Source organism: Spirulina sp. LEGE 11439 (assembly GCF_059821285.1).
The window spans coordinates 10,268-55,171 of sequence record NZ_JCAMRX010000042.1 but is presented as its reverse complement, the minus strand read 5'-3'; the positions used below and the strand labels follow the sequence as shown (position 1 = coordinate 55,171).

General features: G+C 45.4%; 32 protein-coding genes, 1 tRNA gene and 1 pseudogene. 17 read left to right on the top strand and 17 right to left on the bottom strand.

The window, feature by feature from the left end; translation table 11 throughout:
• The coding region (locus AC6RV6_RS22360; RefSeq protein WP_500243092.1) for an RRXRR domain-containing protein at positions 1 to 1,241 on the top strand (1,241 nt) is incomplete at its 5' end.
• A gap of 103 nt (positions 1,242 to 1,344) precedes the next feature.
• Positions 1,345 to 2,625, top strand: a complete 1,281-nt coding sequence (gene sbcD / locus AC6RV6_RS22355) for an exonuclease subunit SbcD (RefSeq protein ID WP_500243091.1) — start codon at positions 1,345 to 1,347, stop codon at positions 2,623 to 2,625.
• A 197-nt stretch (positions 2,626 to 2,822) separates the two neighbouring features.
• On the opposite strand, the gene AC6RV6_RS22350 is transcribed toward sbcD, so the two are convergent.
• On the bottom strand, positions 2,823 to 3,161 hold the full coding sequence (locus AC6RV6_RS22350; RefSeq protein WP_500243090.1) for a P-II family nitrogen regulator: 339 nt from the start codon (positions 3,159 to 3,161) through the stop codon (positions 2,823 to 2,825).
• A gap of 123 nt (positions 3,162 to 3,284) precedes the next feature.
• Here AC6RV6_RS22350 and AC6RV6_RS22345 point away from each other — a divergent pair, with 123 nt between their 5' ends.
• Complete coding sequence (locus tag AC6RV6_RS22345) at positions 3,285 to 5,084, top strand: protein kinase domain-containing protein (RefSeq protein WP_500243089.1); 1,800 nt, start codon at positions 3,285 to 3,287, stop codon at positions 5,082 to 5,084.
• A 66-nt stretch (positions 5,085 to 5,150) separates the two neighbouring features.
• Entirely contained in the window at positions 5,151 to 5,831 is a 681-nt protein-coding gene (locus AC6RV6_RS22340) for a PEP-CTERM sorting domain-containing protein (RefSeq protein WP_500243088.1), read from the top strand.
• A gap of 225 nt (positions 5,832 to 6,056) precedes the next feature.
• On the opposite strand, the gene AC6RV6_RS22335 is transcribed toward AC6RV6_RS22340, so the two are convergent.
• From AC6RV6_RS22335 to AC6RV6_RS22300, 8 genes are all read right to left on the bottom strand, one after another.
• Positions 6,057 to 6,407, bottom strand: a complete 351-nt coding sequence (locus AC6RV6_RS22335; RefSeq protein ID WP_500243087.1) for a DUF1257 domain-containing protein — start codon at positions 6,405 to 6,407, stop codon at positions 6,057 to 6,059.
• 195 nt (positions 6,408 to 6,602) lie between these two features.
• Positions 6,603 to 8,141, bottom strand: a complete 1,539-nt coding sequence (ycf46, locus tag AC6RV6_RS22330; protein WP_500243086.1) for a stress-responsive protein Ycf46 — start codon at positions 8,139 to 8,141, stop codon at positions 6,603 to 6,605.
• A gap of 154 nt (positions 8,142 to 8,295) precedes the next feature.
• Positions 8,296 to 8,685: a slr0373 family blue light stress response protein gene (locus AC6RV6_RS22325; RefSeq protein WP_500243085.1), complete on the bottom strand. Its 390-nt coding sequence runs from the start codon at positions 8,683 to 8,685 to the stop codon at positions 8,296 to 8,298.
• Between the two features lie 173 nt (positions 8,686 to 8,858).
• Positions 8,859 to 10,763 carry an ATP-binding protein gene (locus AC6RV6_RS22320; RefSeq protein WP_500243084.1) on the bottom strand — a complete coding sequence of 635 codons (1,905 nt, stop codon included), beginning with the start codon at positions 10,761 to 10,763 and terminating at the stop codon, positions 8,859 to 8,861.
• Positions 10,764 to 11,056: 293 nt separating this feature from the next.
• The gene (locus AC6RV6_RS22315) at positions 11,057 to 11,491 is read right to left on the bottom strand and encodes a hypothetical protein (protein WP_500243083.1); all 435 of its coding nucleotides are present in this window, start codon (positions 11,489 to 11,491) and stop codon (positions 11,057 to 11,059) included.
• A gap of 40 nt (positions 11,492 to 11,531) precedes the next feature.
• A complete protein-coding gene (locus AC6RV6_RS22310) occupies positions 11,532 to 13,508 on the bottom strand; it encodes a C2 family cysteine protease (protein WP_500243082.1) in 1,977 nt (658 codons plus the stop codon).
• A gap of 5 nt (positions 13,509 to 13,513) precedes the next feature.
• Positions 13,514 to 14,302: an eCIS core domain-containing protein gene (locus AC6RV6_RS22305; protein ID WP_500243081.1), complete on the bottom strand. Its 789-nt coding sequence runs from the start codon at positions 14,300 to 14,302 to the stop codon at positions 13,514 to 13,516.
• Between the two features lie 221 nt (positions 14,303 to 14,523).
• Positions 14,524 to 15,867, bottom strand: coding sequence for an ArnT family glycosyltransferase (locus AC6RV6_RS22300; protein ID WP_500243080.1), 1,344 nt, complete (start codon positions 15,865 to 15,867; stop codon positions 14,524 to 14,526).
• A gap of 298 nt (positions 15,868 to 16,165) precedes the next feature.
• On the opposite strand from AC6RV6_RS22300, the gene AC6RV6_RS22295 reads away from it, so the two are divergent.
• From AC6RV6_RS22295 to AC6RV6_RS22285, 3 genes are all read left to right on the top strand, one after another.
• Positions 16,166 to 18,088: a cation:proton antiporter gene (locus AC6RV6_RS22295; protein WP_500243079.1), complete on the top strand. Its 1,923-nt coding sequence runs from the start codon at positions 16,166 to 16,168 to the stop codon at positions 18,086 to 18,088.
• Positions 18,089 to 18,132: 44 nt separating this feature from the next.
• Entirely contained in the window at positions 18,133 to 18,255 is a 123-nt protein-coding gene (locus tag AC6RV6_RS22290; protein WP_500243078.1) for a DUF8629 family protein, read from the top strand.
• A 98-nt stretch (positions 18,256 to 18,353) separates the two neighbouring features.
• Positions 18,354 to 19,988: an MBL fold metallo-hydrolase gene (locus AC6RV6_RS22285; RefSeq protein WP_500243077.1), complete on the top strand. Its 1,635-nt coding sequence runs from the start codon at positions 18,354 to 18,356 to the stop codon at positions 19,986 to 19,988.
• A 188-nt stretch (positions 19,989 to 20,176) separates the two neighbouring features.
• Here the strand turns inward: AC6RV6_RS22285 and AC6RV6_RS22280 are convergent.
• From AC6RV6_RS22280 to AC6RV6_RS22270, 3 genes and pseudogenes are all read right to left on the bottom strand, one after another.
• Positions 20,177 to 20,455, bottom strand: a pseudogene (locus AC6RV6_RS22280) (DUF6679 family protein); the annotation flags it as partial.
• A gap of 158 nt (positions 20,456 to 20,613) precedes the next feature.
• Complete coding sequence (locus AC6RV6_RS22275; RefSeq protein ID WP_500243076.1) at positions 20,614 to 21,486, bottom strand: alpha/beta fold hydrolase; 873 nt, start codon at positions 21,484 to 21,486, stop codon at positions 20,614 to 20,616.
• Positions 21,487 to 21,522: 36 nt separating this feature from the next.
• Positions 21,523 to 22,242: a hypothetical protein gene (locus AC6RV6_RS22270; protein WP_500243075.1), complete on the bottom strand. Its 720-nt coding sequence runs from the start codon at positions 22,240 to 22,242 to the stop codon at positions 21,523 to 21,525.
• 324 nt (positions 22,243 to 22,566) lie between these two features.
• Between AC6RV6_RS22270 and AC6RV6_RS22265 the strand changes: the two genes are divergently transcribed.
• A complete protein-coding gene (locus AC6RV6_RS22265; RefSeq protein WP_500243074.1) occupies positions 22,567 to 26,103 on the top strand; it encodes a two-partner secretion domain-containing protein in 3,537 nt (1,178 codons plus the stop codon).
• A 121-nt stretch (positions 26,104 to 26,224) separates the two neighbouring features.
• On the opposite strand, the gene AC6RV6_RS22260 is transcribed toward AC6RV6_RS22265, so the two are convergent.
• Together AC6RV6_RS22260 and AC6RV6_RS22255 are read right to left on the bottom strand one after the other, a co-directional pair.
• Positions 26,225 to 27,574, bottom strand: coding sequence for an XDD3 family exosortase-dependent surface protein (locus AC6RV6_RS22260; RefSeq protein ID WP_500243073.1), 1,350 nt, complete (start codon positions 27,572 to 27,574; stop codon positions 26,225 to 26,227).
• A 408-nt stretch (positions 27,575 to 27,982) separates the two neighbouring features.
• Complete coding sequence (locus AC6RV6_RS22255; RefSeq protein ID WP_500243072.1) at positions 27,983 to 28,180, bottom strand: hypothetical protein; 198 nt, start codon at positions 28,178 to 28,180, stop codon at positions 27,983 to 27,985.
• Between the two features lie 187 nt (positions 28,181 to 28,367).
• On the opposite strand from AC6RV6_RS22255, the gene AC6RV6_RS22250 reads away from it, so the two are divergent.
• From AC6RV6_RS22250 to AC6RV6_RS22235, 4 genes are read left to right on the top strand one after another with little or no spacing between them, the layout of a single operon-like run.
• Positions 28,368 to 29,018 (top strand): sigma-70 family RNA polymerase sigma factor, encoded by a 651-nt coding sequence (locus tag AC6RV6_RS22250; protein ID WP_500243071.1) that lies wholly within the window; start codon positions 28,368 to 28,370, stop codon positions 29,016 to 29,018.
• A gap of 18 nt (positions 29,019 to 29,036) precedes the next feature.
• Positions 29,037 to 30,002, top strand: a complete 966-nt coding sequence (locus AC6RV6_RS22245) for a DUF1822 family protein (RefSeq protein ID WP_500243070.1) — start codon at positions 29,037 to 29,039, stop codon at positions 30,000 to 30,002.
• Positions 30,003 to 30,050: 48 nt separating this feature from the next.
• Positions 30,051 to 32,399, top strand: coding sequence for a CHASE2 domain-containing protein (locus AC6RV6_RS22240; protein ID WP_500243069.1), 2,349 nt, complete (start codon positions 30,051 to 30,053; stop codon positions 32,397 to 32,399).
• Positions 32,400 to 32,433: 34 nt separating this feature from the next.
• Positions 32,434 to 33,105, top strand: coding sequence for a DUF928 domain-containing protein (locus AC6RV6_RS22235; RefSeq protein ID WP_500243068.1), 672 nt, complete (start codon positions 32,434 to 32,436; stop codon positions 33,103 to 33,105).
• A gap of 186 nt (positions 33,106 to 33,291) precedes the next feature.
• On the opposite strand, the gene AC6RV6_RS22230 is transcribed toward AC6RV6_RS22235, so the two are convergent.
• Both AC6RV6_RS22230 and AC6RV6_RS22225 read right to left on the bottom strand, forming a co-directional pair.
• Complete coding sequence (locus AC6RV6_RS22230) at positions 33,292 to 36,141, bottom strand: CHAT domain-containing protein (RefSeq protein ID WP_500243067.1); 2,850 nt, start codon at positions 36,139 to 36,141, stop codon at positions 33,292 to 33,294.
• Positions 36,096 to 37,931 (bottom strand): ShlB/FhaC/HecB family hemolysin secretion/activation protein, encoded by a 1,836-nt coding sequence (locus AC6RV6_RS22225; protein ID WP_500243066.1) that lies wholly within the window; start codon positions 37,929 to 37,931, stop codon positions 36,096 to 36,098. The genes AC6RV6_RS22230 and AC6RV6_RS22225 overlap by 46 nt, the downstream gene beginning before the upstream one ends.
• Before the next feature lie 88 nt (positions 37,932 to 38,019).
• On the opposite strand from AC6RV6_RS22225, the gene AC6RV6_RS22220 reads away from it, so the two are divergent.
• The 4 genes from AC6RV6_RS22220 (at position 38,020) to AC6RV6_RS22205 (ending at position 41,173) form a co-directional block, all read left to right on the top strand.
• Complete coding sequence (locus AC6RV6_RS22220; protein ID WP_500243094.1) at positions 38,020 to 38,532, top strand: GNAT family N-acetyltransferase; 513 nt, start codon at positions 38,020 to 38,022, stop codon at positions 38,530 to 38,532.
• A gap of 71 nt (positions 38,533 to 38,603) precedes the next feature.
• Positions 38,604 to 38,677: transfer RNA gene (locus AC6RV6_RS22215), tRNA-Pro, on the top strand.
• A 373-nt stretch (positions 38,678 to 39,050) separates the two neighbouring features.
• A complete protein-coding gene (locus tag AC6RV6_RS22210; RefSeq protein WP_500243065.1) occupies positions 39,051 to 39,737 on the top strand; it encodes an urease accessory protein UreF in 687 nt (228 codons plus the stop codon).
• A 32-nt stretch (positions 39,738 to 39,769) separates the two neighbouring features.
• Positions 39,770 to 41,173, top strand: a complete 1,404-nt coding sequence (locus AC6RV6_RS22205; RefSeq protein WP_500243064.1) for an amidase — start codon at positions 39,770 to 39,772, stop codon at positions 41,171 to 41,173.
• 4 nt (positions 41,174 to 41,177) lie between these two features.
• Here the strand turns inward: AC6RV6_RS22205 and AC6RV6_RS22200 are convergent, their stop codons facing one another.
• The gene (locus tag AC6RV6_RS22200) at positions 41,178 to 42,092 is read right to left on the bottom strand and encodes a D-Ala-D-Ala carboxypeptidase family metallohydrolase (RefSeq protein WP_500243063.1); all 915 of its coding nucleotides are present in this window, start codon (positions 42,090 to 42,092) and stop codon (positions 41,178 to 41,180) included.
• A gap of 309 nt (positions 42,093 to 42,401) precedes the next feature.
• Here AC6RV6_RS22200 and AC6RV6_RS22195 point away from each other — a divergent pair.
• The coding region (locus AC6RV6_RS22195; protein WP_500243062.1) for a transglycosylase domain-containing protein at positions 42,402 to 44,904 on the top strand (2,503 nt) is incomplete at its 3' end.

Genomic DNA, 44,904 nt, shown 5'->3' with positions numbered 1-44,904 from the left:
TTCCACCCCGCTCTAAAGAGACGGGGCTATCAATCTCCCGCTCTTTTCTCGTATTATCACCCGATGGCAAACCATTAATGCCCACCAAAGCCAGCCGCGCCCGACGGTGGTTGAGAGAGGGAAAAGCCAAAGTCGTCTACAACAACCTCGGCACTTTCTGCGTTCAACTTCTACAACAACCGTCAGGAGAAGAAACACAACCCATTGGCGTTGGGTTAGACCCCGGCAAGCACTATTCTGGCATTGGCGTTCAATCTGCCAAAGCAACCCTATGGACAGGGCATTTAATTCTGCCTTTCAAAACCATTGTCGAGCGGATGGAATTGCGTCGAGTGATGCGCCGAGCCAGAAGAGGAAGACGGATTAATCGAAAACTTCCCTTTGAACAACGATGCCACCGTCAAAAACGTTTCAATAATCGCAGAAAAGGAAAGCTACCGCCGAGCATCCGAGCCAATCGCCAACTCGAAGTTCGAGTCATTAGAGAATTATGCCAAATCTATCCAGTGAGCGTCATCCATTACGAAAAAGTGATGGCAGATGTTGACCGAACCAGTGGAAGAAAAGGGGCAAGATCGGGTAAAGGCTTTTCCCCAGTCATGGTAGGCCAACAGAAAATGCTCGAATGGCTGTCCGAACTTGCTCCGGTCAAGGTTCATCAAGGTTGGCAACGAGATGGCAATGGTACGAGTCAGTTGCGGAAACGGTTGGGTTTGGAAAAGAACAAAACCGACAAATCCAAGCCGGAACCCGCGACTCATGCCGTAGATGGAGTCACCTTGGCTGCATTCGAGTTCGTGCAATGGCGCGAATGGCATAGCCACAATGCCAAGCACGGTGCATGGGTCGGCAATGCCCAAATCACTCTCGCACCCTTTAGTATTATTCGCCGTCCTCTCATTTCCCGTCGCCAATTGCATTTGTGCGTCCCCGCCAAAGGGGGAAAACGGCGCAAATACGGTGGTACTGTGACCCGGCATGGATGTCTTGGTCAGCATTCCCTTGCGTCAGGCACCGACGCGGGGTCTGACCGCTTTCGCAAGGGAGATTTAGTCCGAGCTACCCAAGCCGGACGAGTCTACATCGGTTGGTGTTCGGGGGATACGGCAAAAGCTGTTTCGGTGTCAGATGGTGTTCGGGGGATACGGCAAAAGCTGTTTCGGTGTCAGATATCAACTGGAAGCGGCTCGGTCAGTTCACTGCATCCAAAGTGGAGTTGCTCCAGGGCTCCACAGGTTTAATTTGTCAACAGGGAACGAAATTCGCTGGAGCAACAAATATTTGTTGATGCTCGTTTCCTCCCCAACCTGTAGAGAATTGGGGTATCCACTCGCATATTTTCTGATGATTAAAATTTTACATCTTTCTGATATTCATATTGGGAGTAGTTTTACCCACGGTCGCGTCAATCCAGAAACAGGATTAAATACACGATTGGAAGATTTTGTCAAGACTCTAGGACATTGTATCGATCGCGCCATAGAAGAAGCAGATTTGGTGCTTTTTGGCGGGGATGCTTTTCCCGATGCCACCCCTCCTCCTTACGTGCAGCAAGCCTTTGCGCTGCAATTTCAGCGCCTTGCGGCTGCCAATATTCCCACCATTTTATTAGTGGGAAATCACGATTTGCATTCCCAAGGAACCGGAGGGGCAAGTTTATCGATTTATCGCACTTTAGCGGTTCCCGGATTTATTGTGGGGGATTCTATCGAAACCCATCGCATTCAGACGAAAAATGGTGATATTCAGGTGATTACTTTACCTTGGCTGACGCGATCGACGCTATTAACTCGTCCGGAGACAGAAGGGTTATCAATGGCTGATATTAATGCCATGTTAATCGATCGCTTGCACCCGGTTTTAGAAGGAGAAATTCGCAAACTCGATCCAGATTTGCCGACAGTATTATTAGCGCATTTAATGGCAGATCGGGCAAATTTAGGAGCAGAACGCTTTCTAGCTGTCGGGAAAGGATTTACATTACCCATGTCTTTATTAACGCGAGAAGAATTTGATTATGTTGCTCTCGGTCACGTTCACAAACATCAAAATCTCAACCCTTTAAACGATCCTCCCGTGATTTATCCTGGGAGTATCGAACGGGTTGATTTTAGTGAAGAAAAAGAAGATAAAGGCTATGTTTTAATTGATATTAAAAAAGGTGAGGTGAATTGGGAGTTTTGTCCCGTTCCTGCTCGGCCATTTTGTACGATTAATGTGGATGTTTCCCAAGCAGAGAATCCGACGGAAACTATCCTCAAAGCGATCGCCAAAAAAGAGATTGCAGATGCGGTAGTGCGTTTGATTTATAAATTGCGTTCCGATCAAATTGAAGCGATCGATACAAAAAGTTTGCAAAACGCTTTAAAAATAGCCCATACTCATACAATCACTCCAGAATTAGTCAGTCAGCTTGCTCGCCCTCGCTTACCAGAATTAGGAGCGAATAATAGTCTCGATCCTCTTGAGGCACTTAAAACCTATTTGGGCAATCGAGAAGATTTACAAGACCTTTCATCAGAAATGCTAGATGCAGCAGAACGGTTGTTAAATGGTGAAGAAATTAATTTTCATCTCGATATAAATCATGCTAGAGAAGAAGTTAATCAATTGAGCTTGTTATAAAAAATTATGATATTGATGATTATCTTTTCCTGCTTCTCCAAGCTTGCAAAATTGGATCGTGCAGTTATTTCTAGAGAATTTTAGAAGGCAATCGAGGATTGATAGCGATCGCCAGTGTAATTCTCTCTTTAAAAACCTTGTAGAGATGTTGCGAGCAACATCTCTACAAGTAAATCTCGAGGAATTCGCGATCGCCATTAAACCGCTTCGAGATTTCTTTCCCCCGTGCGAATGCGAATGATTTCTTCGACTGGGGTGACAAAAATTTTGCCGTCGCCGATCTCTCCAGTCTTGGCTGCTGTGATAATTTTATCTACAACCATCTCGACTTGAGGATCTTCGACCACAACCTCAACTTTGAGTTTTTGCAAAAACTCGACCGTGTATTCCGAACCCCGATAGCGTTCGGTTTGACCCTTTTGCCGCCCAAAACCTCGGACTTCAGAAACGGTCATACCGACGATCCCGGCATTCACGAGAGCAATTTTAACTTCATCGAGTTTAAAGGGTCGGATAATGGCTTCTACTTTCTTCAAGGGTTTAACTCCTGATTCTCAATCAATCAATTTATCTCTATAAATCTTACAGAGAGAAAGAGGTTTTGCTAACGGGGGAATTCGAGAAATTTTGTTAAAGTTGGAAGAATCTCTCCGTTTTCCATGAGTTACTGCCCTAATCCAGACTGCGTGAAACCTGTCAATACCGACAATGCTAATTTTTGTCACAATTGCGGGACGAAATTACGCCTCGCCCAACGCTATCGACTGACAGAGGCGATCGCGTCGGGAGGGTTCGGACGCACATTTTTAGCGCGAGATGAGTACAAACCTTCTCACCCTCACTGTGTTGTCAAACAGTTCTATCCCCAAGAACAAGGAGATTGGCAAAAAGCCGCCAACCTTTTTCAACAAGAAGCGATACGGTTGGACGAATTGGGGCAACACGCACAAATTCCCGAACTTTACGCCCATTTTGAACAGGATCGCCAGCAATACATCGTGCAAGAAGCGATCGCGGGAGAAAATTTAGCCGCAGAGTTACAGGTGAAGGGAACATTTACCGAGTCGGAAGTCCTGGAAGTTTTAGCGGATCTGCTTTCAATATTGGTATTCGTCCATGCAGGAAAGGTGATTCATCGGGATATCAAACCTGAAAATATCATTCGCCGTCAGTCCGATCGGTGTTTGGTGTTAGTAGATTTTGGGGCGGCGAAATATGCGACGGAAACGGCGTTAAACCAGAAAGGAACGAGTATCGGGACTGTGGGTTATGCTGCCCCAGAACAAGCATTCGGGCAAGTTTCCTACAGCAGCGATCTCTACAGTTTGGCGGTTACTTGCATTCATTTACTTACGGGGATCGAGCCGTTGGAATTGTACGATGTGGGGGCGGCAAGGTGGCAATGGCTGGAATTGCTGCCGAGTCCTGTTGACGATCGCTTGGCCGCTATTTTTGACCGGATGCTGGCTAGGGCGACTCGCGATCGTTATCCTTCGGCAAATGCGGTTTTAGAGGCGTTGGCGGCATTGAATGACCCAGATATCCTGCCGCAGGATTGGCATTGTCTCCACACTCTCACTGCCCATATTGACGGCGTGACCTGTGTTGCTTTTAGCCCGGATGGAAATATTTTGGCCAGTGGCAGTCGCGATCGCACGGTGAATCTCTGGCCGATGCAAGCATTGTGGAGTATTCGCACGTTAACGGGATTTACCAATAGCGTTTCTGCTCTGGCGTTTAGTCATGAGGGGGCAAAATTAGCGGCGGGAAGTTTGGATCGCAGTCTTAAGGTTTGGCAGTTTCCTCAAGGACGAGCGATCGGCGAATTTCTCGATCCTGCGGGGATTCTCTGTGTGGCATTGAGTCCCGATGGGCGCATTTTGGCCAGTGGCGGCATGGGGAAGGGGGTCTGGTTGCGAGAGGGGGAGAAAAAAGAAGGTTTGCTGCACAGTCCCGAGGGGATGTGGTGTCTGGCGTTTAGTCCAGACGGGAAACTGTTGGCGGGTGGGGGATTGGATAAAATTATCCGGTTGTGGCAAGTGGAGACGGGGGAAGAAATTGCTCAATTTAAAGGTCATGAGGGGATGTTTGCTGGGGTGAATGCGATCGCGTTTAGTCCCGATGGCAAGATTTTAGCCAGTGGTTCTCAAGACCGGACGATTAAGTTATGGGAAGTAGAGACGGGGAGAGAAATAGCGAGTTTAACGGGTCATCAGAAGGGAGTCGGTGCGATCGCGTTTAGTCCCGAGGGGCGCATTCTCGTCAGTGGTAGCGAAGATGGAGCAATTAAATTCTGGCAAGTTGCAATATGTCAAGAACTCTTGACTTTCAAGGAACATCAGGGGGCGGTGAAGGGGTTGGCGTTTCATCCTGACGGGAATATTTTGGCCAGTGGGAGTTTTGATAAGACTGTGAGAATTTGGGAGCGAGCAACTCCACAGGTTTCGACATTAATTTAGAGATGAAGTGCATAAACTTGATTCAATCATCCCAAAGAACAAACTGTAGCAAGTATTAGGTTTATTATGAAAAACTTTGCAAGTCATGCTTTTACTTTACTGGCTATTCTTGGTGGTAGCAATGTATTTTCTCCTGTAAATGCAGCAACACTTGGCGTTGAACTCGTGCAAAACGGGAATGCGGAAACGGGAGATACGACAGGATGGTTAAGTACAGGAATTAATGCGGTCTCCACGACTTCCTCACGAACATGGGGACTTCCTTCTACCGTAGATATCGGCAAATTTTCGTTTACAGGTGGTACGGGTTCTGCTTCTTCTCAAACTCTCCTACAATCAATAAATGTTAGCTCGCTAACTACCCAAATAGATCGTGGCGATCTTGTTTCTTCGTTTAGTATTTTGTTACAAACTCGTTCTAGCGATCTTGCCAAAGCAACTCTATCGTTCTTAGATGAGGATGACAACATACTCGAATCAGAACTGTTTATCGATCGTCCTGTTTCGGGTGTCTATGACTGGAATCAATTTCTCGACGAAAGAGGAGTACCTGTAGGGACGAGATCCATAGCAATTCTTCTTGATTCAAGCCGGAATTCAGGCCGTTCTTCGGATGGTTATTTTGATGAAATTTCATTGGTTCTTAATTCATCATCTACTGTTCCTGAACCTTCAACTCTTCTTAGCTGTACGATCGCTCTTGGCTTTGGTATATTTTTGAAAAAAAGGAACAAGAATGAAATTTGAATTGAGTGCGATCGCTCGCAAAAATTGTTAAGGCGTATTTTAGCTTGCGGGAGTTTTGAGCAAATCGTGAGAATCTCGGAGAGATGCGATCGCTTATACTCGATTTTTCTGCGATTTTTCTGTACCATAACGAGCCTTGAGGTTCGGGATACCGAACCTCAAGGCACAAAAAAAGGGTTAACTTGAAAACAGTCAACCCATTGACTTTGGAACGCAAGCTAGAAGTTACTGAACGACCAACTTCACATTGGCATTCTGTAAACCGCGTTGCTTAACTTCAGATAAGGTTTTGTTAACGGCGTACTTTTGATTAATGGAGTTGATTAACTCAGTTTGGTTGTGCTTCTTCGCAACACCCCAAAGGTCGGCGATCAAATCGAAGGTGCCATCGCTATTGCGAGACCAACCGAGATCGTATTCGCCATCGAGAACGGCAACCAAGTCAGCACGAACGCGCTGTCCGTTGTAACCGCGAACGTCGGCATCGTTTTTAACGTCGATCCCCAAATCGCGCAAAGAGGTTTGGAGAATAGCGACATCAGAGATTTTGGTACGCAAGGTGCTGAAATGAGACATTTGGATTTCCTCTTGAAAAGGTAAACGACAGTGTTATCTTTAAACGGGTTTTTGGATTTGAGCTTGCCGTCAGAGTGGCTTCTGGTGGCAGCTTTTTTTTTGGTTTCTAGCAACTTGCTAGAGCGAAACTGCTAGCGACTGGCTAGCCTTTACTCCCATCACCTCCTAACCAAGAAGATGACCGAAGAAAGCCTGTTAGAACTCCAAGCGCTGATATTCAGCCGTGGAGGTGGCGGCAGGTCTGGCACGCTGTCTGGCCCATTCGCGCAGCGCTGTAACCTGTTCCATCATTGTCCGAGACAGAGGTAATGTGGCTTTGAGTGCCGCAATAATATCGAGTTGTACGAACTCCCGATCTTGGGCAAATGCTTCATACATGGCGGCAATAATTGCCTGCTCGATCTCTGCGCCGGAAAATCCTTCGGACATTTTAGCAAGTTGGAGAAGGTCGAAGCGTACAATATCATCCCGTCGCTTGCTTAAATGAATTCTAAAGATTTCTTCCCGTTCTTGTTGCGTGGGAAGGTCAACAAAAAATATTTCGTCAAAGCGTCCTTTACGTAAAAACTCTCCGGGTAAGCGTTCGATGCGGTTTGCCGTTGCCATCACGAAAACCGGTGAGGTTTTTTCCTGCATCCATGTTAGGAAAGAACCGAAAATTCGGCTTGAAGTACCGCCATCGGAATCTGCGGAACCCGTTCCCCCAGCGAAAGATTTATCGAGTTCGTCAATAAAGAGAATGGCTGGAGAAATTGACTCGGCGGTTCTGAGGGCATTGCGTAAATTGGCCTCCGATCGCCCAACCATCGAACCATCGTAAACTCGTCCCATATCTAAGCGCAGAATGGGCAAACCCCATAACCGCGATGTCGTTTTGGCAATTAAGGATTTTCCACACCCCGGAACGCCTAAAATCAACATCCCTTTCGGTTGAGGGAGTCCGTATTCCCTTGCGCGTTCGGTAAACGCATTAGAACGCTGCCGCAACCATTTCTTTAACTCGTCCAAACCGCCGATCGCATCAAGGGTCTCATCTTCCTCGATATACTCCAAAATGCCATTGCGTCGAATCAGTTGCTTTTTCTCTGAGAGAATGATCTCAACTTCTTCTTGGGTCAGGCGACCAGCTTTGACATAAGCCTTGCGATACACCTTTTCGGCTTCATCTTTGGTTAAACCGAGGGCAGCTTTTAAGAGCTTTTCGCGAACTTCTGTCGTGGTGCGCCTGGTTTTGTTTTTGTCGAGGTGCTTGGAAAGAACCTTATTCAGTTCTGCCATATCAGGCAGGGAAAAATCGAGAACAACAACTTCTTTTTCGAGTTCGATGGGAATCTCTTGTAAGGGAGACATGAGAATAATAATTTTCTCTGTGCCTTTGAAAGAGGCGATCGCATCTCTCAGAGCGCGTTTGACTCCTGCTCCGGTAATAAAGTCGTGTAAATCCTTAAAAATAAACAGCCCCGGTTCTTGGCGTTGAATCGTCCATTGAATGGCCGCTTCCGGAGAGATGGTATTGTGTTGAGTTGAATTCCGCGATCGATCGCGATCGCGCTCAATATTTTCAGTTCTGTATTCCTCCATGCCCTTCGTCATCGTCCACACAAAAACCTGTTGGTGTTGGGTTTCTGTTCGGGCAATACGGGCGATCGCACTCTCGGCTCGCTGCTCTTCGGGAGTGACGAGGTAGATCAGGGGATATTGAGCTTTGATGAGGATGCTTAATTCTTCTTTCATGGTGATTAACCTTTAGAGTATGCGATCGCTCAACCATCAAACCCCTTTCGATCTTAAGAGATAGGGAGAAGTCTCCAAATATCTCTAGCAGTGCGATCGGGTATGAGATTCAGATTAGGTGGAATAAGTGACAGATCTTTAAGATGGATTTTTATTAGCAAGGAACTAATGTTTCTTCTTCTTGAGAATCAGAATGAGAATTTAGTTCTTCTATCACTTTTTCCCGAACTTTCTCAACAGAAATTTCTGAGGCAATCTCTTCAATCAGAACGCCAGCTTGATTTTTTAAGGAAATTAATTCGCCATCTCTGTGAACGAGAGGAGAACGGCAATCTGGACAATGGTGAACCTGATGGGTTCGTCCTCGAACTTTTGTAGAAGATTGCTCCTCAATTTCTTCAATGACTTCCGGATGTTGCAGGTAAAAGAGAATTGCTTTCTCTACCATTGCGGACATCGATTCAACATCCACGGCTGACTTGATTTTAAGCCTTCGGTGGAGGTCTGGCGGAAGATAGAGGGTGACTTTGTGCTTGTCTTGCATCTCGTGCTTGTTTTGTTTTTACCCGGGTATGCTATGGCATCTTAATTGCCTTTTTAGGGAACTGTCAAGACACCAAGCCAGTATGACAGCATTATTGTAATATTTGTTTACAAATCCGTCTGAAAAAGTCATATTTTCGTACAGATTTAAAGCGGCAATTCCAAGGTTTTTGGTCAAATCCAGCCTTGAGTCTCCGTACTGGTCAAGCTGCGTCCGATCTTGAGATATTCCGATCGCGTAGCTTGCAAGATATGGTGCATCGCGACGGGTTCTTTGCTCTCGGCAGCAATAAAGGCAGCATTGAGGGCGATCGCGCGAATATTGCCCCCCGCTACGTTCAACTGCCCCAAGCCGCGAAAATTGAGGGATTGGGTGGGGGTTTGTTCTGGAAAAATTTGCTGCCAAATATCTTTTCTCGCGTCGGCTTTGGGGAAAGGAAAATTAACGATGAAGCGCAGGCGACGCAGAAAGGCTTGGTCGAGATTATCTTTTAAATTGGTGGTTAACACGGCCAAACCTTGATAGGCTTCCATGCGTTGCAGGAGATAGCTCACCTCGATATTGGCGTGGCGATCGTGACTGTCTTTGACTTGGGTGCGCTTGCCAAAGAGGGCATCGGCTTCGTCAAAAAGCAAAACCACACCTCCCGCTTCGGCAGCAGCGAAGATTTGGGCAAGATTTTTCTCGGTTTCGCCGATATATTTACTGGTGACGGCGCTGAGATCGATGCGATAGAGATCGAGGTTAAATTCTCTTGCTAACACTTCTGCTGCCATGGTTTTCCCCGTTCCGCTTGTCCCAGCAAAAAGAGCGCTAATGCCCAAGCCGCGATTGCTTTTGCGGGCAAACCCCCATTTTTCGCAGACGATCGCTCTCTGTTGCACCTGTGCGGCTAAATCGCGCAAAATATTCTTTTCTTTGAGAGGCAACACGAGGTCGTCCCAAGTGGCAGTGGTTTCGATGCGTTGGGCGAGGTGCTCCAAACGGGGACGCGCTTGCTGGCGACAAAACTGCCAGAGGCGTTCGGGGACATTCTCGCGATTGTTTTGTATGGATGCAGAGGCGGCTTGAATGGTGCGGGGGTTGAGGTTGAATTGGGCGATGAGGGGTTCGAGATGACCGTTGAGTTCGGCGGCGGTTTCTCCAAGGTGAAGTTCCCACAGGTGTTGCTTTTCGGCGTGGGAGAGAGGGGAAACTTCTAGGGTAATCGTGGAACAACGGGGCAAATACTGGCGATCGCGACTGCTGAGGATCGCGGGGGTTTGCAGATTGATGAGGAAGCGATGGAGAGAAACGCAACGTTCAGAATGAGAAGGCAGTTCGCCCTCGATCCACAGGACGTGATGACCGAGTAGGGCTTCTCGTTGCCAACGATGTTGCAGTTGTTCGAGTTCCCCCGGATGGATGGGTAAAATGGCAGCTTCGAGACTGTAGAGATTGAAGCCGAGGCGATCGCAAATGGTTTTGGCAATATTTAACTGGCTGTCCGCATCCTTGCCGCATAGTTGCAAAATGGGCAAACATTTTGTTGCTTGAGACCACGTTTCGATCGCTTCTGCGGCGATCGCTTCGTAGGAAAGGGGAAGCGGGAGAGGGTCTTCGGTCACGGGACGCATCCAACCTTTGAGTTCGCGATCGCGATCGGGGATATTGAGGAGATAGCTAAAAATGCGGCGATCGAGGGACAAAGGAGCTTGTGTGAGGGTAGCGTGAGGGGAAATGCGAATTAACTGCCAGTGTTGCAAGGGACTTTGGGCAGAGAGAGCCTCCCATCGGGCATCAGGAAAGAGAGAAAGGGCGAGGGTAAAAGTAGGCACGCTGGCTTGAGGGTTCTGGGCGGCTGCGGCGCAGAGTTGGGGGAATTGGGGATCCAGTTCCATTCCCGCACAGAGGAGCAAAATTTCTGACTCGAAGGGGGAGAGATTGAAGCGATCGCTCAATCGTTGCAGAGAAGGAGGAATAACGGGCGTTTCGATAACAATGGTTTTTTGCTGTTCGCTATAACTTTCGAGACGCGATCGGATTTGCGCGATCGCTTGGTATAAGGCATTGAGTTCGTTGCTGGATTCTTGGATCATGGTTGATTTGCGTTAATAAATCGGTCAAATTTTTCATTTCTTTTTACCCCAGTTGTGGGAATGAGAGCTTTTTTTATTCTATCTCCCTAAACCCTCTTTGATAAAGGGAACTTTGAAAATTTTTCCCCGCTTATAACAAAGTCGATTTTAAATATTTTTCTCTCTTAGTAAAAAAGTAGGTGCTAAAAATTCTCCCCTTACAACAGTAGGTTTAAAAAAATTCCCTCTCTTACAAAGGAGGGGGTTTAGAGGGGATAAAAATCGCTAAGATTAGCCCGCAAATTAAATATTTATCAATTAATCCTGTCGCAGCCGTTGGGTTCTAACAACGTAAAATTATCCGCACCCCCTCCCAGCAAAAAAAGACGATATTTTTCACCCAAACGCAAGGGAGTATATTGTCCTCCAGGACCCACCCAACCGAGGGGACGCTCTCCCACTTGCCAATAGTAAACCTCAATCGTCGAACCCATGCTTAATTCTCGCGTTGGCGAAGGTTTCTCAATGGTTTCGATTTCTACGGTAACGGTGTTATAAATATCCGTCCCGGCTTTCGCTTTCACCTCAGAATGAGAGACATGAGTTACGCTGCCGATAACGATACAATCAGTTTGCGCTTCTCGCTCCTCATCGGCAAGGGGAGGTAAAGCAGCCAAAGCAGGTTGAGCAAAGAGGAAAATGCCCGCAATAATGCCACAAAATACCAGCAATTCTAAAATTAAAATCATGGGTTCTAGCTAGTTTGAATCAGTCCGTCTCAATCTCAATTTAAATCATAATAACCGGACCTCCAGAAACCTCCCCTGGATCTTGACCGATCGCTAGTCCTAAGAAGTATTTCGTCAGATCGCTGAGTTCGATCCAAGAGATTCCTTCGTCTCCACGACCTTCGTGTCCTCGTGCTTGGAGACCATTCTCATTATTATAATATTCCCGACTGTATTTCCCCCAAGGATTCAAGACTTGTATCCAGTGATATTGTCCTTCATTGGTGTCTTCGGGATTGGGAGAAGCTGTCGTTTTGCAAGCTAAAACTGCATAACCGTGTCCTCCTACAATTCCTTTGTATATTTGTTCGCCTCCCGAAGCACCTCTGCCTTGAGCTTGTTCGTCTGGAACGAGTTTTGCTTTAGCCGTGAGAGCAACAGGTTTTGCTACAGATAACGCTACTTTAATAGCGGCGAAATCCTCCATTTGTTTTTGGGAATAAATTGCCGTTCCCAGTTCCCCCGGGAAAATATTTTTGCTTTCAATCCATGCCATAATCTCGCCTGTAAAGGATTGACCGGCAAATAATGTTTCAATATCCGATAGTTTGACTACAGCACCCCCTTCATTCTGCTTTAACATCTTGTCCTTCTCTGTAAGCTCGATATCGAGCATTTGCTTGATTTTTTCTTCGATATTTTCACTTTGAACGTAGGTCATCCACGCATCGATTTTGCTTCGGTTATCTCCAAAAATCTCGGTGAGTAAAATTAAATTGGAATAGTCATCGGGAGTAGCCGATTTAACAGTTTCATATTCTTGAATTGCATTCTGACTCCACGGAACTCCAGCCTCCATAAAGGTTTTATGACTTTCATAATGAATGAGATACTGACTCGACGCTTTTTTACCAAGAAGATGTTGAAACGCCGGGCTGGGCGTTCCACCTTCTATATTTTTATAGGAGGGATTGGGAGTTATTTTATCCGAACCAAAACCCGCTAGAGCATAAGCTTTTTGAATCATTAATACCCATAATGCTCCCTTGTTATAGGCGCGCTCTTTTCGATCTGAAGATAAAGGCAGCGATCTTTGAACTTTGATGGATTTGCGAGTAAATTGGGGATTTGCGGAATCGCTGGTATCGACTTCATACAATTTCACTGTTACTGTTCCATCATCATTTTCTTGCATCATTTCTTCGATCCGAGCGGGTTGTTGAGTGGCAATACTGGCTAAAGCCGCTTGTAAATAGCAATCTCCTAGCGTTGTTTGTTTAACATCTTTGAGAGAAATGCCTTCAGGTGGAAATAAAGGGACATAACCGGGTTGCCCTTCGCGATCGGGTATCTGTTGAAATCCCCCTACAGGCTTGAAGTCAATATCTTGATAGACAACAGCATATTCTCTTCCACCTGCCCTGACGATGCAATATTTTTCATTTTCGGGATCTGGCGTTGCTCGCCGATCGAATGGTCTGAGATATTCAACGAATTGCTCCTCATCAAATATCTCTGCCGCTTTAGTTTCTGGGATTGGAGCGCTAAGTGTTGGAATTAATGGATCGTTAGCATTGGGGGCGGCTGTTTCTAGAAAGGTGTAAAACTGCGTTCCGGGAGGAGCAATTCCCCAATTCAAATCAGGATTATCTTGTTGTGTGGCTTGGCGTTCTTCTTTTAAGACTTTGTCCCCTTCAATCGCTCCTAGCTTTTTTCGTACAATGTCAAATTCAGCTTGAAAAGGTATTGCCAACTCTTTCATTTTTGCTATTCTATTTTCACCCACTTCATTGGTACTGTCCCATTGTTCTATACAAGCCTCGATTGTGCGTTGTACCTCCTCTAATAGATTCAAATATTGAATACATCTCTCTGAGGTATCCAAATACAGAGAATGATATTTGGGCTCTATACCTCCCTCCATTAAGTCTTCTATCAAAAAATTTTTTAGACCTCTTATTTTTTTAATCACTTCATGCAATTTATCATTCGGGTCAAGATTTTTCTTTTCTTCTTTCCATTTGCGACCAAACTTCATGCAAGTCATTGCATGAAGTTTGGTCGCTGAATGATAGGACTGCGAGCAACCCCTTGATTTTGTTGGACGACATGGGTTAATTCGTGGGCAATGAGTTCTTGTCCGCTTTTGCTGTTGGGATTGTATTCTCCTTGCTTGAAAAACACATTATTTCCCGTAGTAAAAGCCCTTGCTTGAATCGCGCGACTCAAGCGATCCGATCGCACATCTGCATGAATTTTAACCCCGCTAAAATCCGCCCCCATTGCTCCTCCCATTTGAGCTTGGATGTTGGCATCGAGGGGTTGTCCGCCACTTTTGGCACTGTTGAGATTTTGCTCGAAATCCCCCGAAAGCGTCCCCCCATCTAGCGTATTAGTAGCGGCAACCTGTCGCCAAATTTTCTGTTGAATTTCGAGATTGGGTTCTCGCTTTGGAGCAGTCGATGCCACTGGGGTGACATGAGAAAAAATTTGTCGTTGCAGCGAATTATTATTCTCAGTATTGTCAGAAGGTGCGATCGCCGAGGTAGAACTGTGAATTTGAGTGACGACTTGCTTGGCAATGCGATCGGCTTCTCGTTCGTATTTATTCCCTACGGATCCGAGTTGCAATTTGGTTTGCAGGGGTTGCTCTAGGCTTCCGGTTTGTACGTTGCCCATCATCGCATCTGAGGGCAAGTTGGCAAATGCCTGCTGAATTTCGCTGGCAGTGGGTAAAGATTGTCCTAAAGTCAAATGGTCTTTTTGAGATTTTGCCGCAGTTTTGGCGGGTTGCCAATGACTTTGATGGGTTTTAATTTTGCGGGATGACATTTCAGTTATCAGTTACAAACAAACTCGAACGAGATTTTGGCTTATAAAAAACGCAAACGACTAACTTGTGCTTCTTTTATTCTGATACAAACTCATTCTACATTCCAACTAGATGTCGTGATTCCCCTCCCGTTAGAAACGGGAGGGGAATCACGACCAGTAAAGGAAATTGAGCGGTAGTGCAACAATGATGGTAGAAGATTAACGAGGAACTGAGTTTGTCATCCAGATTCCCGTACTGCCGCGATCGCGCTAAGAATTTCAGCATTTTGCAGAATTGCAGGCGAACCGAGTTCTCGATCGGGTAGCATGCCGATAAAGAGAAACAGAGCGACATACATTCCCCAAAATAAGACAATCAGGGATTGTCGATCGCGTTGGGACACGGCGAGGGCTACCATAGCCAAACACAGGGCTACGGCGGTAAAAACCAGAAGAGAAGGTCGATCGAGCGGAAAGTACCAAGCAAAACCCAAACTACAGATGATGGCGGCGAAGGCCAAAGCGATCGCCAATTGAGACCAACCCAATAGGGAATAGCGATCTCTCGGTAAATCCAGCAATTCATTCAATTTCACCCCACCCGCCAAAGCTAAAGGGGGAAAAAGCAGCAAACTCGATTCGAAGGAAAAAGAGAGAAGGGGAATAGTGACCGCCGCTCCGAAAAACCAAATTAAAGCTAATTTCGCCCATCCCCAATTGCAGCGAGGGATCGCAAATAATAAACCCGCAACGCCGATGAATAAACCGGGTAGAGCAAAGCACGAGATTTTTAAGCCATAAGACAAACTCAAGGCTAACGAAGAGCGATCGGACAGAGAAAATAAAGTCGATGGCGTGGCAACCAAAATCCAACCGATCGCGGGAAAGCTCCCCAAAATAATTCCCGTCCATAAATAGAGCGATCGCAGAAGTCGGGGTGTATCCCAAACCAGAAATCCCAAAATCATTCCTCCCGCAACAATTGCCAGCCAGCCTTGAGTTAAAAATAATAAGCTCAACCCCCAACCGATCGCGATCGTCCAGCGAAAATCCCGGCGCGATCGCAAGGTTAACCACATCGTCACGATAATCAAACTCGAACTCGCCACTGTGGGTAGGGCAAATCGTCCCAAAGGAATGAGAGGAGAAAGAACGAGATAAATCGCCGCCGCCAAAATCGCCATTCTTCGCCTCGGAAAAATTTCTCGACCCGTGCGATAAAGCAAAAACACCGATAGCGCCCCCAGTCCGGCTATTGGCCAACGTGTCACGGCCGAATCGATGCCGCACCAACGATAAACAAAAGCGATCGCCACGGGCAAAAGCGGCGGCTTGGCCAGCGAAAATTGCTCGCCGAAAGGAGTCAACAACCAATCGAGGGGAGAATGAGGAGATGCTGCAATCGTCCGAGCGGATCGAGCAATTGCCATTTCCATCGGTTGTAAGGGCGACAGGTCTAAATTTACCCCGAATAACAACAAAGCCGCCAATAATAACCCCAACCCCCAACCCCACTCTTGCCACCGATCCTCCGAAATGAAGCAACGACGCGATCGCCGCTTGAGAGAACTCCGATATTCCATAAAAAATTCTTATCACTGTATGAGTTAGCTTGGACTCTTGCCGACCATTGCAAGAAAAGAAAATAGGACGGGGTTCACGGGAAAGAAAACCCAAATGTTAAAATACCCGACACGAAAAGAATCCTTTTGTTATTATCCAAGCTAGTCCTCAGATTTCCCCATAAAATCACGAAAAATTTCCCAACATAATGACCCCAAAAACCTTGAGAGAAGCGCTCTCGCTTAGGCCGAGAGATTAACGCGATCGTTCCCTTCCCGCCCTCATTTGGAATACTGCTCCTTCGTACCCGCCAGATTTATGGAATCATCCTTTGTTTTAACTTTACAAATTGTTATTGCCGTTCTTGCTGGGATCGGCGCTCAGGTTTTTGGCGAATTTTTGCAGGTACCGAGCATTGTTTTTTTGCTTCTGTTTGGGGTGGCGTTGGGGGCGGACGGACTCGATCTGCTGCATCCTCACGAGTTAGGAGTAGGACTAGAAGTTCTCGTCGCTCTCGCTGTTGCGATTATTCTCTTTGAAGGCGGTCTGAATTTGGAACTGCGAGCGTTAGAGCGGGTTTCTAGCAGTCTACGCAATCTCGTCACCTTGGGGACTCTCATTGCCCTGCTGGGGGGAGGCATGGCCGCCCATTGGTTGAGCGAATTTCCTTGGCCGATCGCTTTTCTTTACGCTGCCCTCGTGGTCGTAACCGGTCCGACAGTGATCGGTCCCTTACTCAAGCAAGTTTCTGTCGATCGCCAAGTGGCAACTCTCCTCGAAGGGGAAGGGGTTCTCATCGATCCGGTGGGAGCAATTCTGGCCGTCGTGGTTCTCGATACAATTCTCAACCGAGATGCCGTCCCCGTGGCCATTTTTGCCTCTTTACTCATGCGCTTAGGATTAGGAGCGCTGATTGGTGGTTTGGGGGGTTGGCTTTTGGGTTTTTTCCTTAAACGCGCTCAGTTTCTCTCGGAAGACCTGAAAAACCTCGTTGTACTGGCGGGGGTTTGGGGATTGTTCGGTTTATCTCAAGCTCTGATCAGCGAATCCGGTTTAATGGCGATGGTTATTGCCGGAATTGTTCTCAGAGCCTCTTCTTTGCCCGAGGAACGGTTATTGCGCCGCTTTAAGGGACAATTAACCGTTTTAGGTGTATCCGTCCTCTTCGTACTTTTGGCGGCAGATCTATCCATTGCCAGTATTTTTGCTTTGGGATGGGGCAGCGTACTGACGGTTTTTCTCCTCATGTTGGTCGTGCGTCCCATTAGCGTGACCCTGTGTACTCTTAATAGTCCCTTGACTTGGCGGCAAAAATTGTTTGTCGCTTGGGTGGGACCCAAAGGGATTATTTCGGCTTCGGTTGCCTCTTTATTCGCCATTTTGTTAACCCAACAGGGGATTAATGGGGGAGAATCTATTAAAGCCTTGGTCTTTTTGACCATTATGATGACAGTTTTTATTCAAGGACTTTCAGCCCGTTGGATCGCTAAAGGTTTGGGGATTACTTCTTCGGAAGCCACCGGAGCCGTAATTATCGGTTGCAATCCCTTGGGGTGCTTGGTGGGCTGGCTGTTTCAAGAACAGGGGGAATCCGTGGTCATGATCGATACCGATGCCGATGCCTGCGATCGCGCTCGGGAGTATAATCTACAAGTTTTTCAAAGTAGCGGTCTTGATGCCGATGTCCTCGAAGAAGCTGGTTTGGAATCCATCGGCACCTTTTTAGCACTGACGAGTAATGGAGAGGTCAACTCCGTCCTCGCTCAACGCGCCCTCGAAGAATTCGAGCCGCCTCGGGTTTTGGCAATTTTTCCCCAAAATCACAATAGCGATCGCGAGGAAACCGCAAAAACCAACGCGAAAAAAATCAACGCGAAGATCGCTCAAGCCTTTATGACTCAGGTTCCTATTAAACAATGGAATAAATATATTACTGACGGACAAATCAAGTTAGGGGAGACTGTCTTAAAAGAAGCCGGACTCTCCTTCCAGCAGGCGCACCTGCAAGCGATGATTCGAGCAGGGGAATTCTTGCCCTTATTGGTACAGCGCCAAAAAGGCTTGCAAGTTGCCAAAGCCTCAGAGCAATGGCAAGCCGGCGATCGCATCATCTATTTACTCCACGATCCCCGCCCCAAACTTTTAAAACGCCTTTCTGGGGGAACTTCTTCTTCTCGTTTGGCTTTAGAAAAATTACCGGAAGTTGAAGAAATTCCCCTTGCCGTCCCTCTACCGGAATAATGAAGCTATGATAAGAAGAAACCAAAATCGAGGAAAAAGCAACAATGGATGTTAAGTTTATTTTATTAATCCTCACTGCTATTTTTACTGTGGCAACTCTCTTCTACGGCACGAAAAATGGCTTTTATGACTCAGATAATTATCATGGGAATGGTTCGGCCCATTAAGCCAGTACAACTCGCAGAATGCAGGGGGGAGAGCAAGAATAAATGCTTGTTAGGGGCAATTGTTCTTTCTCCTGCATCCTAATCCGCATCGAAATTTCATGCGTCAAAGTCATTCATCCTCTTCTCATCCGGCTCATTTTTTAGCCTGCTATCCCTACGGAGCAGGACATGGCACGGAAGGGGTGTGCTTGCTCGTATGGATGGGGAAATATCGCATTCTCCTCGATTGTGGCTTGAGAGATATTTCTCCGTTATTAGAATCAGCCCAACCTCCTGCGGATTTTGTCTTTTGTTCTCACGCTCACGCCGATCACGCTCGGGGTTTGCTCTCACTGCACCGACATTTTCCACAAATGCCAATTTATGGTAGCGAGGTGACTTCTCGTTTGTTACCTCTAAATTGGCCGGAGGAGTCAGCAATTGAGTCATTTTGTCAAATTTTGCCTTGGCGATCGCCCATCGCATTATTTGAGGATTTGCACATTCAGCTTTTTCAGGCGGGTCATTTACCTGGAGCAGCGGCCATTGTTCTTTCCTGCCATTCTCCTCAAAGAGATTACACCGTACTCTATACGGGAGATTTTTTTCTCTCCAATGCCCGTTTGGTGGAAGGATTATCCATCGAATCTCTACGCGGATTTTCTCCAGATGTCGCGATCGTGGAAGGAAGCTATGGCTCGGCCCGGCATCCCCGACGGCGACAACTCGAACAACAGTTGATGGGGAAAATCGATGCCGCGATCGCCCTCGGACATTCAGTCTTATTGCCAGTGCCAACGATGGGGTTAGCACAAGAAATTTTATTGTTATTGCGATCGCAGCATCAATTTACCGGACGAGATCTCGATATTTGGGTGAGCGAAGGCGTGGCAGCAACTTGTGATACCTATATCGATCTCTTACCCCATCTTCCTGCTTCCGTCCAGAACTTTGCCAGCCATCAGCCTTTATTTTGGGACGAACAGGTTTTACCGCGAGTCCGTCGATTACCAGACAAAGGAATAGAAGCAATTGCCACGTTTCCCTGCGTCCTTCTCGTCGATCGCTGCGATCGCTGGCAGCAGTATTGCCAGCCCCAATACGGAACATGGACGGTTTTATTTCCCGAGTATCCCGGACGCACGGCGATGCCCCATCCAGAAACCTTAGAAGATTTTCCCAGCATTACTTTAGAGACTTATTTGTTATCAGAACATAGTGACGGGCGCAACACCGCTCAACTCATTCATAATGTCCGTCCCCAACACGTTCTTCTCGTTCACGGCTCTCCCACCTATCTCGCAGATTTGATTGCTTTAGAAGAATTACAAAGTCGCTATCAGTTACATTCCCCCGCTACGGGAACTCTTGTGGAACTCCCCGTCGGCGATCGCTTTATTCAACCCCCCCTCCCGGTTTCTGTTCCCTATGAAGGGGAAATCGTCGAACTTGAAAACGCCATCCAAATCATTTTGCCTCACGCTCTCACAGAAACGTCTCATTGGCGAACTTTGGCCGATACGGGCTTACTCGAAGCACATTGGCAAGGCAATGAATTAGTCCTGCGAGGACTTACCCAACGAGAACTTTTATCCCAAAGCCGTCGCCCCATGCAAGCTGTTGAAGAAAATTGCGAGAACTGCCATCACCAATTTAGACAACGCTGTTTTAATCGCAATTCACCACTTTACGGGTTTAAAGTTACGCTTCAAGGGTGTTGTCCGGTTTTCGAGTCTAAAACAACTGAGCAGTGAGCAATGAAAATGAGCAATTATTATTCGCTCATATCGGGAGAGGTAGGATCGATGGGTTCGGCGGTTGAAGAGGGTGAAGAAGGTTCTGTATTCTCAGTGATGGTGTCTTCGCCAGATACAATATCTGAAGTATGGGGTGAGGAATGCAAACGGCGATCTCCCGTTTCAGTTGAATCTTGAATCAGGGAAAGTTTTTCGGTTTCGTGGCAATCTTCTGTAACGGGGATTTCTGAGGTGGTTCTCGAAACGGAAGCAATTTTTTGCGTAATTGTGCCAATACTTTCTAGACGAACAATTTCTTCCCAAGCACTAATTTCTTCTTCGTCTTCCGTCTCATAACGGATTGTCACCACATCACCTTCTAGATCGACTATTTTGGCATCTTCTATCCATCGTTGTTGATCCCGCAAGAATACGCTAACCTCGCGACCTTCCGAACAAATTTGATAAATTTTGCGGTGTAGCATAGCGAATTTCTCCTTGGTCGAAGATTCTTATTTGGGAGGGAAAATTATTGACTCTCGCGATCGCTGACGAGTCATTATTTATTTTACCCCGCGAATAGAGTCATTAATTTAGTTTAACATTCACAACCGCGTAAACTTGCCGAGAAACGCAAAGATTTCTAGCGATCGCAACAAGCATGGCGATCGAGAATAGTGGATATTTCACCGCTCACCCTTTCAGATTGTTCCACCATAGCAAAATGACCGCAATCGGGAATTTCGATCGCATTGTTCCCAGCCGGATGAAAGAGGGAGTGAAAACTGGCTAAATGTCGCACGTATTGGGGTTCCATGACGCGATCGCCAGCCCCAGCCAAAAAATAAGCGGGTTGCTCGATACGGGCGACAATTTGTGGCAAAGCGTGTACTTCTGATTCTGTTGTCGTTTCAAGTAAAGCACCTAAAGCCGCCTGCGAATCAGCACTGAGAAAATCGAGCAATCTTTGCTTTCCCCAATGACGTGCTAAAGGTTGCACAACCATTGTGCGAGTAAAGATCAAATCGATTAAAGGCAGGTGGTGAAGCCATCTCGGACGATATTTGACGATATTTTTACCCGCAGTCCGAAAACGCTCGAATTCTTCGGGCAAATAGATACCACCACCGGCATTAACACAAATTACCCCTTCAATAGTGGCGGGAAATAAATCCGCTCCCCACAGGGCAATACTGCCTCCCAAAGAGTGGCCGATCGCCCAAGCTCGGGAAATATCGAGTTTGTCGAGCAAAATTTCTAAGTCTCGAGCGTAAGCTTCCAAGGTATAGCAATGGGAAATATTAGCAGAGAGGCGGGGGAGTTGCGATTCTCCAAATCCTCGCAAATCGTAGAGCAAGCATTGATAGCGATCGCGAAATTTTGCCATTAACGGATACCAATATTTTCGGCTCAACAACCAGCCGTGTAGAAAAACCAGAACGGGAGCTTGAGAATTGGGAACGGGAGAGGTTAGCTCGTAAGTATGAGACACTCCCAGAATATCGATCTTAGCCATTTTTCATCCTACTCAAAGGGTTATACATCCCCTCCTCTAGTCTCCCATTAATCGAAAGCGAACGCTTTCAGCAATTTTTTGACCGAGATATTCGGGAATTAAACTTTCATTCGGACCCAATAGATAGAGGATCAGGCGCGTTCTTCCTCGCCAAACCAGTAAGTTTGCATTAACGACCAATAAATCTTCTTGCCAAATGGCGTACATGACTTTATAAAACAAGCCCGGTTGATTATCTGCTTCGATGAGAAGAGCCGGTAAATGAAAAACCGGATCGACGTAGAATTCCGTTTCCACTTGCTCCAAACCCGCATCGAGGTTAAATTCAACGGCGAGCATCTCTTCCACCTCAAAGCGTCCAGCTAAGGCTTCTCGAATGGCGCGACAGACATTATCGGCAGTTTTGTCGCTTAATGCCTTGTTGCCACGAGAAACCACTAATTTGATAAAAACGAGCATGGGAGGTTTGATTTGACCGTACAAACTCAGACTGTGAATCGTCAAACCGTAGGCCGCCAAAACACCAAAAATGTCGCTCAATAAGAACGATTGATTGCGGTAGGCAAAATGAAGAGCGCTTTTAGAACCCTCGGGACGAACTTCAATGGTTGCCAGTTTCGTTTTATAAAGTCGGTAGGCCAAGCGCAAATTTTGCAATTGGATTTCGCTACTGACAAACTGTTCGTAGAACTGGGGAAATGCTTGGTTAAAGCGTTTCAACAGTCCCAAGGTGGATGATTTTAGCCCCGCCGCCATAACTCGATTGTCTTAACTGGGTGAACGATCGCTCTCGGGACGCAATTTTGTCGCGATGCCGAGTCAATAGCCTCAGTCTAATCTAAAGCTCTCGCCATAGTTTATAGCGATCGCGCAGCACGAGGAGAATTTTACAAGACGGGACAGGGCAATATTCCGAAAACCTTGGAAGAGTTATCCCTGTCTCGCGATCTGAAGTATAGGTCGAGTTGGACGACACAAAATTTCCGTAACTTGTAAAGTTTTGTATCAATTTCCCCGATCTGCATAAAATGCTTTGTTCCTACCAGAGTAAAGGATTAGAGGTTCTATTTCAGGGGGAGAATGCAGATGACTCGATGGGGTGCATTTTTGGCGATCGCGATCGCCTTTCCGGGAAGTGTAGCAACGGCTCAGATCGTCCCGGATAGTACGTTGGGGAAGGAAAGTTCCCAATTGAATCCCAATGTGGATTTAAATGGGCAATTAGTGGATTTGATTGAAGGGGGGGCAATCCGAGGAAACAATTTATTTCACAGTTTTCTTGAATTTAATATCAACAATGGACAAGGGGCATATTTTGCCAATCCTGCGGAGATTTTGAATATTTTCAGCCGCGTTACGGGGGGAGATCCTTCACAAATTTTGGGAACATTAGGGGTAAATGGGGATGCGAATTTGTTTTTGCTCAATCCTAATGGTATTCTTTTTGGTCTCAATGCTCGTCTCGATATTCGCGGTTCTTTTGTAGGGACGACGGCGGATAGTTTTGTTTTTGGGAATGGGTTGGAATACAGTGCGATCGCGCCTCAGTCGCCTTCTCCGTTGCTGACGATGAATATTACGCCTGGATTGCAATATGGAAGTAATGCGGGAGATATTACCAATCGCGGGATTTTGGAAACGGGGAGAGATTTATTATTAGGGGCGGAAAATCTGGATTTACAAGGACAGTTACTTGCGGGAGGGGATTTAACTTTACGGGCTTTGGATGAGTTGAAAATTCGGGATAGTGATATGAGTCCTTTTGTGGCGGCGGCGGGAGGAGAGTTATTGGTGCAAGGCGATCGCACGGTGGATATCTTTGCGTTGAATCATGTCGATAGCGGTTTATTTTCCGGGGGAAATATGACGTTTCGCAGTGCAAATCCCGTAGGAGGAGATGCACATTATTGGAGTGGGGGCAATTTTCGCATTGAACAATTAGATGGGAATTTAGGAGATTTGTATAGTCCGAAGGATCCAATTGTTTTAGCAGTTGGAAATGTAACTCTTAGTAACTATACTGGAGCATCTCTTCACATTCTTGCGGGAGGTAGCGTTACGATTGGAGATGTAGTTATTGATGATGTTGATACAACAAACAGTATTTATCCGACTAACTCTGATGATTTTTTGCGTAGCCTTGCTACTTTTACTTCCACAGAAGGAAATACAGTTACTGTCGAAGGAAATAAATACTATACCTTAGATATCCGTGCCGGAATTGACTGGTCAAAATTAGGAGGACTCCCGTTGATTTTGCAGAATACTATAAATTCAACAAATACAGTGATTTTACCGGGTTCAGCTACACCAGTTTCTTTTTCTAATCCTACCAGTGCTGATATTATTACAGGAGAAATTGTGACACTGCGTCAACCTTCTTCAGTCGGATCTGGTACTGGAGGAAATGTTTTCTTAACTAATCAGTATCTACCCAATTCTTTACCTGGTACAATTACGATCAACGGTGGAATTGATACGGAAGATAATAACGGAGGAGGGATAGTTATCGTCGATTCTCGCGAGTCAATTTTGCATCAAGCCATCACAGCTTCTGCTTATGACCAATCAGGAAATAAAGATTTTCTGGCTAATGGAGGAAGTATTTACTTACTTGCTCAAGAAAATATTGACCAAGGGGGTATTGTTCAAGCTGATGGTTTACTAGGTGGAGAAATTTTCTTAAGAACCCAAGAAGCAATATCTTTAAATTATGGTCTTTTTAGTCGTAGCTATACCTCGAATAGTAATGGACAAGGTGGAGCAATTACTATCAATACTTCATCCTCCTTGAACCTACAAAATGGTGCGAAAATTTCGACTTTAAGTTTAGGCACTGGGAATGCAGGTGAAATTATCGTCAATGCAGAAGCAATCACTGTTAGAAATGTATTTGGAACAGAGCAACAAGGCGGATTCTATGCTAACACAATTGGGCAAGGTGATGCAGGAAAAATTACGCTTAATGCTTCTAAACAAGATTTTAATTATGGCTTTGTATTTGCTAACACCTATCGCGATCCTGATTCTCCAAATCAACCTCTAGGAAATGCAGGAACGATAGCTATTAATGCGGAGCAGTTAATCTTGCGAAACGGCTCTTATTTTAACACATCAAGTGATAGTGAAGGGTGGGGAGGCATAATTGTTGTTAATACTTCAAATTCAGTTGATTTGGTAGGTACTGAGCCGAGAGGATTACCCTCAGCTTTCATTTTCGGTGGCTTTCAAAGTGGAGATGCAGGACAACTTGATATAAACACACCAAAATTATCCGTATTAAGTGGTGCAATCGTTTCAGGAACAGCCTATGGAAGTGGTAAAGCAGGAAATATGAATATCAATGCCAGTGAATCTGTTGAAGTAATAGGATCGGGTTCGAGAGCACCTAGTGGTCTATTATATGAAACTGCCGGACAAGGAAATGCGGGTAATTTTAATTTAACGACTCAAGAATTAATCATTCGTGATGGTGGTAATGTTTCGGCTCAAAGCATTGGCACGGGTAATGCGGGAACTTTTAATGTTAGCGCATCCGATATTACGATTAGTGGAATGTCAGGAGATGGACGCTATCGCAGTCGCCTCTTTTTTAATTCTTCTGGGTCTGGCAATGCAGGACAATTAAATATCAATACTCAACGTTTAACAGTTAGTAATGGTGGTCAAATTTCTGCAACGACTTCGGGATCGGGACAAGGCGGTTTTTTAAACGTGAATGCTGCTGAATCGATCGATATTACTGGTGACGGGAGTGGTTTATTTTTTGAAAGTCTTGGTTCTGGAAATGCCCGAGGTATTAGCCTGAATACAGGAGATTTTGCCGTAAAAAATGGTGCTGAAGTCACTGTAAGCGGAACGGGAACGGGAAGTGCAGGAGATTTAGAAATTTCGGCTCGATCTATTTTGCTTTCCGATCGCGGTAATCTTCTTGCAAGAACGGTATCGGGCGAAGGAGGAAATATTAATCTGCAAGTGGCAAACGATGTTTGGCTTCGCTATAACAGCAATATTCTCACGGAGGCATTAGGAACGGGAAATGGGGGTAATATTTCCATTACTGCTGGGGGTTTTGTATTGGCTGTATTGTCAGAAAATAGCGATATTGCTGCGACTGCTATTGAAGGACGAGGAGGGAATATTTTTGTGCAAGCGCAAGGCGTTTTTGGATTCAGCAATCCGGGGCGTTTAGTTCGCACTCCAGAAAGCGATTTGAGTGCAAGTTCTAGTTTTGGTATCAATGGTACGACGACGTTAATTGTTGATAATTTTCAACCTGATGTAGACTTACCTGAAGGTTTAGCCGAAACTCCGATTGGCGATCGTTGTCAAACTCGACGTACAGCTAATGGTAACGCACGCGGAGAATTCTACGAAACGGGACGAGGCGGTATTCCCGAAACTCCCGATAATGTTTCTGGTTCTCGTAGCGTGCGTGCGGGGTGGGTAGAGTTGGAAGTCGGTAAAATTTCACCCAATGAATCCCTAACGGAAATTAATGAAGCTGAGGGGTGGATGAAATTGCCCAATGGTGAAGTTATTTTGACTTCAGAAAGTTCTCAAAATTACCAGGAGAATGATGTAAAGTGCTATCCTTTGTTACGCGATCGTTATTGAATATATCTTATAAAATTGAAGGAGATTGCCAAAATCTCCTTCAACCTAAAAAACGCAATTTCACGGACTAATTAGATAGAGTTAGATAGAGTGTAATATGCAACAACCGTTTACCAACTATCTATTTTTTCTTGTTTTTTCTCATCATTAAACCCAATGCACCGACAGTAAGCAGAGCGAGAGTGGCATTTGGCTCAGGTATTAAAGCACGAATTTCATCTTCTGTCATCGGACGCATTTTGAAACTGCTAATTTCATCTTGAAAAGAAAGTTGTAACGCAAATGGGTCTTGGTTGCCAGTATCTTCCCAAGGAAAAACAACTTTAAATTCTGTAATTCCTGTGCCAAAATCTAGAGTATCACCCACACCAAATTTACCAAATGGTTTTCCTCCCGATATTGGATATACGGAAAACTTATCATCTGTAGAAATCCCGCAAGGAAACCCTTTAATTTGAGTAAATAGCGAACCGCCAGTTGTTGTAAAAGTATATCCGCTATAAGCAGGGGGATCGTACCACTGATGGGAGAGAGTATCGTAGAAAATTTTCCATTCTCCATCGACGACATCTGGTGCTAGGGATTTGAGTTGACCCAAAGTGACAGCACAGCCGTCATCGGGATCGGGTATGGGTTCGGGAGGAGGAAAATTCCCTAATAGAGTCATCCCATCGTTCAAACACTCTTCTAAAATCGTGGCTAAAAAATCTCCCATCATCTGTGCGGGTTTTTGAAAACTAAACCCGAAAATCTGGGCACCTTGTTCAAAGAAGAAACCGGGATCGAATCCTTGTGCCTCGAGTTCCGATCGATCGCGCATGGTCACATCGCCAATACGATCGCCAGACCCAATTACATTAGGCATCCTGAAACCCGAGCCAGTATAACGACCATAATAGGAATCATCCCACGCTAAATCTCCCATCCATGACTCCAATCCGGAGCCTTCTTGGACAACCTCAAGATTATAGGAATTGAGATTCCAAAAGCCTGCATTTTGACTGACAACGCTGAGTCCCGATACATTTTGGTAGACTCCAATACCAACCCCAGAATCATTATTGGGAGAAAAACGAACACCTAGCATTTGACCATCATCAAATGCTTGTTGAAAATTACCCGTGCCAGAAAAGTCGAAAAACATATCTCCCCAACCCACATTGCCATCAGGAACTGGAAATCCATTAACTTCTGTAGGAACGCTTCGTCCAGTGGTCGGAAGATTGGCATTTAAAGCCACCCAAATCTCTCCGGTTGCTTCATTTTCTTGAATGGCCATGCCATACATTTCGTAAATCGTGTTTCCCACGTCAACGCCACCTGTTCCGTTACTGGCAATACTGTCATGACGGGCATCGATGGTGTAGTGCCAGCCGTTGTGGAAAGAGGAGGCAGCACTAGGGGAAGCGATCGCGATCGCACCCAAAATGGCCGCAGTACAAAGTCCTGTAAATTTTTGAATCCCTTTCATAATTTCCTCGGTAGATAAGCACGAATGAAAATTTTTCTACAATCTAATTCTCCGCTAAATCACAGAGAGGATTTGAGTGATTTGTCGGATGTATATTCTTGTTTTACAACAAGTTTTGCCGTAAATACACAACTTCATCTAATCTTTAAATTTCTCCAGATTTTAATCGCTTTTCTAATAATTTTTTAACTACAAAAAAGACTAAAAATCCTCCTGCTAAAATGTCGTCAATTTTAGCTAAATCGAGAAATATAAAAAGAACGATCGCGCAATCATTAGAAGTTAGAAATCATTGTTTCTTGCCTCCAGAGAAATTATCAGGCGCGGGCAAACAGTCCCTTTGCCTCTAATAATTTCTCGGTGGATTTGCGATCGCTTTATGCAGTAATTTACGATTCGTTACGAAAGTTAACAGACTGACAATTCCTCGCGGGACTGTTGTTTGACTCGTCCTTCCATCACAGCTTGTTGCAACTGAAAAAACGCCTGTAACTCAGTGCGATCGCACCGACTTCCATGCAGTAAATCTCGCAATTGCCCTTCTGCATCCCGAGTGAGATAGCATCGGGCGATCGCATCGCGAACGATTTGAGCGATCGACATCATTGAATTACCCCGAATTGAACTTCTTATCTTATTTCTCTGGCCTTAACTCTTACTTTTATGCGGCATCTCAAAAATTATTTCCTTCTGTAACGAGTTAATCTGCCTGCATAAAGCTGCTTGAATTTCTCTGAGAAAGAGATAGAAGGCATTATGTGCCTCTCGCCAATTAGCATCCTGCCAAGGAATTATGTCCGAAATTGACGAACGCTTGCGATCGCTGGCTCTCGAAGCACAACGACATCCCCAAGGAAGTTGGGTGCAAAGAAAAACCATCGATCGCCTGCTGCGAACCTTACAAAACTCGGGGAAACTCTGTCATCCTAACGTCCCGTCCCATTTAAGAGGGCTGTACCCGGAAATTTATGCGATCGCCAAGCAAAATTTATTTTGTTATATCTTTCGCAAAATAAACACCTACAATCCCGAAAGAGGGCAAGTGCTGCAATGGGTTAACTTTCTCCTCAAACGGCGATTTCCCGAAGCGATCGGCGAAGTCACTCAATTGGGAAAGAATAAAAACCTATCCTTACAAAATGTTCAACGCATGACTCTCGACGATCTAGATGCGAAAATCGCCAGTTACAATGCTTCTCTACCCTTGCCAGACGGTAATTTGCAAGAATATATCGAGGACGATCCCGACGGTATTTTCCGAACAACCCACGTCGCGGATAAACCTCACGCTACCTTCCAAGCGATCGCACTCAAAACCATAGAAGGAAGGTCTTGGCAAGAAATTTCCACCGAACTCGGTGTTAAAATTCCCACCCTCAGCAGTTTTTATCAGCGAAATCTCAAACGATTCAAACCTCAGTTTCAATCCTATCTATTGCCATAATTTTTCCAAACAAGAGTCATGAATATTTCCATTGAGTCCTCGCCTTTTCTCATTTCTTTAACCCCTATGGATCGTCACCAAGCTCAACAATTTTGGGAGCAACATCCCAACCCTCCAAAAGCCAAACAAGTTTATCTCAATACTCTTGCTGTTTGTGCTGTTCGCAATTATTTCGCAACCCTAGAAATTGACAGCGATCTGGAAACTGGAGATAGTTGGGATACTGCCATGCAAACTCTGAGCGATACAGCAGATTTGTTTGTGAAGGGTTACGGTAAGATTGAATGCCGTCCCGTTTTGCCCGACTCTGAGACTTGTAAAATCCCCTTTGAGGTGCGAGAAGATCGTCGGGGCTATATTCCCGTACAATTCAACCGAGAACTCAGCGAGGCTAAATTATTGGGCTTTATGGCTAATGTTGAGAGCGATCGCGAAAATGTACCGCTTTCTCAATTTTCTCCCCTCGAAACTCTCTGGGACTCTCTACAAGTCACCCTTGAGAAAAGTCCGCCAGGAGAAAAAGCGATCGTTTGTTTGAGTCATTGGTTAGAGAATGCGATCGATGCGGGTTGGGAAACACTCGAAACAATATTGGGACATCAACCGACCCTCGCAACAAACTTCAGAAGTTCTTCGGTCTTGAATCCCAAAAATACCCGCAATTCAAAAAATAGCGTTACTCGAGGAAAATTCTTTGATTTAGAACGGGAAGAAGAAAGAATCGCTCTATTTGTGGGTTTCACCCAACCCTATCAAGAGAAAGAGTGCGACATTTCTATAGAAGTTGCCTCTATTAGTCAAAAGCACCAGTTACCGGAAGATTTACAGCTTTTTTTAATCGATGCGAAAGGGCGATCGGTCATGCAGGCTGAAGCACGGAGCAGCGAAGCCCTAGAATTTCACTTCAGTGGAGAACTAGGGGAGCGTTTTAGTATCAAAATAGCATTAGGAGGAGTGATTGTAACCGAATGTTTTCTAATTTAATTTTGGTGTTTCCATTACTTTGCTATCTACCACTTGCCATTTTTTTATATGAGTAAATTAGTCGTTCTCGAACTCGACGGGAATTTTGAGAAAGGTTTTCGCATTACCTTAGAAATTTATCGAGAAGAAACCCTCTTAGGTTCTTTCCCCAATCTACCTGCGCGTTTAAAATCAAAACTCCCTGCTAATTCAGAACTTCCTCAAATTTTGCATCGTCATTGGCAAGAAAAGTACCGCAGTCTCGGAGCGCCCTATCGACGCAAACAACGAGACGATCGCACTTTTCGCATCAAACCGCAAAAAATCGTGCATCGCAAATCTCGCGATCGCCAAGTTGAAGAATGTCGCACTTCTGCCCGAGAGTTGCGGAGTTCTCTCAATCAATGGCTCGATAGTCGAGAATTTCGTCCCATCGAACAACAACTGCGATCGCACCTACAACCCGAGGAAGAAGTTCGTTTTCTCATTCGCACGGAAAATCGCCAACTGCAAAAACTCCCTTGGGAAGAGTGGGAGTTATTTCAGCACTATCCTCAAGCAGAAACCGCCCTCAGCCCAACAGAATTACAGGTACGCGAGTCTTTTTTTCCTCCCCATCGCGGCACTAAAGTGCGGATTTTGGCAATTTTGGGTCACAGCGAAGGAATTGATATAGAACGCGATCGGCGCTTATTAGAGGCGTTGCCCCATGCCGAGGTGGTTTTCCTCGTTTCTCCCCGACGGAGCGCCGTTACGGACAAAATTTGGGAGAATGCGTGGGATATTATCTTCTTTGCCGGACATAGTGAAACCGAGGGAGAAACTGGACGGATTTATCTGAATGAGAAGGAGAGTCTCAGTATTGACGAACTCTGGTTTGGCTTGAAAAAAGCTGTCGATCGCGGACTACAATTGGCAATTTTCAACTCCTGTGACGGTTTGGGACTTTCCGATCGCCTTGATGATTTGCAAATTCCCCAGATGATCGTTATGCGAGAATTAGTGCCGGATTTGGTGGCGCAAAAGTTCCTCACTTATTTTCTCGGCAATTTTTCAACGGGTCACTCTTTTTATCGAGCAGTGCGAGAAGCCAAACAGCGACTTCACGACGAGTTAGAAAAAGATTTTCCCTGTGCGAGTTGGCTACCCGTAATTTTTCAAACTCCTAATGCTGTTCCTCCGACTTGGGAGAGTTTGCGAGAGGAGGAAACTCGGGCAACAATACAGCAACTGGAAAGGATTAATTCTCCGATACCTGCAAGCGATCGCCGATTACCAATGGTTTTAAGTTTCGTCGTTGCAGGGTTAATTATGGGGGGGCGATCGCTCGGTTGGTTGCAAGGATGGGAATTAAATCATTTTGATTTCATGATGCGATCGCGTCCATCTGAACCCAGAGACAATCGCTTTCTTGTAGTAACAATTGGCGAAAACGATCTTGCTTATCAAGACGATCGCGGTATGAATCGTCGAGATTCTCTGTCTCCAGAAGCTCTCGAATTATTTTGGCAGAAAGTGAAACCTCATCAACCGAAAATCATTGCGTTGAACATTGCTGATTTTCGTTTTCAGTCACAACAAAAAGATGATTTTTTGAAACATCCTTTTTTTCTCACTTCTTGTCATGGGTCTACTGAACAATCCAGTTCTATTCCAGCTTCTTCCGCAATCTCTTTAAATCGTGTAGGATTTGCCAATATAATATCTGAACCCGATAATGTTATTCGTCGCCAAATCCTTCGTCAAACTCCTGTTCCATTGTGCGATGTACCGTATAGTTTTAGCATGAAGATCGCTCAATCCTATTTGCAGGAAGAAATTAAAAGTTTATCAAGTCAGATTCAACTCGGTTCAGTTAAACTTGATAAATTTACGGCCAATACTGGTGGCTATCAACTCCCCAAAATTTTTGCAGCCGGATTTCAGATTCTAGTTAATTATCGTCCAGTTAATCCCAAACAAGTTAGCTTAACAGAAGTTATTAGTGGTGCACAAGATGCTAAAATAGCCGATCTTGTCAAAGATAAAATTATTCTTATTGGTCGCGATCGCTATCTCGGTCATGCTTACTCTATTCCTTATAATAAATCTGAAAAAGTGTCGAGTACGATGATTCATGCTCAGATGTCCAGTCATCTAATTAGTGCAGTCTTAGACGATCGATCTCTTTTACGAGGAATTCCTCAATGGAGTGAAAATATTTTGATAATATTCGGAGTATTAATCGGTGGATTTTTATTACAATGGCAATCTAAAAAGCAATACAAATTTATTTTTCTGTTCATTTTATCTGTAGGATTCTTTTTTTTCAGTTATCAAGGGTTACTCTGGGGATTTTGGATTCCTGTATTACCTGTTGTTTTGGGTCTATTTTTAACTCCAATTATTTCTTCTGTTGTTACTTCAAATCGGTATTGATTTTATGAATCGACATTTTTTTGTTTCATTCTTAATGGTTTTATCTTGGGTACTCTCTCATAGCTATTCGTTAAGCATTAAAAATTTTTTAGCAAACTTAGAAACTTCTTTATCTCAAGAAGAGATCGCCAATGAATCAGACGGTAGACCACCAAGCGATCATGGAAATGGGCGCAATCCTTGTGATGAATCCGGTCTCGATCTGACTCCTATTGTTATCGAGCGTAATAATGCTGAGATCGGTTCTTCAAGTTGGGGAACGACGCAGACAGAGAATCCAAATTTGTGGGTTTATATTCCCTATGAAAGAGAACAACTTGCCCGGGCAACTTTATCGATTCGGACTGGGGATGATGATGAAATTGTTTATCACGATCGCATTCCTCTGAGAACGTTAGGAACGACTCCTAATATTGTTAAAATTTCTCTCAAAGAGGTCAATGTTTCCTTAGAAATTGGACAATGGTATCGTTGGCATTTATTTTTAAATGTCTACTGTTCTGAGGATGCAGAACGACCAGAACAAGATGAAATTTCTGCATGGATTCAACGACAAGAAGATAGTTCTAGCGATCGCATCTACGATCGTCTCGCAGAAGTTGCAGCAATTGAAGATCCCCAATCTCGTCAAAATGCGTGGATTGAAATCTTACAGGAATTGGGGTACAATGCAATCGCTGAGAAACTTTCGACACCTGAAAATTAATTAAAGTTGTTTTTGAGCAACCTTACTTTTTACTCGTGGAGGCAAAACAAGATAAATTTACCGAAGGATGGGGACAATGTTTAGCGGAAATGATTGCTGCATGACAACTGAATCAAAATTCTGCAATGGTAATCTTTGGTATTATTTCTAATGGCGATCGCTTTAGTTTTAGATCTCATACTATTGTCAATTTCCAATTAAAATATAAGGAGACCAATAATAAGGTTTTTGCGATCGTCGATCTTCTCCTTGTAATAAACTTAATTGTGCTTGACGTAATGCTTCGGCTTTAGAGATGTTAGGGGTACTGAGTTCTTGGTAAAATGTTGTAATCAGTTTTGCTGTTAACTTATCATCAACAGAAAATAAGGTTGCAAGGGTACTTTTTGCTCCCGATCGCGTTGCAATTCCCGCAACTCCCAAGGTTGCACGTTTATCTCCGATCGCCGTTTGACAAGCACTTAAAACTAAGAGTTCGATCGCTTGTTGTTGGTTTTCCTGTTGTTGCAAGAGAAGTTCACTCAAATTATTTAAAGTCATCCGATCTTGATAAACCCATAAAATTGTTTCCTCGGGATCGGAACTAAATGTCCCGTGAGTCGCTAAATGCACGATCCCAAAAGGATCGCGTTCGAGTTTCTCTTGAAAACTGGGAATGGTAAAGGCAGAATTAAGTAAAACTTCAGCGCGATCGAAGTAGCTATTAATAAATTCCAATTCCTCTTCAACATAAGGAAGTGAGGATTTCTGTAAGTTTTTTTCACTAACTCCGGCTGCTAAAATTGCAGTTTTTGATAAAGATAAGGGTTGAGTTTCTTCTACTTCTAAGCCTAAATTTAGCGCAATACTATAGTGTTCGATCGTATAATTTTTACCATCGTACAAAGCAGCGAGGGGAATATTGCGTAACTCGCTATCCATGACAAAAACTAGACTTTTAACGGCATTTTTTTCTAACTCTGTTTCAATTCCTCCCAAAATCAAATCGTAAACTTCTGCAAAAATCTTGCTATTCTTTGCATCTAATTTTTGTCGAATTGCTTCTCTCAAGCTCTCTATTTTTTCATAAATTTCTTGCCTCGAAATTGAATCAGGATGCGTATAATAAAGTGGTTCTTTTTGCCCTGGTAATTGTACAATGACTCGCAAGCGATCGCCTAATAAAATCGGATAAATTGAAGCCGCATTTTCCTGAGAATTTCGCTGTAAATATTGTTCGAGAGAAGTTTGCGATCGCTGTTGTAAATTGCAGCGTAAATAATCTTCGAGTTCGGCGACTTGTAAGCGTTCGATAACCGAAATGGCTTCTTTTGCTTTTTCTGGGGCGATCGCCTGCTGTCTTTTGTCTGGATTACTTTTTTGTGCTGTCTCGATAGGTTCGGGAGAACGCAAAAGCAGCGCCGCAAATTCGCGATAAACGGGTTCGACATCATCTCGAAACAGAAAGCGAAAATCGGGATTTTTTAAGCTAATAATATCTTCTCGCACGCGATCCAAATGATTTAAAGCCGATCGATAAGCTGCGATTGCCGAATCTATTTTATACGGTTTGTCCGCACTTTCTGCGGCTAAAATTCGACCCAGTTGCCATTCCCAAAGATAGCGGATTTCAGGGGCGCGAATCTCTTCGGTGATTAAAATTGCTGCTTCGGTTAACTTTTGCGCTTCGGCTAACTTTCCTTGTAATTCTAACCACTTTCCGCGATATCCTTGACTATAAGAAAGTCCGCGCAAATCGTTTAATTCTTTAGCTTGTTTTTCTGCTTGTGTCAAGAGAATTTCTATGTTTTCCGAACCAATTTCATGTCTTATTAATTTCTGATATTGAATGTGTTGATAAACTAACTTTAACCGCAAAGAAAGACTCATTGAAGACGAGCTAAAAGTATCAATGCGATCGCGAACTAAAGCAAATTCTCGATTGATATTTGATAACGCAGTATAAGTTTTTGGCACAATGGATATAATATCAATATCTTGGAACTCTGATGCTTGTAATCTTAATTCTAATTCAATTAAAATATCGAGCGCATTTAATTTTGCTTGCGTTGTTGCTATTTCTTGAGGAATGCTGAATTCTTCTACTTTTTGATAAATGCTAAAAGTGCGATCGAGCAATTGTAATTGTTCTTTTAACTTTCTTTTTAGTTGAGGATCTTCCTCATTATAAATCGGATAATGGCGCTGATATTCATCTTTTACTTGATAATAGCGAGCAAAAAGAGTATTTCCTAAATCTAGTAAAACTTCGCTTTGTTCCGTGGTTCGATCTAATGCTGTATAAATTTTATAACTTTCATTCAAAAAGCGTTCGGATTGGACTAAATAATTAAATTTGCTTTCTTCTTCTGTATATAATGGCAAATTGAGTTCGACCTCTTCGACTTTGCCAACAACGCGAATAATATTACCCAGTTGATGCAAAACTTTTGCCCGTAAGATTGGCCGATCGGTGAGAATACTGCGATCGATTTGTAGCAGTTTTTTTAACGCCTCTCGATAAAAGCCTAATTCTTGTAAAGCAATGGTTTGATAAACTTGACTTTCGATTTCTCCGATCGCTTCTCCACTTTGCCGATAGTAAATTTCTGCTTGTTTCCATGCTTCTAAAGCACTATCTCTACGTCCTTGCCAAAACGCGACTTGACCGTGAAGCCCGTATATTTTGGCAAAGAGATGAGCTTTTTGGGTCGAATTAGGTTCGCGATCGAGCAATATCTCAGACCGGTTTAAATAGTTTTCTGCGGCTTGCCAATCTCCAAGCTGTTGAGAGACAGAAGCTAAATTACTGAAAATCAAAATCTGTGCGATCGCATTATTTTCACTTCGAGATAATGCTTCTAACAAATACTCTTTTGCATCTTCATAGTTTCCTGATTCGTAAGCACTACGACTTTTTGAAATAAAAGAATCTGAAGCAAATACTCGAACGCCCAAAGATACAGAAATCGTTCCTGCTAAAAGATAACTCAAAAAGATTTGAGAAATACTTAGAAATTGTACTGAATATAAAAATAGATTCCGTTTTCTTGCCATGTTCTCTCCGATGAAATCATTTCAACCAAAGGAAAACCCCAATCTAAACGGGCGCTAAAGCGATCGCTTTGTAAAATTTGTAAACCCAAGCCGATCGTTGCTAAATTATTGGGATCGGGAGTTTCCGAGTCGCCACTATTCCAACCGATTCCTCCTTCAATAAAAGGAATAATTTGTACGGTGGTTTGTGCTTTCTTTAATTTTAATATAGGAATGCGAAGTTCTGCACTCATAAAAATCCCATTATCGGTAAGTAAGGTATCTTGTCGATAACCGCGCACGTTACCCGAACCTCCCAAACCCAATTGTTCCCCAGAGACCAGAGGGTGATCGGCGAGTTGAACTTCTCCTCGCAGTAAGAAAGTGGGCGCAGAAACATTGTTTCCCAAGCGTCTCACCCATTGTCCTTGACCGCGCCAAGTCAAAAAATTACCGTCGGGATCGCTGGTTTGCTGGGTTGCCTCAAAGGCATCGATTCCCAAACTAAACTGAGAACGCAGGGCAAAAACTTGTTGTAAATCTCGCTGCGTCCACTCTTGAATGAAACGCAAGGCCGTAATATTGGTTTTCCCATTGATATCGGCACCGGGAGATAGCGGAAAAGGAATGCCTTGTAAGGTTGTAGCGCCGCGAGTATGAGAGAGGACAAAACTAAGCGCTAATTCTTCCGTTGGCGATCGCTTGATGGGATGGCGTAATGTGAGTTGATAATATTGAGAACTCGAGTCGATATCGAGGCGATCGAAAGGGGGTTCGATAATCGTACTGGTCGCAGTGCCGAAGTTGAACTGCAAGAGGGTATTATCGGGAGTGAGGGGAATAGCATAGCTGGCATCAAAACTATGACTGCCATCGGTATTGCTATAAGTGAGAATGCCGCGATCGCCAATCCCAAAAATATTGCGATGACCGATACTTGTCCCGCGCCGAAAGCTGCCGACACTGGGGGAACGGCTGTTATTGCTAGCGAGGCCCAATATCCAAGGATCGGCAGCCACCGCAAACACATAAAGGATATTCGTACCGGGATCGATCCCTGCCGCGAGTTCCGCATTTAAGGATTGAATGAGAGGATCTTGTTGCAGCAATTGGAGTGCTTCGAGGAGGCGATCGCGTTGTAAGGGAGGCTGGGTTGCCCGTTGGAGTCGAGAGCGAATATAACGGGGAGAGAGTCGCCCTTGAACGTCAACTTCGATCTCATCGAGACGACCTTCAACGATTTGGATCGGAACGATCGCTGCGTCTTCCTGTCCGAGAGAAAGATTGGGCGGCAAAAATGCCCCTGTTGTGATGTAACCTTCACTCAGGTACAGATCGGTAATACAAGATTTTGCTTGCAATAATTGAGCAAAAGTGATGGGAATATTCGTATATGCCTGCAATTCTTGCGTTAGGCGATCGCTTTTCAAGGCGGTATTGCCAACAAACTCAAAGGCTCGAATAACAATTGTATCGCGATCGCCTTCCGGATTTGCCGTTGGCTGAGGACAAGACAATTGACTTCCTTCTGGTAATTCAATCGGGACTTCTCTCTCTGGAATGGGCGTTTCGGGGATAATAGGTTCGGGAATAGGAGGTTGGAGATCGGAGAAATTGGGACGTTGTGGTGAGGAAATGTCGTTCTGAGAGATAGAAATAGAATTGTCTCGCCCGAGAGGATTTTCCCAATTAATCTCCCTTGATGAGGGTTGTTCTAATTCTCCAGAAGTCAAGAAACCCCCGGATAAAAACCCATCTTCTTGATGAAACAAGAATGCTATGCCCAAGCCAATGCTCCATTGTACAATCATCAAATTTTTTCCCTGACGGAAGAAAGAGCCAACTTGGAGAGTTATGGTATCATCTTGGCTATGCAATCAATCGTTTCGCCGCATTGGCATGGGTTTTTGGAAGAGCTTGTTTAGTAGTTCCGACGCGGCAACCTTACCGAGTCGGACACAACCAGAAAAAAGTGGCGCAGCGATCGCCAAGGAGCCGCGCATTGTCTTTAGTACGGAACGAGAAATCGATCTCTACGAACTTGAGGAATTATGCGATGCTGTGGGCTGGTCTCGCAGACCTCTCCGCAAGGTTAAAAAAGCGCTACATCATAGTTTCTTAGTTGTTTCTATGTGGGAACAACGAGGAAATAGACGGCGCTTGGTCGGTTTTGCTCGAGCAACTTCCGATTATGCTTTCAATGCCACCATCTGGGATGTTGTTGTCCATCCTAAATATCAAAGCCGGGGTTTGGGAAAAGCTTTGATGAAATATACGATCAAAAAACTTCGCAGCGAAGATATTAGTAATATTACGCTGTTTGCCGATCCTCACGTGGTTGATTTTTATCGCCGTCTCGGTTTTATTCTCGACCCGGAAGGCATTAAGGGGATGTTTTGGTATCCAGATTAGAGTTGGGGAATTGTTCATCAATCATTTTTTATTGATAATTTTTCGTTGGTTCGTTATACTGGAACAATCAACGGGATGTAGCGCAGCTTGGTAGCGCGCCTGCTTTGGGAGCAGGATGTCGCAGGTTCAAATCCTGTCATCCCGATTTCAAAAATAACCTTGTATATCAACCTTTTCAAGGATTACTCAATACCTACTTGTTTTCGTCTTACTCATTCCTTACTCAATTCTAATCATTAAAGGTAAAGGGTGATAAGGTTTACCCTTTGAGTTTTCATGGGATTGCCTTATGATTTTTCGTTAGTTAAAGATAACGCGCACTGATACCGCACAACAGTACAACAGCACAGCTACCCCTTAACCACTTCTACCCAACCAGCCCGATGCACCTACACAGCAAGGGTTACACAATGTGAGACAAGCTCCCAAAAATGACCCACTAGGCAATCGGCGGGATGACAATCAAGATATTTGATAGTATTGCGATCGCTAACGATTATGATTGTTTCACATAGATTATGAGCGATCGCCAACTTCTTCATCTCTTACAATTATCCAGTCCGGCTTTACCCGTTGGTGCCTACAGTTATTCGGAAGGATTAGAATATTTAATCGAACAAAAAATACTTGACAATCGCGAACAGTTATGGAGTTGGCTCGAACAGGAATTGCGCTACGGTTCGATCCGAACGGAAACTGCGGTAATGACGAGAGCGTATCAATCAGTCACCCGTCACCCGTCACCAATTAGGGAAGAAGGGTTGATTTATTGGAATGAGTGGTTTTCGGCAGTGCGAGAAACAAAGGAGTTGCGCCAGCAGAGTTGGCAAATGGGGCAATCTTTACTCAAACTGTTGGTAAGTTTGGAACCGGATTTAGCCGCGATCGCCAAAAAAATCGGCAATCCTTGTAATTATCCTATTGCCTTTGGACTTGGGGCAGCCAATTGGCAAATTGACCTCGAGGTCGCAGCGATCGCTTACCTACACAGTTGGGTGACTAATTTAGTGAATGCAGGGGTGAAACTCATTCCCCTCGGACAAACCGCCGGACAACAAATTTTATGCGCTCTCTATGAGGTTCTCGCGATCGCAAAAACAGAAATTCTTGCATTAAACGATGAAGAACTGGGGAGTTGCGGTTGGGGGCTGACACTTGCGAGTATGGCACATGAAAGGCAATATACTCGCCTCTTTCGCAGTTAGCGTTTTGAAAATATAGATAGATTTATTGACCCATGAACGCTCTCGATCTGGCTTTTGCTTCGGCTCTCGAACAAGCTCAACTCATCCGCAAGGGAGAGATTTCACCCCTTGAATTAACCCAACTCTATCTCGATCGCATTCACCGCTTGAACCCTCAACTCGGCAGCTTTGTCACCATTGCCGCAGAAGGTGCGATCGCCGATGCGACAACAAAAACAGAACAACTAACGCAAGAACGCGATCGCGACTCCCTCCCTCCTTTTTTCGGCGTTCCCACTGCCATCAAAGACCTCAACGCTGTCGCCGGATTGCCGCAAATGCTGGGGACTCCCATCCTCAAAGAGAATATTTCCCCCAACGATGATGGTGTGGTCGCCAAAATGAGGGCAGCCGGATTCATAATTTTAGGAAAAACCACAATTCCCGAACTGGCATCCTTTCCCTATACCGAACCCCCCGGATTTCCCCCTGCCCGCAACCCGTGGAACCTAGATTACACTCCGGGCGGCTCGAGCGGTGGCTCTGCGGCGGCGGTGGCGGCGGGATTGTGTGCCGTTGCTCAAGGTTCCGATGGTGGGGGGTCCATTCGTACTCCGGCTTCTTGTTGCGGGATTGTGGGACTCAAACCCGCAAGAGGGCGTGTGACCCATGCCCCCGTCGGCGATTTTCAAAATGGCATTGCTATTGACGGACCGCTAACGCGAACTGTGGCGGATGCGGCAGCACTCCTTGATGTGATGTCGGGTTACGTGATGGGAGATCCTTACTGGTTGCCCGAGCCAAAAATTTCCTTTTTAGAATCCTCAAAGCGTTCGCCTCAATCTCTTCGTATTGGCTTTGCCACAGAAATTGCCCCCCTCGATCGCCCGAGCGAAAGTTGTCAAAATGCTGTCTTAGATACCGTTAAACGCTTGCAAGACTTAGGACATCATCTCGAAGAAATTCATCCCGACGTAAGCGAACTCGGCGTTCCTTTTACGCGCATTTGGCAGGCGGGCATTGCCTCGGCGGGACTACCTTTAGAAGCTCTCAGCCCTCTCAATCGTTGGTTAGCAGAAAAGGCGGGAACAGCAGGAGACTATTTGCAAGCAGTCACAAAAATGCAAATTGTGTCTCGACAAATTGTGGGAATGTTTGCGCCCTATGATGCGATCTTGTTTCCCGTTCATACTCATTCTCCTCTGCGGATTGGCGAATGGGCGCAATTGAGTCCCGAGGAAACCGTCGCTAAAATTATTCAATGGGTGGGACCTTGCCCCGTTGCTAATGCCACCGGATTGCCCGCGATCGCGCTTCCCACGACCTTTGATAATCAAGGCTTGCCGATCGCTATTCAACTGATCGGCAAACCCGCAGATGAAGCCACAATTCTTGCCCTAGGCGCTCAATTGGAAGCTGTCCATCCTTGGCGCGATCGCCCTTTCAATGAGCAATGAGCAATTAAGAACCGTAATTCCATCGCGCTCGATAATTGCGACCATCGAGGTGCGTGAAAGTTCGACCGTAACCCAAACCGCCGCTCCACCAAGGATCGAGGATTCGCTGTACTTCTCGAGGCGAGAGTCCGGCGGCATTAAAATCAACGCCAATCCCTCTTAAGTGGGTCGAGTTGCGAGCGCCTCCTACGGCTCGATTGATTCGGGGAGGGCGATACCAACTGGTGACGGAAATCGAGCGATCGCCCAATTTTTCCCGTACGTCCTGCATTCGCCGCGCCATCGTGACAATATTTTTGGTAATACTGGCATTGACGGGAATGCGATTGCCCCCCTTGGTGGCCTCCGCCCAAGTAAAATTCCCTCCCGAAATAATGGAATCTCCCGTATAAACTTGACCTTTACCGGGAATTCTAATTAAGCGACCGCGATTTTTCGGGGCTGGAGGAGGTGGCGGGTCTTTCGGGGCGGCGTAGTTTTCGACACTCAACATATCAACGTGACCCTCGAAAACATACCACTCCGCGCGATCGTTGATAGGATTGACCAAAACAACCCGCAAATGAGAGCCGATATCTTCAAAGCTCTTAATCGCTAATTCGCGTTGAGTGACGGGGAGTTTTTCCGAGTCCGGCAAACTCGAGGATTGAACGGGCTTGAGTTTAAAAACACTATCTTGAGTCATGACAAGGGTCGCCGCTTCTACGATTTGCACGTGACCTTCAAAGGCATACCAAATCGTGCGTCCGACTAATTCGTTGTCGAATGTCAGTTTATAGTGACTGCCCTCTTTATCGGCTAATTTGATCCCGTATTCGCTACCATTCGCGATCGGGATTTTTTCCGATTCGCTCAAAGTACTGGATTGAACGGGCTGGGTTTTAAAAACCGTGTCTTGCGTAACAATTACAGTTGACATCTCTCTCAGGAATACAGAAAGGATAATCGATGACAACACTATAGGAGGATTCGTCTAAAATTGGGCGAAATTTAACGTTTTGACAAGTTAATCGGGATTGAGTCGTCCCCATTGGCAATTTATGGGTCAAAGTCACACCTCTTCCACGAGTCTCACCCTTGGATCGCCCTGTCTTCTCACGATCGCAGAATTTTCTGAAAAACTCTTCGGCAGAATTGGAAAGAACGACATACAATAGGCAGAATAAGAAACGTAAAATTAAAAAAACGTTGGTTTCGGTCGGTTCGTGGCAGAGTTTGAGGAGTTGGCGTGTCAAAATTCGTTCAAAAACCCAAAAATCAAAACGGTAAGGTTAACGGTAAGTTCAAAGAATCGGCATCCGTCGATCCGATTGCTCCAGTGGAGGGCAAAATTTCTCCACCAAAATCGGAACTGAAATCGGGAAATGGTCAGGGAAACAGCCCAGCCAATAGCCCGGTTAATGGCTCTCCCGCTCCTACCGCGATCGCTGAAAATGAGACTCGCTCCAAAATAGGAAACGGGGTAGCTAAGTCAACAGTCAAGTCAACAGTTACAACACCCGTCCAACCAGAATTAGAGCCGACTACTCCCCAAGAAGTACAGAAAGAGGCACAGAAGACAACAAAAGCAAAGGCTGCGAAAAAAAGGAAACCCTTATACCGCCGTCCTTGGTTGTGGGCATTATTAATTGCGGCGGCAAGTTTGGGAAGTGGAGTCGCTTATGGTTATAAGGTTTGGCAGGACGTAGAAGCACAACTACCCGAGTCCGTGGAAGGAGTCCTCACCTATAAACGAGCGCAAACGATGACAGTGAAAGCCAGCGATGGGAGCGTACTGCAAGAAATCGGTCCCGTGGCTCACGAAAAATTAGAAATGGGTAAAATCCCCAATCTCGTCGTTCAAGCCTTTATTTCTAGCGAGGATCGCCGTTTTCTCGATCATGATGGTGTAGATTATCAAGGAATTGCCCGAGCGACTTTTGCCAACTTGCGATCGGGACGGGTTGTAGAAGGAGGGAGCACAATTACCCAACAACTCAGCCGCATTGTTTACTTAGATAACGATAAAGAATTCTGGCGTAAAGTGAAAGAGATTCGCCTCGCGCAAAAAGTAGAAGGACTTTACGATAAAGAGCGCATTCTCGAACGCTATCTTAATTTAGTGTATTTGGGATCCGGGGCTTATGGAGTTGCCGATGCTGCTTGGGTTTACTTTGGTAAATCTGTTGAGAAGCTCGATTTAGGAGAAGTCGCTACGATCGCGGGAATTGCCCCGGCTCCGAGTTTATATTCTCCCCTTGAAAATGAAGAAGCGGCCAAAGAACGGCGGAATCTTGTTTTAGAGCGGATGCGCGATGAAGAGTATATCAGTCCGGGTCAAGCTGCAATGGCGATCGCGGCTCCACTGAATCTCAATCCCCAACAACCCAAACGCCTCAACCGCAAAGTTCCTTATTTCACCGACTACGTTCAAGAACAAATTCCCCAACTCATTTCCCCAGAACAAATTGCGGAGGGAGGGTTGACGGTAGAAACTACGATTAACCTGCAATGGCAACAAGCCGCCGAAGATGCCGTCGCTAAAGCCGTCGTTCGCTATGGTGCGTCTCAGAAGTTTTCCCAAGCCTCGATCGCCGCGATCGACCCTCGCACGGGGGAAATTAAGGCGATGGTGGGGGGAGATGATTATTTTAATAAAGAGAAAAACGGACAGTTTAACCGCGCGACCCAAGCCAAACGCCAACCGGGATCGACGTTTAAAACTTTGGTTTATTCCACGGCGATCGCGGCGGGTTTTTCTCCCTATAAAAGTTTGCGGGATGCTCCCCTCGTGGTAGATGGGTACGAACCCAAAAACTACAACAAAGGCTATCGAGGGAGTATTTCCTTGCGAGATGCCCTCACCTACTCGGTCAATATTCCCGCCGTGAAAACCTTAATTGATGTGGGTTGGAATCCCATTGTTAAATTAGCGAAAGTGATGGGGATTGAGTCGGAACTCAAACCTACTTATTCTCTGGCTTTGGGCGCATCAGAGGTGACACTGCTGGAGTTGACTAGCGCTTATGGAACCTTGGCAAATCAAGGACTGCACGCTGAAGCCCACGGTATTGCCCGCATTCTCGATCGCGAAGGGAAGGTTATCTACGAAGCGAAGAAAGACCCAGAACGAGCGATCGATGAAGATTCGGCAGCGATTATGACGTGGATGCTGCAATCTGTGGTCAATTCCGGTACGGGAACCGCCGCCAAATTAAATCGCCCCGTGGCGGGTAAAACCGGAACCTCCGATGATTATCGCGATCTGTGGTTTGTCGGTTACATCCCTCAAGTTGTTGCAGGGGTTTGGCTGGGCAATGACGATAATACCTCCACGAAAGGGGCCAGCAGCACCGCCGCCGCCGTTTGGCAGGATTTTATGCGCCGCGTCACAGAAGAAGTTCCCGCCGAAGAATTCCCCAAACGTCCCGACTTGAATGGACGCGAAGCAACGATCGCGGCAGAACCCCTCAAACCCAAACAAAATTACTATAAATCGATTCCCGCCGGACAAAATTTAGCGGTTCAATCTCAGCCGCGCCGCAGTAGCTCTCGAAAACGGCAAACCACTCGCCGTCGCACAACCCCAACTCGGACAGCCAGTCCCACGCCACAACGTTCTCGTTCTAACCCCGCTCGCAGCGTTCGCAAACCGACGAGTCCCTCTAAGCCTGTAGTGCGCCGTTCGACTCCTTCTCGTTCGACTCCTTCTCGTTCGACTCCTTCTCGTTCGACTCCTTCTCGTTCGACTC

Coding starts and splice junctions, on each gene's coding strand:
- sbcD (WP_500243091.1), top strand. CDS start 1,345: ATGATTAAAATTTTACATCTTTCTGATATTCATATTGGGAGTAGTTTT.
- AC6RV6_RS22260 (WP_500243073.1), bottom strand. CDS start 27,574: ATGAAAGGGATTCAAAAATTTACAGGACTTTGTACTGCGGCCATTTTG.
- AC6RV6_RS22335 (WP_500243087.1), bottom strand. CDS start 6,407: ATGTCTCATTTCAGCACCTTGCGTACCAAAATCTCTGATGTCGCTATT.
- AC6RV6_RS22240 (WP_500243069.1), top strand. CDS start 30,051: ATGAGTAAATTAGTCGTTCTCGAACTCGACGGGAATTTTGAGAAAGGT.
- AC6RV6_RS22285 (WP_500243077.1), top strand. CDS start 18,354: ATGCGTCAAAGTCATTCATCCTCTTCTCATCCGGCTCATTTTTTAGCC.
- AC6RV6_RS22295 (WP_500243079.1), top strand. CDS start 16,166: ATGGAATCATCCTTTGTTTTAACTTTACAAATTGTTATTGCCGTTCTT.
- AC6RV6_RS22340 (WP_500243088.1), top strand. CDS start 5,151: ATGAAAAACTTTGCAAGTCATGCTTTTACTTTACTGGCTATTCTTGGT.
- AC6RV6_RS22270 (WP_500243075.1), bottom strand. CDS start 22,242: ATGGCGGCGGGGCTAAAATCATCCACCTTGGGACTGTTGAAACGCTTT.
- AC6RV6_RS22220 (WP_500243094.1), top strand. CDS start 38,020: ATGGGTTTTTGGAAGAGCTTGTTTAGTAGTTCCGACGCGGCAACCTTA.
- AC6RV6_RS22205 (WP_500243064.1), top strand. CDS start 39,770: ATGAACGCTCTCGATCTGGCTTTTGCTTCGGCTCTCGAACAAGCTCAA.
- AC6RV6_RS22315 (WP_500243083.1), bottom strand. CDS start 11,491: ATGATTTTAATTTTAGAATTGCTGGTATTTTGTGGCATTATTGCGGGC.
- ycf46 (WP_500243086.1), bottom strand. CDS start 8,141: ATGAAAGAAGAATTAAGCATCCTCATCAAAGCTCAATATCCCCTGATC.
- AC6RV6_RS22255 (WP_500243072.1), bottom strand. CDS start 28,180: ATGATGTCGATCGCTCAAATCGTTCGCGATGCGATCGCCCGATGCTAT.
- AC6RV6_RS22235 (WP_500243068.1), top strand. CDS start 32,434: ATGGTTTTATCTTGGGTACTCTCTCATAGCTATTCGTTAAGCATTAAA.
- AC6RV6_RS22345 (WP_500243089.1), top strand. CDS start 3,285: ATGAGTTACTGCCCTAATCCAGACTGCGTGAAACCTGTCAATACCGAC.
- AC6RV6_RS22250 (WP_500243071.1), top strand. CDS start 28,368: ATGTCCGAAATTGACGAACGCTTGCGATCGCTGGCTCTCGAAGCACAA.
- AC6RV6_RS22230 (WP_500243067.1), bottom strand. CDS start 36,141: ATGGCAAGAAAACGGAATCTATTTTTATATTCAGTACAATTTCTAAGT.
- AC6RV6_RS22310 (WP_500243082.1), bottom strand. CDS start 13,508: ATGAAGTTTGGTCGCAAATGGAAAGAAGAAAAGAAAAATCTTGACCCG.
- AC6RV6_RS22305 (WP_500243081.1), bottom strand. CDS start 14,302: ATGTCATCCCGCAAAATTAAAACCCATCAAAGTCATTGGCAACCCGCC.
- AC6RV6_RS22300 (WP_500243080.1), bottom strand. CDS start 15,867: ATGGAATATCGGAGTTCTCTCAAGCGGCGATCGCGTCGTTGCTTCATT.
- AC6RV6_RS22290 (WP_500243078.1), top strand. CDS start 18,133: ATGGATGTTAAGTTTATTTTATTAATCCTCACTGCTATTTTTACTGTG.
- AC6RV6_RS22320 (WP_500243084.1), bottom strand. CDS start 10,763: ATGATCCAAGAATCCAGCAACGAACTCAATGCCTTATACCAAGCGATC.
- AC6RV6_RS22200 (WP_500243063.1), bottom strand. CDS start 42,092: ATGTCAACTGTAATTGTTACGCAAGACACGGTTTTTAAAACCCAGCCC.
- AC6RV6_RS22275 (WP_500243076.1), bottom strand. CDS start 21,486: ATGGCTAAGATCGATATTCTGGGAGTGTCTCATACTTACGAGCTAACC.
- AC6RV6_RS22265 (WP_500243074.1), top strand. CDS start 22,567: ATGCAGATGACTCGATGGGGTGCATTTTTGGCGATCGCGATCGCCTTT.
- AC6RV6_RS22325 (WP_500243085.1), bottom strand. CDS start 8,685: ATGCAAGACAAGCACAAAGTCACCCTCTATCTTCCGCCAGACCTCCAC.
- AC6RV6_RS22245 (WP_500243070.1), top strand. CDS start 29,037: ATGAATATTTCCATTGAGTCCTCGCCTTTTCTCATTTCTTTAACCCCT.
- AC6RV6_RS22210 (WP_500243065.1), top strand. CDS start 39,051: ATGAGCGATCGCCAACTTCTTCATCTCTTACAATTATCCAGTCCGGCT.
- AC6RV6_RS22225 (WP_500243066.1), bottom strand. CDS start 37,931: ATGATTGTACAATGGAGCATTGGCTTGGGCATAGCATTCTTGTTTCAT.